This is a genomic window from Reyranella aquatilis (assembly GCF_020880995.1).
Lineage (GTDB): Bacteria > Pseudomonadota > Alphaproteobacteria > Reyranellales > Reyranellaceae > Reyranella > Reyranella aquatilis.
The window spans coordinates 170240-227000 of sequence record NZ_JAJISD010000007.1 but is presented as its reverse complement, the minus strand read 5'-3'; the positions used below and the strand labels follow the sequence as shown (position 1 = coordinate 227000).

The window sequence follows — 56761 nt, the reverse complement described above, 5'->3', positions numbered from 1 at the left end:
GCCAACTACGTCAAGATCCTGGGCCGGCCCTTCTATCGCGGCGCCGTTGCCAACACGCTGATGATCGGCGTCGCGGCCACGATCACCACCATCGTGATCTCGGTGCCCTTCGCCTTCGCGCTGGCGCGCCTGCCGGTGCCGGGCAAGGCCGCGATCGTCGCGCTGGCCGCCATGCCGCTGGTCCTGCCGTCCTTCGTCAGCGCCTACGCCATCGTGCTGCTGCTGGGCCGCGCCGGCGTGGTGACGCAGTGGCTCAATTCCTGGGGCATCGGCTTCGGCTCGATCTACGGCGCCGGCGGCATCGTGCTGGTCTACACGCTGACGCTCTATCCCTATGTGCTGCTGCCCACGATGGCGGGCTTCAAGGCAGTCGACGTGTCGATCGAGGAGGCGGCGCAGAGCCTCGGCTCCTCGCCGCGCCGCACGCTGTGGACCGTCACCCTGCCCATCGTCGTGCCCTCGATCCTGGCCGGCGGTCTGCTGGTCTTCATCGAGACGCTGGAGAATTTCGGCGTGCCTTTCGTGCTGGCCGAGGACATGCCGATCTTCGCCGTGGAAGCCTTCAAGCTGTTCGTCGGCGAGACCGCGCCGAATCCGTCGTCGGCCGGCGTGCTGGGCGTGCTGCTGATCCTGATGACCTCGCTGGTGCTGCTGATCCAGCGCCGCTTCCTGGCGAACCGCCGCTTCGCCACCGGCGCGCGCTCCGCGCCGCCCATCCTGAAGGTCGGCCCCGGCCTCAGGATCGCCGCGACCGTCTATTGCTGGTCGGTCGTGCTGCTGGCGCTGGTGCCGTTCTTCGCCATCGTCGTGCTGTCGTTCATGGAATTCCGCGGGCCCGTGCTCCATCCCAATTTCAGCACGGCCAACTTCACGGCGCTGTTCGAGCGCTCGACGCGGCCGCTGCTCAACACGCTGATGTTCGCCACGCTGGCGGCGATCGGCGTCACGCTGATCGGCGTGCCGATCGCCTATGTGGTGACGCGGCTGCGCTCGGGGCTGGCGGCGGTTCTGGATGTGATCGCCACGCTGCCGTTCGCCGTGGCGGGGACGGTGCTGGCGATCGGCTTCGTGGTGTCGTTCAACAGCGGCTGGCTGATCCTGACGGGCGGGCCGTTCATCATGGTGCTGGCCTACACGGTACGCAAAATCCCGTTCGCGGTGCGCTCGTCCAGCGGCATCCTGCACCAGATCGATCCCTCGCTGGAGGAGGCCTCGATCAGCCTCGGCCGCTCGCCGCTGCAGACCTTCGCGCGCATCCTGGTGCCGCTGATGCTGGGCGGCATCATGAGCGGCTTCGTGCTGACCTGGGTGACCATCGCGTCGGAACTCAGCGCCACCGTCGTGCTCTACAGCGGGCAGTGGCGGACGCTGACGGTCGTGATGTTCCAGGCGCTCGAAGGGGGCGGCGGGGGCATCGCCACGGCGGCGGCGTCGACGCTGATCGTGGTGACCCTGGTGCCGATCGCACTTCTCTACCGGCTGATCCGCCGCTACGAACTCGCGGCGTGACGCCGGCGTGAGGCAAGCGTGTGACCGGTCCCACCCCGCAATGGCCCCAAAGGGGTCTCTCGACTAGACTACAGGCATCCTGCGGCGGCTTCCGGCGTTGATACGCCTGCCGGCGTAACTCGAACCCATTGGCCATGCGGAAGAGAACCTGGATCCGGATCGGAGCGGCTGTCGTGGCGTTCTTCGCCCTGCTGGCGCTCGCCGGTTTCCTGGCGCCGACGCTGCTGAACGTCGATCAATACAAGCCGGCCATGATCGCCGCCGTGAAGGAGGCGACGGGCCGGGAGCTGGTGATCGAGGGGCCGCTCAAGCTCACGTTTTTCCCGAGACCCCGGATCAGCGCCCGGCAGGTCCATTTCGCCAATGCGGTCGGCGCCAAAGGCGCGCAGATGGTGGACGTACGCTGGATCGGCGTCTCGCCCTCGCTGAGCGCGCTGCTGCGCGGCAAGATCGAGGTCGGCCGGCTCACGCTCTTCCGGCCGAACATCATCCTGGAAAGCGACGCCGACGGCCGGCCCAACTGGGAGTTCAATCCGGGCGCCGGCGCCAGCCAGCCCGCCGGCGCGCCCAGCAGCGGCCTGCACCTGGCGATCGGCACGCTCAAGATCCGCGAAGGCACGCTGAGCTACACCAACCCCAAGACCAAGCAGACCCTGAAGGCCGAGAACGTCGAGCTGCTCGCCTCCGTCGGCTCCTTCCAGGGGCCGTTCAGCTTCGACGGCACCGCGACGGTCAATGGCGTGCCCCTGTCGCTGATGGCGTCGGTCGGCACACCGACCGACAAGGGCAACGACATGTCGTTCAAGCTCAAGGTCCAGAGCGGGTCGCTGAACTTCGACGGGCATGTGAGCCGCATCGCCGTCGACGCGGATGTGAAGGGCAAGGTCTCGCTCTCGACCGCCGGCCTGACGGACTTCATCGCCACGCTGGTCCGGGCGGGTGGCCAGGAGCCTCCGGCCTTCGACGCCTCGGTGATCGGCCAGTTGTCGTTCGACGGCGACATCGACCTGTCGGCCGAGCGGCTGGCGCTGACGAATTTCAAGATGTCGATGGCCGAGGAGACCGTCTCCGGCAACGTCGTGCTGACGGGCGGCGCCAATCCGTCTCTCGAAAGCCGGCTGTCGATGGCCAAGCTCGATGCCGGGAAGTGGATTGCGCTGCTGTCCAATCCCGATGCCTTCAAGCCGAAGACCGCCGCGCTCGTTGCGCCGGCCGCGCCCGTCACTCCGGCCAAGCCCGCGGCGACTGACGCGACGACCAAGCCGCCTGCCGCGCCGGCGGGAGCCGCGGCGCCGGCTGGAGCAACGGCACCGTCCGCGACGTCGACCAAGCCCGCTCCCACACCCGCACCCGCCGCCCCGGCGGGCGGCACAGCTTCAGCCGCTGCGTCGGCCAAAGCACCGGCGTCCGGCGCTGCGGCCCCTCCCGCGGCGCCGGCCGTCGCGGCGCCTTCGGTGGCCCCGACAACTGCGGCACCTCCGCCGGCACCCGCGAAGCCCGCGGCCGCTGGTGCCGTCGCAACGGCGCCCGCTACGCCGCCGGCTGCTGGCGCCAAGCCGAATGCCGCCCCCGCCACCCCGGCCGTCACGGCGCCGCCCGCAAACGCTTCGACCAATCCGCCCGGTGCGGCGGCTCCTGCGCCATCAGCGGCCCCGGCAGCGGCGAAACCTCCGGCCGCCGGTTCCGCCGCAACGGCGCCCGCCTCGCCGCTGGCTGCCGGCGCCAAGCCGAATGCCGCACCGCCTGCCAGTCCTGCAGCAAACCCGCCGGCCAATCAGGCGGCCAAGCCCGCGACCGGCCCGGCGGCCCCGGCCAAGGCACCCGCTGCGCCGGCCTCGCTGTCGCCGTTCCCGCCGGCCTTCACCGTGCTGTTCTCGATCGACGCCAAGGAGGTCATCTACCGCAAGGGCACGATGCGTGACGTGGCGCTCGCGGTGGAGATCCGGAAGGGCGTGATCGCGGTGCCGCGCCTTAGCGCCATCCTGCCGGGAGACATGGTCCTGGAGGCCAATGCCGCACCTTCGGCGGCGGGGGCGGCGACCGAAGCCGGCGCCAAGCCGGTTGCCAACCCGGTCCAGTCGGCCGGCGCGTTCAGCCTGAGCGGTTCGCGCCTGCGCGAGACCCTCGCCTGGCTGGAGATCGACACGTCCGGGATCCCGGCCAGCAAGCTGCAGTCGCTGTCGATCCAGGGCAAGGTCGCCTCGACGGCGAACAGCCTGCAGATCTCCGACCTCGCCATGAACCTCGACGGTCAGCCCGCGACCGGCAGCGGCAGCATCGCGTTCGGCGTGCCGCTCACCGTCGCAACCTCGGTGCAGCTCGATCGCTTCGATCTCGATGCCTATCTGCCGCAGCCGAAGGAGGCTGCGCCGCTCTCCTCCGTGCTGCCGCCGGCCGCAACGACAGCGACCGCGCCCGTGCTCACGGCGCCCGCCGCGTCGGCGCCTCCGGACAAGACGCTGCCGGTGCTCGGGCTGAAGGCCAAGGTCGCAAAGCTGCAGTTCCGGGGAGAGACGTTGAGTGGCATCGACGCCGATCTCGCCATCCAGGGCAATCTGCTGAAGGTGAACGGTCTCAAGCTGGCCGACGTGCTCGGCGCCAAGTTCGACTTCAAGGGCCAGGTGCTCGACTTCGGTACGGTCCCGCGCTTCGACGTCACCTTCAACGCGAGCATGCCCGACACCGACAAGCTGCTGGTCTATGCCGGCCTGCCGAAATTCCTGAACGGCAAGCTCGGCGCCTCGACCGCGGGCGGCAACGTCGCGGGCACCACGGAGGCGCTCACGCTGCGCGGTGCGTCCGTGACGGCGGCCGGTGCGACCGCGCAGGCCACGGGGTCACTTGTGCTGGGCGACAAGTTCGGCTTCGACTTCTCGAACTTCAGCGTGCAGGCCCAGGATGCCAGCCGACTCGTCTCGGTCGCCACCGGGCGCCCGCAGGAGGGGCTGGGTGCCCTTGCCGCCGAGGGCGCGTTCAAGGGTAACGAGCAGCGTGCGTCGTTCGATGGAAGCCTGACGGCCCTGGGCACGCAGATGGCCGGTCGTGTCGACGCGACGCTGGGGCAGCGTCCAAACTTCAGCGCCAATCTTCGGATTCCCGGGACGCTCGACCTCGACGACTGGCTGGGAGTCACCGACGCACCGCCGGCCGCGGTGCCCACGCCGGCACTGCCGGCGGCGCCGGCGGGCCCGAATGCGGCTGCGGTGCCGCTGCCGTCCCGCGCGCCCCGCGCGGCCGCCGGCAAGCAGATCGATCTGTCGGCCCTGCGCGCGTTCGATGCGACCCTGAGCCTCGAGACCAGCGCGATCGAATTCGGTTCGCTCAAGGTGACCTATGCCGACATGGACGCGACGCTGAAGAACGGCGTCGTGAAGGTGTCGAAGCTCACCGGCCAGTTCTACAGCGGCGCCGTCGATTTCGGCGGCACCATCGACGCGTCGAAGGATACGATGACCGTCGATGTCGCGGGTACGCTGCAGGGCATCTATGTCGGCGAGATGCTTCGCGGTGCAGCCGGCCAGAACGTCTTCGGCAACGAGCATCTGATGGTGGCGGTCGACGGCAAGATCAACGTCATGAAGATCGCGCTGCAGGGGCAGGGCAACTCACCGGAGCAGATCCGCGATTCGCTCGTCGGGCAGGGGCATCTGTCCGGCGTGATCTACCCGTCGGTGGCCAAGGGGTCGCTCGGCCTGGCATCGTTCGCCACGGGAGTCGGCAGCATCTTCAGCACGGAAATGGGATTCGGCTCGGCTGTTCTTTCGGGCTTCATCAACGCGCAGAGTTCGATCGAAGGCGACATCACGCTCTCGAACGGCGAGATCCACCTGCAGAACCATGCCGTGAAGGGTCCCAATGCGACGGCACGCATCGACAGCCGAACCAAGCTGACCTCCGCCACGACGGAGACGACCATCGCGCTGGACGCCGGCTCGAACGGCGCGACGGACTATGTGATGACGGTCAGCGGCCCGATCTCGTCTCCGACGATGAGCATTCGCGGCAGGTGAACCTCTCGGAATTCCTTCGCGTGAACGTCTTGGCGGAATAAAAAAAGACTTGGTCCGTTCAGTCGATAGTTGCCGGAGCCTCTGGCCAAGTGGTGGGGCAGATCACCCAGTTGGGTGGGGGAAATCCCCCATCGCGCAGGGACGCTGTCCGCTGACGACTCGGGAAAAGCACGCTGAATCAATAAGTTGATCCTCTTTGGCACGCTGGCACGGCTTTGGCGATGTGCTGGAAGGGCGCTGAAAGCGTCCGCAACCAAGGAGGTAAGCTCATGAAGACGACCATTCTCGGCGCACTCGTCGCCGTTTCTCTGCCCGCTCTGGCTTTCGCTGCGCCGACGTTCCAGCCTTCCGTCGAGACTCTCGCTCCGGCCGAGCAGGCCGCGACCGTCGAGCAGTCGCAGGACGCCAACCCGCTCATCACCGTTCGCGAGGCCGAGTCGCGCAACGGTCGTGGCCGCGACCGCGATCGCGGCCGCGGTCGGCCGTAGTTAGCCCGCAATGCCGGACCCGGTGTATCCGGGTCCGGCGTCTCGGGGCGGCGATGTGAGTGTCGACGTACCGGGCGCCGTAGGCGCCGGAACTCACTCGAGCCAAGGGCCATTCGGGAAGCGAATGCTCCGTCGGTCGACGTGCCTCGCGGCTTGGGTAGGCATCTGCCTGTATGCGGTGCCCGCAGGAGCCCAGACGGCAACACCCAGTGGATCGCCTCGCGGCACCATGCTCGAGATCCAGGTTACGGCGGGCCGCCTCGATCAGGATCGCGCCTCGATCATGCCGGACCTCGGGGCCACGCGGTACGGCTTCACACGCCAGAACATCGAGAACATTCCCCAGGGGGAGAACGCACCTCTCGGACAGGTGCTGCTGCGCGCGCCCGGCGTAGTTCAGGACGGCTTCGGCCGCATCCACGTCCGCGGTGACCACAGCAATCTCCAATACCGGTTCGACGGCGTTCAGTTGCCGGAAGGACTGTCGGCCTTCACTCAGGTTTTCAGTGCCCGCTTCACGGACACCCTGTCTCTGCTCACCGGCGCCCTGCCGGCCCAGTACGGCCTGACGACGGCCGGGGTGGTCGACATCGGTGTTCGGTCGGGGACGACCGATCCCGGTATCGAGGCGGCGCTGATGACGGGATCATACAACTGGATACAGCCCGTCCTGCAGTACGGAGGGCGCTCGGGTCCGGTCGACTACTTTGCCGTCGGCCAGTTCACCAGCAACAGCATCGGCATGGAGAACCCGACGGCGTCCTATCAGCCGCTCCACGACGCTACAAGGCAGTGGTATGCGCTGACGAAGGTGACCGGGATCGTCGATGAGCAGACGCGCCTCAGTTTCATAGCGGGAGGAGCCGCGGCCCGATTCCAGATCCCCAATCTGCCGTTTCAGACTCCCGCCTTCACCGTCAACGGCATATCGTCGTGGGACAGTACGCTGCTCGACCAGCAGCAATCGGAATCGACCTACTTCGCGATCGGTTCGCTGCAGAAGTCCTACCGAGACCTCAATGTTCAAGTGTCCGCGTTCGCACGCTACTCGAGCCTGGCCTATCAACCGGACCCGATCGGTGACCTTCTCTACAATGGCTTTGCCCCATGGGCGGTCCGCCAGGGAGTTGCCGCTGGCCTGCAGGGCGATGCCAGCTGGAAACTGGCCGAAGGGCACACGCTGCGCGGAGGCTATCTTGTGCAGCGCGAGCAGCTGAACAGTACGACCTGGGCCAACGCCTTGCCTCTCGTCCCCGGCGGCGGCGGTCTCGTGCCGGGCGGACAACCGGTCGGCATCTTCGACCATTCCGACCTGACGGCCTGGACCTACAGCGTCTACCTGCAGCACGAGTGGCGAGCCCTGCCTTCGCTGACCGTCAACTGGGGGCTGCGCTTCGATGCGGTATCCGGAGTCACGAACGAGAACCAGCTCAGTCCGCGCGTCAACGTGGTTTGGGAACCGGTCCCTTCGGTCTCTCTGCGCGCAGGATACGCGAGATATTTCGTTCCGCCGCCGCTTGGCTTCGTGACGGCGGCATCGCTCGCATCGCGCGCCGGAACCACGGCGGAGCCATTGGTGACCCTGAACGACCCGGTACGCGCCGAGCGCTCGGACTATATCGATTTCGGCCTGACAGCGAAGCCGCTGCCTCATCTCACACTCGGGTTCAGCGCCTACTACAAGTTCGCGCAGAACTACGTGGATGAGGGGCAGTTTGGGGCACCCGTGCTGATGACCGCCTTCAACTATGCATACGCGCAATCGAGAGGTTTCGAGATCTTCGCCAACTATGACGAGGGACCGTGGTCAGTCTATGCCAATCTCGCCTGGTCTCGTGTTTCCGTCATCGGCTTCAACTCGGCCCAGTTCAATGCGAGCCCGGCGGAACTCGATTACATTGCTCTCAACTGGATTCCCGCCGATCATGACCAGGGCCTTTCCGGCTCGGCCGGCATTTCATATGTCTTCGGTTACAAGACCGACCATGCGACCCGACTCGCGGCCGACCTGCTCCTCGGCAGTGGGCTTCGCACCACCGTGGCGACGCCCAACGACACGTCGCTGCCGGGCTATGCCACCCTCAACCTGTCGGTCACGCAGTCGCTCCCGATTCTCGAGAAGAGATCGACGCGCCTGCGGTTCGATGTCCTGAACGTGACCGATAATCAATATCAGTTGCGAACCGGCGCAGGCGTCGGTGTCGGCGCGCCGCAGTATGGTATGAGGCGCGCATTCTTCCTGACCCTGTCGCAAAAGTTCTGAGGCGTCTCGCGAGAATGGGCCAACAGACCCAAGTGGGTGGGGCAAATCCCCCAATCGCGTGTCGTCGCAACGCCAGGAAACGCTGGATTTCCTTTGATTTCAGTTGGTTAGCGCTTCCGGCACGGGTGGCACGGCGCTCGCAATCTGGTTGAGCGGATGCCCCAAGCATCCGCTCAACACGGAGAGAAATGTCATGATGAAGCCTATCCTGATTGCCACGCTCGTTGCTGCCACCCTGCCGGCCGTCGCTTTCGCCGCTCCCACTTTCCAGCCGGCGGTAGCCACCACGGTCGCGGCCGACGAAGCCAAGGCTCCCGCGGTTGATGCAACCAGCGACGAAAATGGCCTGGTGCTCGTGCGCGAAGGCGGGTCCCGCCGCGGTCGCGATCGTGGCCGTCCGTAAGTAGCGGGCCCGACCGGACCTGGCTTCGCCGGGTCCGGTCCCCTTCGCGGCGGGCGGCTGCAGCCCATCGAGCGTTCCATCGAGTACCAATACGGTATAACGACCCCATGGTCGGCCCGTCTTCCATCTTCAAGATTTCGAGAAGCTCTGCCCGCCAGTTCGACCTGCTGCGCTGGTTCGCGTTCACCTCGCTGGTCTGCGTCGTCCTGTTCGGAAGCGGCAGCGCGCTGCTGCTTGGCCGCGCGCTGACACGCAATACGCTGGAGCGCGATGCAGCCGTGAGCGCAGCCTTCGTCGAAAGCATCATGCGGGCGGAGGAGACATGGGTGTACTTCGTCGACCCAAAGTCGGCCGCTGCCAAGGAGCCGCTCGAATCTTTCTTTAAGCATGTCTCGCGTATGCCCGGCGTCGTGCGCGCCAACGTCTACTCGACGGACGGCACGGTCCTGTGGTCGAGCGACGCTGCACTGATCGGTCGCCGCTTCCTGGAAAACCACGAGCTGCAGGAGGCGCTTCGCGGACGCATCGTGGTCGAGTCGGGTGAAGTGGGCGATCACAAGGAAGAGCACATCGAACTCTCGCCGGGCACGGGCGGCAGCCGCTTCATGGAGGCCTACCTCCCGGTTCGCAACGCCGCCGGGACGGAGGTGATCGGTGTCGTCGAGATCTATCGCCTCCCCGAGAACCTGTTCCAGGCGATCGACCGCGACCTCCGGCTGGTCTGGATGGTGATCGGCTGTGGTGCAGCAATGCTTTACGGCGCCCTGTTCGGAGTGGTCGCCTACGCCCGCAAGGTCATGGCCAGGCAGCAGGAACAATTGGTGGAGGCGGAAGCTCTGGCCGCGATCGGCGCAATCGCCTCGACGGTGGCTCACGGCCTGCGCAACCCCCTGGCCTCGATTCGCTCCTCGGCGGAACTGGCGCGCATGGAGGACGATCCGGAGCGCGACCAGTGTCTTGCCGATATCATGCGTGAGTCGGATCGCCTCGACGGCTGGGTCCGCGATCTGCTGCTGCAAGCCCGCGAGGAAGCGATTGCGGGAGGTCAGGCCGATGCCAATCGTCTGGTCGAAGCCAGTGCGAGTGATCATGCGGCAGTCGCTGAACGCCAAGGGGTTCATATCGACGTTCGACCAGGAAGGGTGCCGCCAGTGCGTGGCAATCCCGGTGCGTTGAGGCCCGCGCTCGATAACCTGGTGCTCAATGCAATCGAAGCAATGCCTTCCGGAGGCGACTTGATACTCGAGACGATGCTGGCTGAAGGCGGAAAGCAGGTCGAGATCCGGGTCATCGATAGCGGCACGGGCCTGCCGCCCGCGCTGCATAAGGGGCTTCCACGGTTGTTCTACTCGACGAAGGCGCGCGGCACCGGGCTGGGGCTCGTACTGACCCGGCGCATCGTGCAGGGGTTCGGCGGCAGCCTGCGCTTCGACACCGGGCGTGGTCGCGGCACGTCCGCCATCATTGCGCTTCCCGTGGCGGCCTGACCATGGCGTACGGCATCCTTCTGGTCGAGGACGAGGAAACACTCGCCCGCAATATCCATCGGTTCCTGCAGCGCGAGGGGTTCGAGCCGCGCCACGCCTCGACGCTACGCGAAGCCGCCAAGGCTCTCGACGAGTTCGCTCCCGACCTCGTGCTGCTCGACCTCGGGCTGCCCGACGGAGACGGGCTCGAACTGCTGAAGAGTCTTTGCGAGCGTAGCCAGCCGACCAAGGTGATCGTGCTGACCGGACACGGATCGGTCCAGACCGCCGTGGAGGCGATGAAGGCGGGTGCGTTCGACTACCTGTCCAAGCCGATCGCGCTGTCCGAGCTCAAGCTCGCGATCGAGAAGGCGGTGGGCCAGGAGCGGCTCGAGGGTACTCTTTCCTACTACCGTGGGCGCGAGGCCCGGCAGGGCGGAATGGCGACCTTGCTGGGGCAGTCGCCGGCGATGCGCGAACTGCACCAGCGGCTGGGCCAGATCCTCGAGTCCGACCTGCGCCTCCGCGACGGCGTGCCGCCACCGGTGCTGATCCTGGGTGAAACCGGTGCCGGCAAGGAGCTGGTGGCTCGGGCCCTGCACTACGAAGGGCCGCGGGGGCAGGGGCCCTTCATCGAGCTCAATTGCGCCGCCCTGCCGGCCCACCTGCTCGAGTCGGAGCTGTTCGGCCACGAGAAGGGGGCTTTCACCGACGCGCGCGAACGACGCATCGGCTTGGTCGAAGCGGCGCATGGCGGCACGCTGTTCCTCGACGAAATCGGCGATCTCGACGCGGCTGTGCAGGCCAAGCTGCTCAAGCTGCTGGAGGACCGTACGGTCCGGCGGCTCGGCAGCGTGCGCGAGCGGCAGGTGGACCTGCGCTTCGTCGCGGCAACCCATCGTCCGCTCGAGAAGCTCGTCAACGAGGGCAAGTTCCGCTCGGACCTATTCTTCCGTTTGTCCGTGCTCGGCGTCACAGTGCCGCCGCTGCGCCAGCGCGGCGAAGACGTGCTGCTGCTGGCACGCCACTTCTTGGAGCAGCATGCACGACGCTATCGCCGGCCGGGATTTACGCTGGCACCTGACGCCGAGGCACGGCTACTCGCCCATGCTTGGCCCGGCAACGTGCGGGAGTTGCGCAATGCGATGGAGCAGGCCGCGCTTTCGGCGAGCGACGGGCGCGTCACGGTGGCGAACCTTGCGCTTGTACAGTTCACGCAGCCGCTGGAACGCGTAGAGGCCCAACCGCCTGTCGACGGCGTCTCGAGCCTGCCCGAGATCGAAAGGCGGACCATCGAGGTGGCTCTGCAGCAAGCCAAGGGCAATGTTTCCAAGGCTGCGCGAGCACTTGGCATCAGCCGCGACACCATGCGCTACAGAATGGCCAAGCATAGCCTCACGGGCGAATAACCGGGCCGACAAGCCGGGATGAAATCTCCGGCGCGCGACCCTGGCGCCATAGCATTCCCGGTCCGGCGGGCTCTCTCGCGCCGCGGCCGGCCATCCTGACAATCGGCGCCCAGGCGACCTCTGCGGTCCGTCCTGCCTTCAGGCCGCCCGGTCCTTCAGGATTTCCCACGCACGCCGGAAGGTCTGTGCCATCTCCTCGGCCGGCACCGCGCCGGAGAAGAGGACGTGACCCTGCAGGGCGAAGCTTGGCACGCCCTGGATGCCGGCGTTGCGGGCCATCTGGTCGCCCGCCAGCACTTCGCGGCGGCCCTCGTCGCCCGCCAGCATCGCGAGCACCTCGTCACGATCGAGGCCGGCTTCGGCGGCGATGCCCGCGAGCACGGTCGAGTCGCCGATGTCGGCGCCCTTGCAGAAATAGCTCTCGAACAGTTCCTCGACCACCGCGTCCTGGAGCCCGCGCGGGCCGGCGAAGCGGATCAGGCGATGGGCGTTGACGGTGTTGGGCGTGCGCTTGATGCGATCGAGATGGAATTCCAGCCCGACCGTCGCCGCGGTCTCGGTGATGCGCTGGTCGAGTTGCCGGGAGCGTTCGAGGCTGCCGAACTTGGCGATGCGGTAGCTGGTGCGCTCCGCGCCCTCGGCGGGCATGTCGGGATTGAGCTGGAAGGGGTGCCAGGCGACGGCGACGCTGCAATGGTGCGCGGCCAGCAGGTCCAGGGCCCGTTCGAGCTGGCGCTTGCCGATGTAACACCAGGGGCAGATCACGTCGGAGATGACGTCGATGCGGCCGATCGGCTGAGCCTGGTCCATGGCTTCGTTTCCTTCCCTATTGATGGGAAGCGTATACCTGCCGGGAATATCCGGCAACGAGAGGACCCAGGACATGCCGAAATACAGCTCCGCCCTGATCGTCGGGACCGGCCCCGGCCTGAGCGCCTCGCTGGCCCGCCTGTTCGCCCGGAACGGCCTGTCGGTCGCCTTGGCCGCCCGCGAGACGGGCAAGCTCGCGGCGCTCGCGAAGGAGACCGGCGCATCGGTCCATGCCTGCAACGCCGCCGATCCGAAGGATGTCGCCGGCCTGTTCGAGACCCTGGACGCGGCCGGGCGCACGCCGGACGTCGTCGTCTACAACGCCAGCAACCGTGTGCGCGGCGCGCTGGTCGACCTGCCGCCGGACGACGTGAGGCGGGCCATCGAGATCAGCGCCTTCGGTGCCTTCCTGGTCTCGCAGCAGGCGGTGAAGCGGATGCTGCCCAGGGGCGAAGGTGCTGTCCTGCTGTCGGGCGCGACCGCCGGGGTGAAAGGCTTCGCGCTCTCCGCCAGCTTCGCCATGGGCAAGTTCGCGCTGCGCGGCCTGGCGCAGTCGATGGCGCGCGAACTCTCGCCGAAGGGCATCCACGTCGCCCACTTCGTGATCGACGGCGGTATCCGCAGCGCCGCGCGCCCGGTGCCGGACGACAAGCCCGACAGCCTGCTCGATCCCGATGCCATCGCCGAGACCTACTGGCATGTCCTGCACCAGCATCGCAGTGCCTGGAGCTGGGAAGTCGAGGTGCGGCCGTGGGTCGAGAAGTTCTAGTCGGTTCGACGAAGATGCGATCGCCGTGCCGCGCCCTGCTGATCCTGCTGGCCTTGCTGACGCCGCTCCAGGCTTGGGCCATGGACATGAGGATCGAGGGCCAGTCCGTGATCCTGTCGGGCGCCGTCGACGGATCCGAATGCACGGCCCTCGGGGCGATCCTCTCGCAGGCCGCGATCAGGACCGTCGTTCTCACCAACTCGGGCGGGGGCAATGCCCGCGCCGGCTATTGCGTCGGAGACCTGATCCGGGAGCGCGGCCTGTCCACGGTCATCCGCGGACGCTGCGCGTCGTCCTGTTCGCGCATGTGGCTGGGCGGAATCGAACGGACCCTTGAAGGGCCGAACTGCCGGGTGGGACTGCACGGCAACTATGCCAGCAGCGGCGGACTTCTGCCGGATGCGCCGCATCGCCTGCGCAGCTGGATTCCGCAACGTGCGCCCCATGTCGACAGGGTCTTGATGGAGCAGTGGACCAGCCTGCCGACCAACAACTGGATGATGTATTTCTACAACGACAAGGCGGAGGTTTGCGAAGGCAGGGCCTGCACCCCGCTCGCCGGGCGCAATGCCCGCAACGCCGGACTGGCGACGCAGTGATGGCCTTGGCTTGCGCCACGTCCACATCCGTCGCCGCGCCTCGAACCGATCGTCGAGGGGCGGCCGTGGTGCCGGAGGCGATCTACGGTCCGTCGAGCCTTACCAGGAGAAACGCCAGGTGAGGGCGGCGCCGGTCACGAACTGGTTCCGCGAACCGCCGGGTCCCGTGACGATCGGCGAATAGGCCACGGTGTCGGCCAGATAGTTGTAGCTGCCGAAGGCCACGAAGCTCAGCCGGTCATGGATCCGCCACAACGCGCTCGCCCCGACGCCGACGCTGCGAAGGCCGGCGCCCGGATAGTACTGGGCGTAACCGGAGTTCAGCGACTGCAGCGCGGTGATGCCGAAATAGGCCTGGTTGAAGGTGCCGTCGGTCACCGAGAGGCGCGGACCGCCGGACAGGAAGAAGCTGTTGCTCAGCCGCATCTTGCCGTCGACCAGCGCGTCGAAGATCAGGCCGTTGCTGCCGCCGATGCCGCGCCTCAGTTCGACCTTTGCGGCGAAGAAGGGCTGGTCGTAGCGCAGGAAGGCGCCGCCCTCGACGGTGAACGGCACGTTGCCGGTACCGAAGAGATAGCCGCCGTCACCCTGGTTGCGCGGAAAGCGGTAACGGAAGATCGGGCCGGCCTTGAAGCCCGAGTCGTCGAACAGCGTGGCGCCGACGCCGTCGCGGGCGGAGATGAACACCTTGTCGCGCTGATAGCGCAGATCGAGGTTCGGGATGGGCAGGACGCGATAGTTCGCGCTGCCTTCGAACCACGGGGCGACGACGACGCCCGGTCCGATGTCGAACGTCCAGTCCTTTGGCGGCGGACCCGAGGGTTCGCTGCCGATACTCGTGGGCTGGGCGGAAGCCGTTCCTGCGTGCACCGATACGAATGCAAGGCAGGCGATGAGGAGACGACGCAGGGACACGAGGCAACTCCGCTGTTGACGCTACTATACGCGCCCGGCGGGCTCCCGGATCAGTCGATATGAAAATTAAAGCGATTCTTCGAGAAGCCGACGTGCCTCATGGAGGTCCTCGAACACACGCAGGCACTTGGCCCGCACTTCCCGCAGCGGCGGCAGGATGTCCGGAACCATGAAGGCCATCGTGCCGGCGGCGTGGGCGGCGGTGAGGCCGACGTTTGAATCCTCGAAGGCGACACAGTTTTCGGGCGCGACGCCGAGGCGGCGGGCCGCCTCCAGATAGACGTCGGGTGCCGGCTTGGCATTCTCGACATCGTCGCGCGTGGCGACGGCGGCGAAGCGGTCGATCAGCCCGGCCTTGCCCAGATGGCGCTCGGCCGTCAGCCGGCCCGAGCCGGTGGCGACGGCGAGGCGGAGGCCGCGGCCGCCGAGGAAGTCGAGCATCTCCACGACCCCGGGCTTGACCGGCAGGTGGCTGTCGAGCCGGCGCTTGGCATGCCCCGAGAAGCGCTCGCGAAAGCGGTCGATCCGGAACGCCGCGCCATAGAAATTCTGGATCATCACGTCGCATTCGCGACCGGAGATGCCGATCATCGAATGGCAGAAGTCGAGCGACATCTCGATCCCGAGATCGCGGGCGGCGTCCTGCAGGGCGTCGATGTAGACGGCCTCGGTATCGATCAGCAGGCCATCCATGTCGAAAAGGACGGCTTCAACGGGTTTCCTCAGCATGCTTTCGTTCTAAGCTGCCCGGCCGAGAGGGCAAGGGAGAGAAAAATTCATGCGCATCCATAACCTGTATGTCGACGCCGACGGCGAGACCCATTTCCGCGACATCGAGATCGAGTGGAAGAACGAAGGCCGCGGCGGCAAGACCTCGGCCACACTGCCGGCGACCGGCATCATCTTCCGCGAGACGCCCGGCACCTACGATTACGAATGGCATCCCGCGCCGCGCCGGCAGTACATCATCAACCTCGACGCCGGCGTCTCCATCCAGGCGAGCGACGGCGAGACCCGCATCATCGGCGCCGGCGAGGTCATCCTGGTCGAGGACACGCATGGCAAGGGCCATTTCTCGAAGGCCATCGACGGCAAGCTCCGTCACTCGATCTTCGTTCCCATCGAATAGGCATCGCCGGAAGCGCGCCCCTGGTGTGGCGCGCTTCCTGCTCCGAACCGGACTTCAAGCGTAGAGGCATCCATGAACATCCAGACCCCAGTCGATCCCACCAACGAGCTGGTCGAGCAGGCGCGCCGCGTGCTGCCGGGCGGCAGCTTCGGCAACATGCCCCCCGAGGTGATCCTGAAGGAGGGCAAGGGCGGTCGGATCTACGACGAGGCCGGCAAGGAGTACGTCGACTTCCTGCTGGGCTCCGGCCCGATGTTCATCGGACATGCCCATCCCGAGGTCACGGCGGCCGTCCAGGCGCAGGTGCCGCTGGGCACGACCTTCTTCGGCAACAACCGCCACGGCATCGCGCTCGCCGAGGCGATCGTCGATGCCGTTGCCTGTGCCGAGCAGGTGCGCTTCGTGTGCTCCGGCACCGAGGCCGATCTCTATGCGATGCGCGCCGCGCGGGCCTTCCGCAAGCGCGACAAGATCCTGAAGTTCGAGGGCGGCTATCACGGCATGAGCGACTACGCGCTGGTGTCGCTGGCGCCGAAGAGCCCCGGCAATTTTCCGCGCGGGTCCATCGACTCGGCCGGTATCCCGAAATCGGTCGCCGATGAGATGGTAGTCGCGGCCTTCAACGACATCGACATGGTGAAAAGCCTGATCGAGGAGCAGAAGGACGAGCTGGCCGGCGTCATCGTCGAGCCGTTCCAGCGCCTGATCCCGCCCAGGCCCGGCTTCCTGCAGGCGCTGCGGGAGGTGACGGCCGAGCATGGCATCCCGTTGATCTTCGACGAGGTCGTGACCGGGTTCCGCTTCGCCTATGGCGGCGCCCAGGAATATTACGGTGTCACGCCCGACCTCTGCACCCTGGGCAAGATCGTGGGCGGCGGCTTCGCGCTGGCGGCCATCGCCGGCCGCGCCGACATCATGAAGCACTTCGATCGCCTCGCGATGACCGACGAGGATTTCATCTTCCAGGTCGGCACGCTCTCGGGAAATCCGGTCGCAGCCGTCGCGGGCCTCGCGACGCTCGACGTGCTGAAGCGGCCCGGCACCTACGAAGGCGTCTTCGCCAACGGCCGCAGGCTGATGGATACGCTATCGGAACTGCTGAAGAAGCACGGTTTCAAGGCGCAGGTGATCGGCGAGCCGCCGCTGTTCGACATCGTCTTCACCGACCAGCCGATCAAGGATTATCGCGACACACTGAAGGCAGACACCGCGCTCCTGAAGCGCTTCAACCAGGCGCTGCGCGCCCGCGGCATCATGAAGGGCGAGAGCAAGTACTATGTCAGCGTGGCGCACACCCAGGCCGACATCGATCACACGATCGCCGCCTGGGAGGATGCGCTCAAGGAGTTGAAGGCGGCGCGCTGAGCAGGTTGCCCAGGATCAGGCCGAGGGCGAGATCGTCCTCGGCGCCGAAACTGTGGCGCGCGATCCGGCCCTCGCGGTCGACGATCACCGTCGAGGGCGTTCCCCGGAAGCCGTAGGCCGCCATGGTCTGCGGGATCGGTCGGTCGGGCGACGGCCGATCGACGGCGACCGGGAACGCGATCTTGTATTCGTGCAGGAAGGCCTCGAGCGACACCGGCGTCATGGCCGCGTGATGCTCGAACACGGTGTGAATGCCCAGTACCACGAGCCCGTCGATCGACTTCGCGATCTCGTTCAGCTTGCGCGCCTGCGGGATCGCGGTGGAAACGCAGCCGGGGCACAGCATCTGGAAGGCGTGAAGGACGACGATGCGGCCGCGCAGGCTCTCAAGGGTAATCGGCTGGTCGGTGTTGAACCAGCGTTCGACGATGAGAGGCGGTGCGAGGGGGCGTTCGGTGTGGGTCATATGAGATAAAGGTCCTTCGCTGCGCTCAGGATGACACCGTTTTCTGAAGCAGCGCACTGCGTCAGCTTCAGTAGAATTGTCATCCTGAGCGCAGCGAAGGACCTTTCTCTTTGCCTCAGGGACTGTCGAGGCCCTTTGACTTCAGGATCTTGCCGTTCTCGGGATTGGCCAGCGCCAGCAGCAGCGCGTCGGCGGCGGCGCGGTTGCGCGAGGCCAGGGACACGCCACCAGAATAGATCGTGTAGTTCTGCACCATCAGCGGGATCGGGCCGACGAACTGCACGCCGGGCACGCCCATCAGCTCACTGCTCTGCTGCAGCGCGATGTCGGCCTTGCCGTCGACGATGCGGTCGGCGACCAGCCCGCCCTGGACCAGCACGCTCTTGGGCTTGAGCTGGTCGGCGATGCCCATCTGCTGGAACAGCTGAGCGAGATAGATGCCGCTCGATCCGCCGGCCGCGGGGTCGATGTAGGCGATGGCACGCGCGGCCAGCAGTGCCTGCTTGAAGCCGTCGACCTCGGAAATGTCGGGCACCGGCGCGCCCTGCTTGATGGCCATGCCGACGCCGGCGCGCGCCAGTTCCTTGGCGCTGCTCTCGGCGACGCGGGTCCGCAGCAGGGACGCCATCTGGATCGGCGGGATCACCAGCACGTCGAAATACTCGCCGTCGGCGACGCGCTTCTGCAGCGCGCCGGCCGTGCCGGTCTCGATCGTGACCTTGTGGCCGGTCTTCTTTTCGAAGTCGGCGACGATCTCGAGGGCGGCCGACTTGTAGGCGCCGGCGCTCAGCAGCTTGAGATCGGCGGCGGACGCGTTCCCCGCGGCAAGGGCGAACAGGAGGACGAGCAGGACGCGCATGGTTTCCCTCAGGCTGGCGTGCCCATGACGTAGGGCTTCAGCGCAGCATACATCAGCGCGTGCGTCGGTGTCGGGACATTGTGGCGGCGGCCCAGCTCGACGACCTTGCCCGACAGCCAGGGCAGCTCGATCCGGTTGCCGCGCAGCAGGTCGACGGCCATCGAGGCCATCAGGGCCGGCGGGGCATTGCGATTGAAGGCGAAGGTCCGCTCGACGATGTCGGCGGGCAGGGTGATCCCCGCGGCGCGGCCGACTGCGGCCACTTCCGCATAGGCGGCGCCGAACAGCGCCGTGACGTCGGGATCGTCGCGCAGCTTGCCGACCGGCAGGCGGGTCAGCGCCATGACGCCGGCATTGGAGGCGAGCAGCACGAACTTGATCCAGAGATCGGTCATGATGGCTTCGCTCAGCACGCCATCGATGCCGGCCTTCTTGCACATCTCGGCGAACGCCACGGCGCGCGGGCTGCGGCTGCCGTCGGGCTCGCCGAACACCATGCGCATGACCGTGCCGGTCTGGCGGATCAGGCCGGGCTCGGCGATGGTCGCGCTGATGTTGGCGACGCCCGGCATCACGGCACGGGCGCCGAGGATCGGGATCAGCCGCTCGTGGGCGTCGACGCCGTTCTGCAGGGTGATGACGGCGGTGTCGGGACCGACCATCGGTTTGATCGCGGCGCCGGCGCTCTCGACGTCCCAAAGCTTCACGCAGAACAGCACGTAATCGACCGGGCCAACCGCAGCTGGATCGTCGGTCGCCTGAGTCGGCCGCAGATGGGTGTTGCCGCGGGCGCTCTCGATCCGCAGTCCATCCTTCCTCATCGCCGCCAGGTGCGCACCGCGCGCAATGAAGGTCACGTCCGCGCCGGCATGCGCCAGAGCCGCGCCATATCCGCCTCCGACGCCACCCGCGCCGACGACTGCGATCCGCATGCGCTTAACCTCGATTCTCGGTGATGCTCGCAACCAGTGTGGATGCCGTCACGCCGGTCAGGCGTGTCGGCACCGGTATTTTGAGGCGCAGTGCCTGGTCGGCGGCCAGTTTGCGTTCGTCGCCCTGCACCGCGACTGTCGCCTCGCCGTGCGGCGTGTAGGCGAAATGCGTACCGGGATCGAGGAGAAGCGTGCGTCCCTCATCGAGCACGACGATGTCGATCTTCACCCGCGAGCGGCGGCCGATCAGGTTGACCACCTCGACCGGGCCGGCTTCCAGCCGGCTCACGATCGGCGTTTCGCCGGTGAAGCGCACGGGCCGGAAGGGCTGCCGCACGTCGATCTCGCCGGTCGGCGTCTCCAGGACCAGACCGCTGCCGGAGACCAGCACCTGCACGCGGTCGAAGCCCGTATAGTCCGAGAAGGGGCCGGGCTTCACGATGGGCGTCCGGCCGAACCGCCAGACATCCTCCTCGAAGGCGATGTCGACGGTCGTGCCCCCGCCATTCTTCCATGGCGTGCGGAGATAGCCGGAGGGATCGAGCAGCGTGAACACGGGACGCCTGTTACGGAGCAAGCGTGACGTTGACCGTCTTCCCAACCGTATCGTTCCAGGTCTTTACGCAGTCGGGACCGCAGCGCTTGGCGAAGGATGGCAGGATCGCCTTGGTGAGCGCGTCCTTGCGCAGGGCCTCGTCGGCCGGCGTCACGGGAACCAGCTTCATGTTGGCGGGTGCTCCCTCGCTGCACGGGCCGGTGCCGGTGTTGCAGTTGATGCCGGTCTGCGTCTCGGTCCGGGCCTGCTCGAAGATCGACTTCTCCAGTTTGTTCAGCTCGGTCTGGAGGAAGGCCTGGACCTTGGGGTCGAGGGAGTTCCACCACTTCAGGTTGGCGAGCTGCGCGGCCACGCCGAAATTGACCGGCATGGGCGAAATGAACTTCGCGGCCTCGTGCCACTTGGACTTGTAGCCCGACAGCGCGCCGGTGATGGCGCAATCGACCACGCCGCTGGCGAGGGCCGGCTGGACCTCGGCGAAGGCGATGTTGAGCGGCGAGGCGCCGATATGGGTGACGAAGGCCTGCTGCGACGCACCCGAGGCGCGGATCTTGCGGCCCTTCAGATCGGCGATCGTGACGAAGGCGTCGCGGCAGTACAGGACCTGTGCCTGGTAGGTGCCGAAGCCCAGCAGCTTGATGCCGTGCTTCTCTTCGAGGAACTTGGCATAGGCCGGACGGATCGCCTCGATGACCTTCTCGAGCTCCTCGACGGAGGCCACCAGGCCGACCAGGTCGGCGGCCTCGTTCATCGGCACTTCCCCGGAATTGTAGTTGAGCACGGTGGTCGCGAACTGCAGCGTTCCGCTGGAGACGAGACGGAAGATCTCGGCGCCCTTGAAGCCCAGCTCGGTGAAGGGCTTGACCTGGACCTTGATCGCGCCGCCCGAGGCCTTGGGCACGATCTCGGTCCAGAACGGAACCTCGCGGCTGGTGTACATCGAGAGGCCGCCGATGCTGCCGACGACGTTGAACGAAGTCGAGGGCAGCGGTGCCGGCGTCTGCGCCTGGGCGCCGCCGACGACGAATGAGCCGGCAAGAGCTGCCGCCGCAACCAGATGCTTCAGGAACATGAAATCCTCCTTGGTCGAATCAGGCTTTGAGAAGAGCCGGCAGCCACAGGGCTAGCTGGGGAAACGCGATCAGGATGCCGATCATCACGATCATCATTGCCACGAAGGGCAGCGCGCCGATGCAGAGGTCGGAGAAGGCGCCGCCTCGCCTGACCGCCTGCACGACGTAGAGGTTCAGGCCGACCGGCGGGGTGATCAGCGCCGCCTCCATGAGGATGACGAAGACGATGCCCCACCAGACCGGGCTGTAGCCCAGCGCCACGATGACAGGCACCACCACCGGCGTCGTGGCGATCATCATGGAGAGCGTCTCCATGAAGCAGCCGAGGATGAGGTAGAAAACGACGATGGCGATCAGCATGCCGAGCGGTGACAGGCCGAGCGCCAGGACGGTGTCGGTGATGGCCTTCACCAGCCCGATCGACACCATCACGAAATTGAGGAAGAAGGCCGCGATCACGATCAGCATGACCATGCAGGTCGTGCGGACGGTACCCTCGAAGGCCCGCAGCAGCACGGGCACGGTGAGCTGACCGTTGGCCGCGACCAGGCCGAGCGTCGCCATCAGGCCTAGTGCGGCGGCCTCGGTCGGCGTGGCGATGCCGGCATAGATCGATCCGACCACGACGAGGAACAAGCCGAGCGGCGGCAGCAGGTTCTTCAGGCCCGACACGCGTTCGCGCCAGAGGGCAGACGTCTCGGACCGCGGGCCGGCCCATTGCGGCCGGAACAGGCAGAGCGCCAGCACCATCAGCGAGAATAGGCCCGCCAGCAGGAAGCCGGGAATGAAGCCTGCCGCATAGAGGTCGGCGACCGAGGTGTCGGTGAGCACCGCGTAGATGATCATGTTGATCGAGGGCGGGATCAGGATGCCGAGCGTGCCGCCGGCTGCGATCGAGCCCAGGAACAGCGGCCGGTTGTAGCCGCCCTTGTCCATGTTGGGGATCGCGACGGTCCCGATGGTCGCGGCCGTGGCGACCGACGAGCCGGAGGTTGCCGCGAAGATCGCGCTGGCGGCGATGTTGGTGTGGACGAGGCGGCCGGGGATGCGCGCGAACCACGGCGTCAGCGCCGAGAACAGGCGTTCGCTCATGCCCGAGCGGTGCATCAGCTCGCCCATCATGATGAACATGGGGGCGGCGATCAGGATGAAGTCGTTCGACGAATTCCAGGCAAGCTCGCCGATGGCACCGGTCATCGGGAAGAAGGCGTAGCGCTCGGACAGGACATAGGCCATCAGGCCCAGCGCGGCCGCGACCGGCAGGCTGATGCCCACCAGGACGACGAGCAGCGTGAAGGCTGTGCCGATCATCGCGGCGTTCCATCGGCGGAGGAGGCCTGCTCGACGCCGGCCTGGCTCATCTCCTCGGCGACTCGCAGGCTGCCGATCAGGGCGTCGAAGCCAGGTCCGTCACCCGACAGCAGGCGCAGCACCGCCTGGATGGGCAGAAGGACGGCGACGCAGGCGAACCAGAAGATGCCGACCCACCAGATCGACTGCGGCAGCACCATCGGGGTCTGCAATGTCGAGACGGACTTGGCATTCATCGCCATCGACTGGGCGAGCGTGCCCCAGCAGAACCAGGCGAGGGCCAGCGCGATCACCGCAAGCGACAGGGCGGCGAGAAGGTCGAACACGACCCGGACGGGCCGGGGAAAGGCATCCAGGAGGATATCGACGCGGATGTGGGTCTTGGACGTGGTTGCGAAGCCGAGGCCCAGGCCGATGCAGGCGGCCAGGGCATAGCCCGAGATCTCGAAGCTTTCGACCATGCCACGCTTGAACAGGAAGCGGGTGATGACGTCGATGGTGATGAGGCCGCTGCAGCCGAGGAGGATGATCGCACCGCCTATCCACGCGAGAATACGTGAAACGCGCTGGGGCCACGGCTCGGGCGGCAGCAGGCTTTCGGACTCACTCATATGACGGATCTGCTCCCTCAAGGATGACGGCGCCCCCGCACCGCCTCGACTCCAGCAAGTTCCGGGCCGTAGTCCCCTTGTAGTGTGCCGGTCTGCCGCCCGCTAGGGTACGATCCGCTCCTTGCGAAAGCGCGTCAGCAGGCGCTCGAACATGGCCTCGCTGTCGATCACCTCATGGAAGCCGTGCTGACGGCTCTTGGTGACGTCCGACATCACGTCCCAGTCGGATCCGAAGACATAGTCGGCGAAGGGCCAGGCGACGAGCTGGTCGAAGCCGAACTTCTTCAGCCGATATTTCTTCGTCATCGCCGCCCACAGCTCGGCCTTGTCGGCCATCTGCTGGGTGAGGCTGATGGTCTGCAACTCGCCCACCTTCATGTCGAAGACCTGCGCGATGCGCGGCCAGACGTTGCGCCAGCGGAAATAGTCGCCGTTGGTGATGTTGTAGGCCTGGTTGGCCGCACGCTTCTCGGTGGCGGCCCACAGGGCGGCGCTCGCGAAGTGCGAGGACTCCGTCACCTGGTAGATCGTGCCGTAGGCGCCGGGTTTGCCGGGGAAGCGCAGCGGCAGTCCGAGCTCCTTCGAGATGGCGGCATAGACGGCGATGGCGGGCATGATGCTCATCGCCGTGCCGGGCGCGAAGCCGCAGAGTGTCTGGGGCCGCAACTCGGTCCAGCTCCAGCCCTTGCCGCGCTGGAACGCCGTCAGCCAGTCGATCTGGTCGAAATAGAAGTCGGGCGGCATGTGGCGCGGATCGGTCTCGCGCATCGGCGTCTTCAGCGGACCGAGATGCGTACCGTAGTACTTCGTGCCGGTGACCAGCACGACTCGCTGCAGCTTTCGCGATGCCCGGGCGACGGCGGTCACCGAATTCACCAGCATGTCGCGGTTGGGTTCGATCACCGAGGCATAGCCCGCCGCGTTGCCGGTGCCGGCCTGGAAGGCGGCGTAGAACACATGCGTGACGTCGCGCAGGCCTTCGAGCTTTGCCGCGACGTCGTCGAGGTCGAGCAGGTCGACGGAGATGTGGTGATATCGCGGGCCGTTTTTCTCCGGCCGGCGCGACAGGCCGATTACCTGCCAGTCGCCCTCGGCCACCAGACGCTCGACGATGTAGCGGCCGATGACGCCGAGCGCACCGACCACGACGGCTTTCTTCAGCATGTCCTACCTCGCTGTCGCGATGATGCCGCCGGTGATCATCTTCTCGATCTCGCCCGCGGAATAGCCGTGCTCGCCCAGAATCGCTCGGCTGTGCTGGCCGGGTACCGGCGCTTCGGCGCGCGCCGTGCCCGGTTCTGGCGGCAGCATGCCGGGGAGCGCGGGAACCGGAACCTTCTGCGGCACGCCGGCCTGTTCGAGCCAATGGATCAGCCCGGTTTCCTTGACGTGCGGTTGTTGCAGGAAGTCGGCGTAGCTGTTGAGCCGCTCGTGCATCAGCTTTGCCTCGGTGAGCTTTTCGCCCCAGTAAGCGGAAGGCTTCGCCGCTATCATCGGCCGCACGATGGCATACAGCGCCGCCTCGTTGGCAAGGCGCGCCGCCGGCGTGGCGAAGCGCTCCTCGTGCGCCAGAGCGGGCACGCCCATCAACGCGCAGAGGCTCTGCCAGTCGCGATCCTTGAGGGCGAGGATCGACATCCAGCCATCCGCCGTCTTGAACACGCCCCCCGGAACGCCGCCCGGTTTCATGGTGCCGCCTTCGAGATGGCAGGCCATCAGCCGGATCGACTGCAATGCAGTCGCCGACTGCATCAGGCTCACGTCGATGTAGCGCCCCTTCGTCTCGTCGCGCCGCGCGTAGAGTGCCGCGCTCACCGCCTGGAAGGCATAGAGCGCGGTCGACATGTCGACCACGATCACCGGCACGCGATGGGGAATCCCGTCCTCGCCGCGATTCTCCGCCATCATGCCGGTATAGGCCTGCAGCACCGGATCCATGGCCGGCCGCTCGGCCAGCGGCCCGGTCTGGCCGAAGCCCGAAATCGAGACGTAGAGGATGCGCGGCTCGCGAGCCGACACCGACGCATAGTCGAAGCCCAGGCGCTTGATGGCGCCGGGCCGGAAGCCTTCAAGGAAGATGTCCGCGCCCTTCAGCAGGCGCCAGACCACCTCCTTGCCCGCTTCGCTCTTGAGATCGACCGACAGGCTGCGCTTGCCCATGTTGCCGATGATCGAGAAGGCGCTGTGGCTCTCATAGTGAACGCCGAGCGTGCGCGCCCAGTCGCCCTCGCCGATCCCCTCGACCTTGATCACCTCGGCGCCATGCTGGGCGAGCAGCATCGCGCAATAGGGGCCGGCGATGCCCTGGCTCAGGTCGACGACCTTGAGGCCGGCGAAGGGCGCGTCGTAGCTCATGCGAGCTTGACCAGCATCTTGCCGAAGTTCTCGCCGCGCAGCAGGCCGATGAAGGCGCGCGGCGCCTTGTCGATGCCCTCGACGATGTCCTCGCGGTACTTGAGCTTTCCGTCCCGTATCCATTCACCCATCTGGCGCATCGCAGGTCCGTAGTACTGCGCGAAGTCGGTGACGATGAAGCCGCGCGCCATCACGCGCTTGCCGACGAAGGTACCGAGCAGGCGCGGGCCCATCGAGGCGCCGGTCGCGTTGTACTGCGAGATCGAGCCGCACAGCGCCACGCGGCCGAAGAAGTTGATGTTGCGCAGCACCGCGTCGGTGATTTCGCCGCCGACATTGTCGAAATAGACGTCGGGTCCGTTGGGACAGGCGGCGCGCAGCGCGGCGTCGAGGTCCTTCTCGGCCTTGTAGTCGATGCAGGCATCGAAGCCGAGTTCGTCCTTCACGAAGGCGCATTTCTTCGCGCCGCCGGCGATGCCGACCGTGCGGCAGCCCATGATCCTGGCGATCTGCCCCACCACCTGGCCGACCGCACCGGAGGCCGCGGACACGACGACGGTCTCGCCGGGCTTGGGCTGGCCGACATGCAGCAGGCCGAAATAGGCGGTCATGCCCGGCATGCCCAGCACGCCGTTGGCGGTCGAGATCGGCGCCAGCGAGGGATCGACCTTGCGCAGGGCCGGCCCGCCGCCGATCGCATACTCCTGCCAGCCGAGCCGGTCCTCCACGATGTCGCCGACCTTGAAGTCGGGATGCTGCGAGGCCACGACCTCGCCCACCGTGCCGCCGGTCATCACTTCGCCCAGCCCGACGGGGGAGGCGTAGGAAGCGGCGTCGCGCATCCGGCCGCGCTGGTAGGGATCGAGCGAGAGGTAGTGGACCTTGACCAGCACCTCGCCGTGGCGCGGCTCGGGCACCGGCACTTCCTCGACCCGGAAGTCGGCCTCGACGGGCTCGCCGGGCGGGCGGCGGACCAGAACGACGCGGCGGTGCGTTTTGGGAATGGTCATGAGCGGTTGCCTCCGATTTGCTTTGGGCCCCACCATAGCGCGGGATTTGCAGGAGCTGCCATGCCGACGATCCGCCGTCTTTCGTTCATCGGACTTGAATATGCCTTCGCCCCGGAGAAGGCCTACGGCATGTCGCGCGGCGGCGGCTTCCGCCGCCAGGGCGGGCTGGTCGAGGTTGAGACCGATCAGGGCGTGAAGGGTATCGGCGAGGCTTTCGGCAATCCTCATGTGACGCGGGAGTATTTCCGCATGCTCGAGCCGATGTTCGTGGGCCGCAGCGTCTTCGACTTCGATCATGTCGAGGCGCGGGTCCGCAATGCGATCTATCACCTGGGCGTCGGCAACCAGCTCACGTCTTGTCTCGCCGCCATCAACGTGGCGCTGTGGGACGCCATCGCGCGCGGCTTCGGGGTGCGCGTCTGCGACCTGATCGGCGGCTGCGGCGCCACGCGCTTTCCTGCTTACGCCTCGACCGGCTTCTTTTCCGACGATCCCGACCGCCAGCTCGAGCACATGATGGCGGAGGCGGCGGCTCATCCCTATGCCGGCGCCAAGATCAAGATCGGGCGCGGCATCCGGAGCGACGTCGAAAGAGTGAAGCTGGCGCGCGAGGCGATCGGGCCGGACAAGCTGCTGCTGGTCGACATCAACGGCGCCTACACCGCCGACGTAGCGCTGGAGTGTGCCCGGGCGATCGAGCCGTTCGGCATCCACTGGATCGAGGAGCCGCTGCCGCCGGGCGATTTCCGCGGTTATGCCGAGTTGCGGGCGCGCTCGCCGATCGCGCTGGCGGCCGGCGAGGCGCATCACACGGTCCGCGACTTCCGCGCGCTGATCGACGGGCGCTGCATCGACATCGTGCAGCCTTCGATCCCGGGTGTCGGCGGCATCACCGAGGCCAAGCGTATCGTGGCGCTGGCGCACGCGCAGAACCTGCGGGTCGCGCCGCATGTCTGGGGCGGCGCGGTCGGGCTGGCGACGGCCTGCCATTTCCTCGCCGCGCTGCCGGCGACGCCGCATACCGAGCATCCGCCGCATCCCTCGATGCTCGAATACGACATGAGCGACAACGAGCTGCGGACCAAGCTGCTCAAGACGCCGCTCAGGCTCGAAGACGGTCACGTGCTGCTGCCGGACGGGCCCGGCCTCGGCATCGAGCTCGATTGGGATGCCGTCGAACGCTACCGGGTCTGCTGATGGCGCCGGTCAAGGTCGACCCGGACAAGGTCCGCGTCTTCGAGGACGCGGGGAGCTTCTACAAGTGGCTCGGCAGGCACCACGACAAGGAAGACGAACTCTGGATCAGGATCTTCAAGATCAAGTCGGGTGTGAAGTCGATCACGGCCAAGGAAGCCGTCGACGTCGTTCTCTGCTGGGGCTGGATCGACGGCATCTGCAAGGGGCTCGACGACAAGAGCTTCCTGCAGCGCTATACGCCGCGCCGCCCGCGGAGCATCTGGAGTCAGGTCAACGTCGAGAACGTCGCCCGGTTGATCGGGGAAGGGCGCATGACGCTGCATGGGCTGAAGCAGGTTGAGGCCGCGAAGAAGGATGGGCGCTGGGAGCGCGCCTATCGCACCAAGGGCTCGAGGATCCCCGAGGACCTGCAGGCGGCCATCGATGCCGAGCCCAAGGCGAAGGCAATGCTGGCCCGGCTCAACGCGCAGAACCGCTTCGCGCTCGCCTTCCAGCTCAACAACCTCAAGACCGAGGCGGGGCGAAAGCGGAAGATCGCGGCCTTCGTCGAGATGCTGAAGCGCAGCGAGACGCTCTATCCGCAGGGTAAGAAGGTCTAGGTGCAGTCAGCGCAGGGTCGGATCGAGCCGATCGCGCAGCCAGTCGCCCAAAAGGCTGATCGACAGCGTCGTGAGCACGATGGCGGCGGCGGGCGCCAGCATGATCCACGGCGCGTGGGTGATGTATTCGCGGCCATAGCCCACCATGTTGCCGAGCGAGGCGAGCGGTGGCTGCACGCCGAGGCCGAGGAACGACAGGCCGCTTTCCAGCAGGATGATCTCGGGGAAGGTGAGCGTCATCGACACGATCAGGGTCGAGGCGATGTTGGGCAGGATGTGAAGGCCGTAGATGCGCGCCGGGCTGGCGCCGAGCTGGCGGATCGCGGCGGCGTAGCCCTGTTCGTTGGCGGCGAGCGTGAGGCCGCGCGAGATGCGGGCATAGCGCTCCCAGGAATGGAAGCCCATCAGCGCGATGAACAGCGGCAGGCTGTTGCCGAGGAAGGCCAGCACCGCCAGCGCGATGATCATGAACGGCATGCTGGCCTGGAAATCGATGGCCATCAGCACGACCTGCTCGACGGCTTTGCGGAAATGCGCGGCCAGGAAGCCCAGCCCCGTGCCGAGCGTCGCGGCGATCAGGGTGCCGAACAGCGCGATCAGCAGGCTCATGCGGATCGACATGATGAGGCGCGAGAGCACGTCGCGACCGAGCTCGTCGGTGCCCAGTGGATGGGCCCAGGTGCCACCCATCAGCGCGGGCGGCGCGAGGCGTGCCTTAAGGTCGAGGGCGGTGATGGAATAGGGCGTCAGGACATCCGCCCCCAGCGCCGTCACGACCATCAGCGCGAGCCACGCCGAGGCGAGGACGACGCCGAGCGGCAGGGCGGGACCGCGGCGGCGTACGGTGAGGGCGGGCGCGCGTTCGACAAGGGCCATGGTGCGCTCTCCCTAGTGTGCCGCCGCCGTGCCACGCACGCGCGGATCAAGCCAGCCATAGGCGAGGTCGACGGCGAGGTTGGCCATCACCATCCAGGCAGCGATCACCATCAGGATGCACTGCACGACGGCGAGGTCACGATTGGCGACCGCCGACACCAGCAGCCGTCCGATGCCCGGCCAGCTGAAGACGCTTTCGACGACCACGGCGCCGGCCACCAGGCTGCCGACCATGAAGCCCACGATGGTGACAGTGGGGATCGCGGCATTGGGCAGGGCATGGTGCGTCACGACGGTGCGCCACGTCACGCCCTTGGCCGAGGCGGCACGGATATAGGGCTGGCCCAGCACCTCGAGCATCGCCGAGCGCGTGAAGCGCGCCATGATCGCGGCGCCGCCGGTGCCGAGGGTCAGGACGGGCAGGATGGCCGAGGACAGGCCGTTGCTGCCGCTGGCCGGCAGCCAGCCGAGCTGGACCGCGAAGACCAGCACCAGCAGGAGCGCCAGCACGAAGCTCGGCATGGTGAAGCCCGCGACCGAGGCCGCCATGGTCAGCCTGTCGGCCATCGAATTGCGGTGGAGGGCGGCATAGATGCCGGCGGGAATGCCCAGTCCGATCTTGAGCGCCAGGGCGGGCAGCGTGATCGCGAGCGTGGCCGGCACGCGTTCCATGACGAGCGCGATGGCGGGCCGGCCGTCGCGCATCGACTTGCCGAAGTCGCCGGTCAGCGCATGGCCGATATAGGCGAGATACTGGTCCCAGATCGGCTGGTTGAGGCCCCAGGATTCGCGGAAGGCCGCGATCGCCTCGGGTGGCGCGTCGACCGACATGATCAGCAGCGCCGGGTCGCCTGAGAGGCGCAGCACCACGAAGGCGAAGGTCATCACGAACAGGATGGTGAGGCCCGCGCGCAGCAGGCGCGAGATGGCGAAGCTCAGCATCAGGCGGCGACCCCGAGGGCAGGTTCGTGGACGCGGTGGCAGGCGACCATCCGGCCGCCCGGCAGGGGCTGCAGCGTCGGCGTCTCGGCGCGGCACTGCGCCGTGGCGAAGGGGCAGCGCGTATGAAAGGCGCAGCCCGACGGCACGTTCACGGGGTTGGGCGGATCGCCCTGCAGCAGGAAACGCTCGCGCTGCCGGCCGCCGCCGAAATTCACCGTCGGGATCGCGGCCACCAGCGCGCGCGTATAGGGATGCGCCGGCGTGGCGAACAGGCTCTCGGCCTCGCCCTGCTCGACGATGCGGCCGAGATACATGACGGCGACGTCGTGGCTCACCTGGCGAACGACCTTGAGATCGTGGCTGATGAAGAGATAGGCGATGCCCAGCCGCTCCTGCAGGTCGAGCAGCAGGTTCACCACCTGCGCCTGGATCGAAACGTCGAGGGCGGAGATCGGCTCGTCGCAGACCAGCAGGCCCGGGCTCGTCATCAGCGCGCGCGCCAGCACAACGCGCTGGCGCTGGCCGCCCGACAGTTCGTGCGGGTAGCGCTCGTACTGGTGCGGCTGCAGGCCGACCGATTCCATCGCCGCCCGGGCGCGGTCGCGGCGTTCGACGGGCGAGACCTGCTCGTGGATGGAGAGCGGCTCCTCGATCTGCGTGCCGATCGGCAGCCGCCGGTCGAGCGCGCCCAGCGGATCCTGGTAGACCATCTGGATGTGCCGCCGCAGGCCGCGCCAGGCCGACGTGCCGACGGGAGGCAACGGCTGCCCGCGATAGCGCACCGTGCCGCTCGTGGGTGGCACCAGCCCCAGCACCAGCTTGCCGGTCGTCGACTTGCCGCAACCCGACTCGCCCACGAGGCCGAGCGTGCGTCCCCGTTCGAGCCTGAGCGATACGCCGTCGACCGCGCGCAACACGGACTTCGGAGCGAAGAAGCCTTCGCCCGAGCGGACCCTGTAGTGGCGCCGAAGGTCGTTGGCCTGCAGCAGGGCGCTCATTCCGCAGCCCGCGGCAGCGACCAGACCGACAGACCTGCCTCGACCTGGCGATGACAGGCCGCGACATGGAGGAAGCCGACGGTGCGCGAGGGCGGTGGCACGGTCGCGCACCGCGTCTCGGCGACGGGGCAGCGCGGCGCGAAGCGGCAACCCGCCGGCATGGTGCCGGGCTCCGGCACGGTGCCGGGAATGGCGGTGAGCCGCCGCCGCGGTCCGGTGAGGGCAGGCAGGGCGGCCAGCAATCCTTGCGTATAGGGATGGCGCGCCGAACCGAACAGGTCCGCGCCGGGCGCTTCCTCCACCAGGCGGCCGGCATACATCACCGCCACGCGATCGACGTTCTCGGCCACGACGCCGAGATCGTGGCTGATCAGCACCAGCGCCATGCCGGTGTCGCGGCGGATGGCGGCCAGCAGCGCCAGGATCTGCGCCTGGATCGTGGCATCGAGCGCCGTGGTGGGTTCGTCGGCGACCAGCAGGTCGGGCTGGCCCGCGAGCGCCATGGCGATCATCACGCGCTGGTTCAGCCCGCCGGACAGAAGGTGCGGAAAGTCGGAGAGGCGTCGGCGGGCGTCGGCGATGCCGACCTGGTCGAGCAGCCGCAGCGCCTCAGCCTCGGCGGCGCGTCCGCCGAGGCCGCGATGCAGGGCGAGTGCCTCGACGAGCTGGCGGCCGATGCGATGGACGGGATTGAGGCAGCTCGACGGGTCCTGGAAGATCATGGCGATGCGCTTGCCGCGCACCCGTTCGAGATCGCCGCGCGGGGCGCCGACCAGTTCCTGGCCTTCGAGGCGGACCGAGCCGGTCACGCGCGCTTTGGCCGGCAGGAGACCGAGCGCGGCCAGCCAGGTCACGCTCTTGCCCGAGCCCGATTCGCCCACGATGCCCAACGCTTCGCCCGGCGCGACCTCGAGGGACACAGCGTCGACGGCGCGCGAGTCCTGCGTGCCGCCGCCGAAATCGACCGTGAGGCCGCGCACCGCGACGAGGGGAGCGGTCATCGTGCGGTCCTCAGACCGAGAAGTTGTTGGCGCGGAACTCCATGGCGAAGGACGGCGAGGCCTTCCACCTGATGTCCCGGCGCTTGGCGGTGAAGGTCGCGTTCTGGTGCAGCACCGTGTAGGCCGGATCTTCGCGCTCGCAGATTTCGAGCATGCGCCGGAACATCGCCTTGCGCTTGCCCATGTCGGTCTCGACTTCCATCGCGACGGAGAGCTTGTTCATCTCCTCGTTGGTCCATTCGCCGACCTGCTGCTGCTGGCCCTGCGGCCCGTGCTGGGCGACGAGCGAGGAGATCGGGTCGTTGAAGCCGGCACTGTTGGACCAGTCGCGCACCGCGCGCGGGCTGTTGGCATCGAAGATCTGCTGCCAGTTCTCCTTCATCTCGATCTGCACGTTGAGACCGGCGGCGCGCCACATCTCGACCAGCACCTGCGCCGTCGACACCTGGTTGGTGTAGTAGTTGTTGAGCAGGCGGTAGGGGATCGGATCTCCCTTGTAGTTGGCCGCCTTCAGTAACGCCTTCGCCTTCGCGGGATCGTAGGCCGGTACTGTCCAGTTCTCGACGAACATCGGGCCGTAGAATTCCCATTGCAGTCCCGCAGGCACGCGTGTGCGGCCCGACCACAGCGCGTCGACGATCGCCTGCCGGTCGATGGCATGCGTGAAGGCCTGGCGGATGCGCGGATCGGCGAGGCGGGGATGGTTCTTGTCGAACACCGTGATGCGGTGGTTGACGATGGTGCTGCCCAGCACCTCGAACTTCGGGTTCTTCTCGATGCCGGGGATCTGGTCGGGCGGCACGTCGCAGATGAAGTCGAACTGGCCGGCCAGCAGGCCGTTGATGCGGGTCGCGACTTCCGGCACCACGACGATGGTGACGCTCTTCAGCGGCGGCCGGCCGCCCCAGTATTCGTCATGCGCATCGAGCGTCAGCGACTGGTCGGGGACGAACGCACGCACCTTGTAGGGACCGGTCGAGACGGGCGCGCGCGCCCAGTCGAGCCAGTTCTTCGCCTCGTCGTAGGCGCGGCGCGAGACGATGTCGCTGCCGAGGCGGCCGATGCGGCCTTCCATGGTCACGTCGGGCGTGCGGTTGGTGAAGCGCACCGTGTACTTGTCGATAGCCTCGACCTTTTCCAGCGCCGGGAACAGGCGCTTGGCGACCGCGGGCACCTCGGGCGGCAGGTTCTTGCCCTGCACCGAATCGCGGATCAGCACCGAGGTGAACAGCGTCTTGGTCGAGGCGATGTCGTAGTCCGGGCCGAACATGCGGTCGCGGCTGAAGGTGAAGACCACGTCGTCGGCGGTCATCTCGTCGCCGTTGTGGAACTTCACGCCCTTGCGCAGGGTGAACTCGACGGTGCGCTCGTCGAGGCGCTTCCAGCTCTCGGCGAGGCCCGGCACTTCCTCAAGCTTCGCGAGCAGGTCCTGCATGATCAGGCGCTCGAACACGAAGGAGAAGACGCGCTGGCCGACGTTGGACTGCTCGCGCAGCGGCTCGAGGGCCGCGCTATTGGCGATCTGCTGCACCGCGATGGTGATGGAGGGGCGGCGGTCGGCCTGCGCAAGGGAGACGCACGGCAGGGCAAGGCTGGTGGCGGCAAGGCCCGATGCGGCGATCAGGCTTCGGCGGCGCAGGAACATGGCGGTAACTCCCTCTAACGCAAGGGCGGCACGCTAGGACGCATCGATGACCGTGAGGTTTCCGTTCGGTGACGGTTGGGGTGCGTTGCGGGAGAACATCCAACGCTGTGCAAAGAAGCGCGCGGCGTGCGCGAATGTGCGGGCGGCCCGGTTCGTGAGGGCGTAGACTCCGCCTCGGCAACTCGGGGAGAGAAACAATGCCGATCAGCAACCGTCTCTATGCAGAATTCTTGGGAACCGCCTGGCTCGTGCTGGGCGGGTGCGGCAGCGCCGTGCTGGCCGCGGGATTCCCGCAACTCGGGATCGGCTTCCTGGGCGTGGCGCTGGCCTTCGGCCTCACCGTTCTCACAATGGTCTATGCCGTGGGCGGCGTGTCGGGCGGACACTTCAATCCCGCGGTGACGGTGGGCCTCGCCATCGCCGGCCGCCATCCCAGGGGCGAGGTCGTGCAGTACGTGGTCGCTCAGGTGCTGGGCGGGATAGCAGGCGCCGCCATTCTCTATGTCATCGCCACCGGGAAGGCCGGCGCCGAGATCGGCGGCTTCGCGACCAATGGCTATGGCGACCGGTCGCCCGGCAAATACGGTCTGGTTTCCGCGCTGGTGATCGAGGTGGTGATGACCTTCGGCTTCGTGACCGTCATCCTCGGCGCCACCGACAAGCGTGTCACACCGGGCGCGGCGGGTCTCGCGATCGGGCTGGCGCTGACCCTCATCCACCTGGTGACCATTCCCGTGACCAACACCTCGGTGAACCCGGCCCGCAGCACGGCGCCGGCCCTGTTCGTGGGCGGGGCCGCCCTGTCGCAGCTCTGGCTGTTCTGGGTGGCGCCGCTGCTGGGCGGGGCGCTCGCCGGCGGGGCCTACGGGCTGCTGCGCAGCAAAGACTGACGAGCCGGCCCGCCCGCTGTAGAGTGGCCGGCAGCCCCGGCCCTTGAAGGAAGAACAGCCATGCTCGTGAAAAGAACCGCCATCCTCGCCCTCGTGGGGCTGATGCCGTTCGCCGCTGCGGCCCAGCAGGACGCCGAGGTGAAATTCTGGTTCAAGGAGAACCCCAACAGCATTTCCGGCTGCATCCAGGCCGATTCAGCGTTCACGCGGGAGCACACGTTCAGGATGGTGAACGGCCAGGCCGAGATCAAGTCGGCGGGCGGGATCGACGTCAAGCTGAAGCCGATCCGCCCCAATGTGTACCAGGGGACCTTCAATCTCGGCCGCATGAACCTCATCTACACCGCCGATCTGGGGGCGACGCCGCCGACGCTGGTGGCGCAAAGCCAGGACGGCGGCTGCAAGTGGAATGCGGTGAAGGCCTAGTCCCGCCCGCTGTCGTTCCGGTTCGAAGGGTGTGATGACGCCGGCGCGTCGGTCGATTCCGTTCAGCATCACGATGCTGACGCTCATCGCTCTGATCGTCGTGCCGCTGGCTTCCGTGCTGCTCTGGCTGGGCTGGCGCTCCGTCACCTTCCTCGAGCAGCGCAGCGCGGACCAGCGTGTTGCGAACCTGGAGACCGCGGTCGAGGATTTCCTCACCGACGGCCTGCACGTCGTGATCTCGGTCGGCCAGGCGCTCGCCTTCGGCCCGAGTTTCAACGTCACCGAAAATCCCCTGACCGATGAGGAGCGACGCCACCAGCTCATCGCCATGCTGCGGCGTCATCCCGCCGTTCAGGCCGCGTTCGTCGGCTATGCCGACGGCAGCTTCATCTACGCCGGCCAGCTGGAAACTTTGAGCATCGCCAAGCGCCTCGAGCTCGACGCACCGGATGGCGAATCGACGATCGTGCGCGTGATCGAGGCGGGGACGCCGCCCCGCCTCGAAACCTGGTGGTTCTACGCGCCCGACGGCACGCACGGCCGGTCGCAGAGTCTGACGACCAACTACGATCCGCGCACGCGCCCCTGGTACGTCGAGGCGACGAAGGCAGGCGCGGCCATCCTCACCGAGCCCTACCGCTTCGCGCAGACGCCCGATGCCGGCATTTCTGCGGGCATCCCGCTGCGGGACGGCCAAGGCGTCATCGGTTTCGATTTCACGCTGCGCACGCTGTCCCAGCTGCTCACCGCCTACAAGATCACGGCCAATTCGGTGATCGTGGTCGGACACGCGGCCGGCGCCGTCGAAATCGAATCAGAACCCTGCGCGCCCACGCTGCCGGGCTGCCTGCCGGGAGACGAAGTCGTGCGAAAGATACTGCATGACGCCGTTCGCGAGGCCGTTGCCACCGACATCAAGATCGATCGTGAAGTGACGGCCGGCGACCACGACTATCGCGTGATCGTGCATCGCATGGCGCCGCTTCTGGGGCAGCGTTTCATCGTTGCGGCGGCGGTCCCCGTGCGTGAACTCACGGCGCAGTCGCGCGAGTTGTTGCAGCGGGCGGCCATCGCCGCCGCGGTCGCGGTGTTGCTCGCCATCCTCGGCGCGCTGGCGGCGTCGCTGATCGTCTCGCGGTCGATCGCCCGCATCGCCCTCAAGACCGAGAGGATCCGCCAGCTCGACTTTTCCGACCGGCAGCCGGTGCGCAGCCGCATCCGCGAAATCGTTAGACTTTCGGATGCGGTCGAGAACATGCGCGAGGGGCTCGAGATCTTCGGCCGGTACGTCTCCAAGGACCTCGTGCAGCAGATCATGCGATCGCCCGAGAGCAGCGGCGTCGGCGGCACGCGGCGCGAGATCACGGTGATGTTCACGGACATCGAGGGTTTCTCGCTGCTCAGCGAGACGATGGAGCCCGAACTGCTGACCAGCCGGCTGTCGCGGTATTTCGAGGCGCTGGGATCGGCGATCTCGGCCAATCGCGGCATGATCGACAAGTATATCGGTGACAGCATCATGGCGTTCTGGAACGCGCCGGCGACCGATCCCGAGCATATCGCCAACGCCTGCCGCGGCGCCCTGCAGGCCGCCGCCGCCGGCCGCGCCCTGTCGGAGAAGTGGCGCGACCGCGGCCGGCCGGGCTTCCGCACGCGCTTCGGGCTGCATACCGGCCCGGCGGTCGTGGGCAATGTCGGCGCACGCGAGCGCATCAACTACACGCTGGTCGGCCAGGTCGCGAACCAGGCGTCGCGCCTCGAAGGCATGAACAAGGTCTACGGCACGGAGATCCTCGCGAGCGGCGAGATCGCCCGCCCGACCTCCGAACTCTTCGTGTGGCGCCACATCGACCGCGTGGTCGCGGTGGGCACGACCGAAGCGCACGACGTGTACGAACCGCTGGGGGAGATCGCGACCGAGGCCGAACACGCGCCGTTCCTCGCCGCCTGGGAGGCCGCGCGCGCGGCCTATGTCGACGGACGCTTCGACGCGGCGCTGGGCGGTTTCCGGGCCGCGGCGGCGATGCGCGAGGAGGATGCGGCCTGCCGCGTCTTCATCGCGCGCTGCGAGAAGTTCCTGAAGGACGGCGCGCCGGCTGGCTGGGACGGCACCTGGTACATGGATCAGAAGTAGGCACGCCACGCAAAGCCGCGAGAGTCTCGAGCGCCCGACAAAGCTCCGTCGTCCGGACTTCCTCCAGCCGCTTCGAACTCGTTTTCCGCTGCGGACTAGAAGCGTGCCGAGAGGCGGCCGCTGAACACGTTCACCGGGCCGCGCACCGCGTTGTAGGCGGGATTGACCAGGAGCTGGTAGTCGGCGGTAGCGACGACGCCCTGCGCGATCTGGAAGGCATAGTAGGTCTCGACGACGGCTTCCGACGCGTAGGTGAGCGCACCGTCGCCGACGAGGACGCCCAGTCCTCCGGCCGCGAGATAGTTGCTGTGATCGGCGGACAGATTGTTGAGTGCCCCCGCGATGCCGATGCGATCATCGGGTCGGCCCCAGCGCGTGCCCTTGATCGACGCGCCGAGCGACAGGCTGGTGTCGATGTCGGTGAAGGCCATGATCTCCGACACGCCGTTGTTCCAGCTGAAGCGGCCGAACAGGCCGATATCGTCGGTGATCTCCTGCTCGAGATTGAGATAGAGCCCGTACTTGGTGCGTCCGCGCCGCGTCTGGGCAATCGTGTCGTTGGCGTTCAGGCCGGGTGTGAGCGCCGCCAGCGCCACCGCCTCGTTGTAGGACCCCGAGAAGGCGCTGTTCATCCAGGTACCGAGCTTCACCGCGCCCGGCCGGTCGAAAGGCCGGTAGCGCAGCTCCAGCTCGCCGACATAGCCGCCGCGCGTGAACAGGGCGGTGTCGAAGGTGTTGGCGTTGGGCTCGTTGCCGACCAGGAAATAGCCGGCGCGCACCGCCCAGTTCGGCCGGTTCAGTTCGGCGGCGAAGCCCCAGGTGAGGCCGAGCCGGTCGGCCGGATAGTCGAACGCGCCGGCCGCCCAGATCGACCAGTTGAGGAAGTCGACCCTCGGATCCTCGGCGTAGGTATTGCCGTCGAAGAGATCCTTCACCGAATACTTGCCCGCCTGGAGCGTGACGCGCGAGACGTCGCGTTCGCCGGAGAGCTGTCCATACTCGCTCTCGACCTTCTCGCGCTCGCCGCCGAGGCCGATCTCCTGGCGCAGGAACAGGCGCGAGGTGTTGTAGCGCGGATAGGGGAAGTTGGACTTCTGCGCCTCGCCGTTGGGATAGCCGCCGGCGCCGGTCGTGTTGGCGACGCCGAAACCCTGCAGCAGCTCGGGATTGTAGTAGAGCGCCGCGCCTTCCCAGAGCCGCACGCCGAGGAAGGCCGAAACCGTCCAGGTCTCCCGGCTCTGGCCCTGCGGCGGCAGGCTGTTGTCGCCGGAGTAGGCTGCGGCGATCGGCGGATAGCCTTGGAAGATAAAGGTCGTCTGGCCGTGGATTTCCCACGAGCCCGGCCCGCGATCCGGCTTCTCGTCCGACTCTTTCTCCCTTGCGCCGAACTTGTAGTTCAGTCCGAGCCTGACCCTGTGAAGGTCGTAGAGCGAATCGTAGAGGGCCGGTGCGGCAAAGGTGAAACCGCTGAGAGGCAGGCTTGTAAACAGATACTCCGCGCGCGCCGACCATCTCGAATCGAATCGGTAGTCGACGCCGGCGCCCAGCACGTAGCCGGTCCGGATGTTGCTCGGCGTTGCGGCATCGTTGCCAGTGGTGAGGTCGATCCGTTCGGAGCGCGTGCTGGCCCAGGCGATGCCGCCGCTGACGAAAGGCGTCCACCGGTCGAGCGCGTAGCCCAGCCGGCCGCGCAGGCTGGCGAGATATTCGAGCTGCTGGTTGGCGGTCGCCGTGGCCGTCGCCCGGTAGGACAGGACCTGCGACAGGTCCTGTGCACTGGGGAACGACATGTCGAGCTCGATGCCCAGCATCAGGCGGGAGGGCAGGTAGTGTTCGTAGCCGGCCTGCACGCCGCCGAAGAAGGCGCCGTAGGGCGTCGTGCCGCCGGCCGTCGCGCCCGGGATCGGGTCGGCGAAGGTCGCCGTGGCTGTGCCGAACAGATAGCCGACATGGCCGCCCGCATAGAAGCCGGAGGCGGGAGCGGCGAGGTCGTCGGCGCGTGCGGGCGCGCCTGCCAGCAGGACGGCCGCGATCACGGCGACACCCGTCCATGCCGGACCGCCCTTCCGCTTCTCACGAAGGAATCGCAACGCCACCATCGCCGCTCGATATCACGCGAGCGGCGTTACTGCCCTGCGACGATTTCAGAACCGGATTGTGACACCCAGCGTGAAGAACTTGGTATTCGGCGCGTCGTAGACGGTGCCTGCGAGCAGGTCGAAATCGAACCGGGGATGTGCGGAGGGCGTGAAGCGGAGGCCGATCTGGTTGCCGACGACACCGGGTTGGCGCCCGAACGCTTCCATCATCAGTGACAGGTCCCAGCCGACATCGAGTTCGACCTGGGCGCCCCAGAACAGGGCGTTCGGCTGATTGCTCTGCAGGTAGCTCCAGCCGGCGTTGACGTTGATCCTGAACTTCTCCGTCACCGGCACGGTCACCAGTGCCGTCAGTCCCGCGAGACCGAGATAGCCCGTGCGCGCATTGACGCCCGCATTGAGGCCCAGTCCGATGCCGACGCCCGTGGAAGCCGGCTGGAAGTTGATCTTCATCTGCGGGCCGATCAGCGGCCCGCCGATGACCTGATCCCAATAGTGGGCATAGGCGGCGCCGATCTCGAGCCAGGGGATCGCCAGCGCCGTGCAAGCGGGTGCGAAGTTGCCGTAGCCGTCGCCCGGCACGAATTCCGCAACCCAGAGCTCGACATGGCAGGTACCGGGCGTTTCGACTTCCGAATCGTCGACGACGTGGGCACCGCCGGCGGCCAGGGTCGGGCCTGCGAGCACGGCGGCGGCGACCCACAGGAGAAGGCCGAGGAGAATGCAGTAGCTGTAATTTCTCACGCGGCGAGAAAGTCGCCCGGGACTGTTACGCGCGCAAGTCGTTTCAGGCCCGCATCAGGGCACGTACGTGGGCCGAGACCGATTCGGCGAGGGCGGCCAGATCGTACCCGCCCTCCAGCACCGAGACGAGCCGGCCGCGCGCATGTCGGTCGGCGATCGCCAGCAATTCCTCGGTCAGCCAGACGAAGTCCTCGGTCTCGACGTCGAGCTGCGCCAGCGGATCGCGGCGATGGGCATCGAACCCCGCTGACACCATGACCAGTTCGGGGGTGAAGTCGTCGAGCGCCGGCAGCAGCCGGTCGCCCCAGGCCGCCCGGAACGCCGCGCTGCCGCTGCCGGCCGCCAGGGGGACGTTGACCACGTTGCCGGCGACGCCGCGCTCGCGGGCCGAACCGGTGCCGGGATAGAGCGGATACTGGTGCGTCGAGGCGTAGAACAGGTCGGGATCGGGCTCGACCACGGCCTGTGTGCCCTGGCCGTGATGCACGTCGAAGTCGATCAAGGCCACGCGCCGCAGGCCGTAGGCGGCGCGGGCATGCATCGCGCCGATCGCGACGTTGTTGAACAGGCAGAAACCGCCGGGAACGTCGGGTGTCGCGTGATGTCCGGGCGGGCGCACCGCGGCAAAGGCGGTGCGGGTAGACCCACTCAGCACCCCGTCCACTGCCGCAATTACGGCGCCGGCGGCATGACGCGCCGCGTTGGCGCTGCCGGCGCTCATGACCGTGTCGCCGTCGACGTGCACCAGCTCGCCCTCGGGCGGCCGGATTCCCAGGATGGCATCGACATAGTTCCGTGGGTGGACGCGCGTCAGCTGCTCGATCGTGGCTGCGGGCGCCACGAGACGGGTCAGGCCCGCGAATTCCTCGTCGGCCAGCGCCGCCGTCACGGCGCGCAGCCGGTCGGCGCGTTCGGGATGGAAGTCGCCCGTATCGTGTTCGAGGAACGACGGGTGGCCGATCAACAGCGTCATGCTCTCCCTCTAGCGCGCTTCGGCGATCTGCGACAGACTCGTGCGCAACCCGTCGTTCGCTGTGAGGTTGTTTTGTCCATGATGCGCTCTCTGGCTGCCGCCGCCCTCGTTCTTTTCGCCGGGCAGGCCGTCGCCCAGGAAACCGCCTTCCGGCTGAAGAATTCGACGCAAATTCCAATCACCCAGCTGTCCGTGTCGCCGACACAGCTCAACATGTGGGGGCCGAATTTCCTGCGGTCGGCCATCAGGCCCGGCGAGGCCCGCGAAGTGTCCTACCGGGCCTCGCCCGACTGGTGCATGGGCGATCTCAGGGTCACCTTCGCCGATGGCGGGCCACCGGTCGTGTGGGGGTACCTCAATCTCTGCACTCTGAAGAACATCTCGCTTCACTACGACCGCATGAGCGGCGTCCCCACGGCGCGCTACGACGAGTAGGGAGGAATCAGAGCATGGACACGCTGCCGGGCCTGCCGTTCGACAACAGCTACGCAAGGTTGCCCGAGCGCTTCTATGCCCGCCTGTCGCCGACGCCGGTCGCGGCGCCGCGGCTGGTGAAGCTCAATCGCGCGCTGGCCCTGCAGCTCGGCCTCGATCCTGAAGTGCTCGCCTCGCCCGACGGCGTGGCGATGCTGGCCGGCAACAAGGTGGCGCCGGGTTCGGAGCCGATCGCGCTCGCCTATGCCGGCCACCAGTTCGGCAACTTCGTGCCGCAGCTCGGCGACGGCCGCGCCATCCTGCTGGGCGAGGTCGTGGACCGCGACGGCGTGCGCCGCGACATCCAACTCAAGGGCTCGGGCCCCACGCCCTTCTCGCGCAGCGGCGACGGCCGCGCCGCGGTCGGGCCGGTGCTGCGCGAATACATCGTGAGCGAGGCGATGGCCGCGCTGGGCATTCCGACGACGCGCTCGCTGGCCGCCGTCACCACCGGCGAGCCGATTTGGCGCGACGGCGAGCTTCCGGGCGCGGTGCTGACCCGCGTCGCCTCCAGCCATATCCGTGTCGGCACCTTCCAGTTCTTCGCCGCGCGCCGCGACACCGAGGCGCTGCGCCTGCTCGCCGACCATGTCATCGCGCGCCACTACCCCGAGGCACGCGAGGCCGCCGAGCCCTATCGCGCACTGTTCGAGGCGGTGATCGGCCGACAGGCCGCGCTGGTCGCCAAGTGGCTGCTGGTCGGCTTCATCCATGGCGTGATGAACACCGACAATTGTTCGGTCGCCGGCGAGACCATCGATTACGGTCCCTGCGCCTTCATGGATGCCTACAATCCCGAGACGGTGTTCAGCTCGATCGACCAGCAGGGCCGCTATGCCTATGCCCATCAGCCCAGCATCGCGCACTGGAACCTGGCGCGCTTCGGCGAGACGCTGCTGCCCTTGCTGGCCGAGGACAATGACAGGGCGCTGGCCATCGCCAACGAGACGCTGGGGACCTTCCGCGATCGCTACGTCGCCGCCCTGATCGGCGGGCTGCGGCAGAAGCTCGGTCTCTCGACCGAGGAGGAGGGCGACGCGGCGCTGGCGCAGGACCTGCTGAATGCCATGACCGACGGGCAGGCCGATTTCACGCTGACTTTCCGGCGGCTGGGTGACGCGGCGGCCGATCCTTTAGCCGATGCCGGGGTTCGTGGTCTCTTCACGAACAAGCCGGAAGCTTTCGATGCCTGGATCGGGCGCTGGCGCGAGCGCCTGACGCACGAGCCGCGGGACGGCGCGGAACGCCGGGCCGCTATGCATGCTGCGAACCCGCTCTACATCCCGCGTAACCACCGCGTCGAGCAGGCCCTTTCGGCCGCGGCCGAGCACGAGGACTATGCGCCGTTCGAGGAACTGCTCGCGGTGCTGGCAAAGCCCTACGAGGAACGGCCCGGTCTCGAGGCCTATGCCGAACCCGCGCCGCCGGATCAGGGCATCTATCGCACGTTCTGCGGTACCTGAAAGGTCCTTCGACTACGCGCCTTCGGCGCTTTGCTCAGCATGACAAGATTGTTGGAATGGACGCAGTGCGCCCCTTCAAAAACTGGTGTCATCCTGAGCGAAGCGAAGGACCTTTGCTCATTTGCGCCATAGCAATCGCGCACTGTTAAATATTGATCGCCGCCGGCGTCGCGTCCTTCCAGTCGATCCACGAATCGAGATGCATGAAGCGGCCGTCGTCGGTGCCGATCTCGCGTTCGATCAGCGCGTTCAGCTTGGCGTTCATTCGCGCGATGAGATCGCGATTGCGTTCGAAATCGTGGGCGAGGTTCACGATCTCGTCGGGATCGTTCGCGAGATCGTAGAGTTCGAGATCGTTGTGGGCGCGGAGCTCTTCCAGGGTCGAAGGCGTGTTGAAGTTGCGGAACGAGAAGTAGCGGCTGAACTTGTAGCGTTCGTCGACGATCGAGCGGATGCAGACGCGCAGTTTCCAGTCGACCGGAAACGACTCGATCTTCCTGAAAAGGTCCGAGCGCGCGATCGATTTGTCCAGCAGCGTCTCGTAGAGCTGCTTCGTGAAGTTCGCGTCGTGAACCATGAGCTGGCTGTAGCAGAACAGCACACCGCCGCGGCTCTGCGTGAAGGCCGGGTTCACCGGCTGGCGCAGCAGCGGCGAGAAATCCCGACCCTTCATCAGCGCCATCGTGTCGGCCACCGGCGCCGTCGATTTTCCGGTGAGGGACACGATGGTCGGCACGAAGTCGAGATGCGACGTCGTCTCGAGGCAGCGCTGGCCGCCCTTGATCTCGGGATGCACCACCAGCATCGGCACGTGGTTCTGCTGGCGGTATGTCGTGGTGCCCTTGCCCTGCAGGCCGCCATGGCTGGCGAGCAGGTCGCCGTGATCGGACGTGAAGATCACGATCGTCCTGTCGGTGAGATCGAGCCGGTCGAGCTGGTCCAGCACCTGCACGATCTGCTGGTCGACGTCGCGGATGGCGTTGAAATAGTAGTTCTGGCGCAGCCGCATGCGCCATTCCTCCTGCGGGATCAGTCCCGTCAGGATGCCGTTGGCGGCCTTGTAGATGCGATGCGCCGGGACGCGGTCGGGCGTGTCGAGCGATTGCTGCCAGGTCTTCTGCAGCGGGATGTCGTTCCATTCCTGCCGGTAGAAGGAATCGTCGGGTGGATAGGCGATGGTGAGCTTGGCCTCGACCGCCTGGACCGGCGGCTCGCCGCGCCGGTCGGTGTTCACCCACATCACGTCATGCGGATTCACGAGATTGATCGCGAGATACCAGGGCTGTTTGCGGTCGGTCATCGGCCGGCCCTTGGCCTTCAGCCACTGGATCGCCTGCGCCGCCGTGATCTGGTCGTACTGGTAGCCGCCCTGGGCGCCCTCGATGAAGTCGCCGACGCCGGTGTAATCGTAGAAGCCGTAGTCGCGATCCATCATGGTCTCGAACAGCGCCTTGATGTCGCCGGCGTGGTTCTCCATCGCCATCGCGCCGTTCAGGTGCCACTTGCCCTTGTAGGCGGTGTAGTAGCCCATCCTGCGCAGGATCTTGCCGATGGTCGGCAGCTTGGGATCCAGGCTCTTCATGTAGGGCACGCCGGCATTGTCGAAGATGCCGTTATGCGGCGTGTGCAGGCCGGTATAGATCACCGCGCGCGAGGCCGAGCACATGTCCGACGCGATCTGGTGGTTCTCGAAGAAGGTGCCCGTGCTGCGCAGCCTCTCGTGGCCCGGCAGAGGAATGGGCCAGCGCGGGCCCATGTAGTGTTCCTGGTCGGTCAGGATGAAGAGGATGTTGTAGCCGCCGTCGTTCGAGCCCGGCGCCTCGGCCGAGGGAAAGGCCGACTGCGTGCCGCCGGTGATACGGGCCGGTGCTTGGGTCTGGGTCTGGGCCTGTGCGTGGGCCGGTGTTCCGGAAGCGTCGAGGGCGCCCGCGGCGGCAAGGGCGGCACCGCCGGCGATCAAGCTCCTGCGCGATGGATCGGTCACGGTTTCCTCAGGTCAGGCTGGTGCGAAGACGGTCGAACGATGCGGCATCGCCCGGCAGGCCGAATCTCAGCCGCCTGGGACTCTGCCGGAAGGCTCTCACGTGGATGCCATTTCGGCCAAGCCGGTCGACCGTCGATGCGGCCTCGGGATGGTCGGCGAGGCAGAAGAGCGGCGTGCCGCCCACGATGGTGAAGCCCGCCGACACCAGGATTTCGTCGAGCCGGCGACGGTCCGCTGTCAGCCGCTCCGCCGTCGCGGCCAGCCAGGCATCGTCCGCCAGGGCGACGCGACCGATTTCGAGCGCCGGCCCCGAGACCGCCCATGGGCCGAGATCGGCGCGCAGCGCCGCCGCGATGTCGGGGCCCGCGATGGCGAAGCCCAGCCGCACCCCGGCGAGCCCATAGGTCTTGCCGAACGAGCGCAGCACGACGGTGCGCGGCGGCAGGGTGGGCGCGAGGCTCGCGGCAGCCGGCAGCAGGTCGATGAAGGCCTCGTCGACCACGAGCAGGCGGGCGGCCGCGACGAGCCTTTCGACCGGCACGAGCCGGCCGTCGGGATTGTTGGGATTGACCAGAACGACCACATCGGCGTCCCGCGCGTCGTCGAGAGTGGCGACGACGGAGACCTGGTGGCCCTGTCGCCGCCAGCAGGTCTCGTGTTCCTCATAGGTTGGGCCGACGATGCAGACGCGCGCCTTCGGCACGAGGCGGGGAAGCGCCTGGATCAGGGCCTGCGTGCCCGGGGCGGCGACGAGGGTGGAGCGGTCAGCCACGCCGTAGCGATGCGCCGCCGCGTCGATCAGCGCCTCGGCCTGTTCGCGCGCGGGCAGGCGCGCCCAGGCATCCCGTGGCAGATCGGGCACAGGATAGGGAACGGGATTGATGCCCGTCGACAGGTCGAGCCACGGCAGCGGCGCGTCGGGAAAGCGGCGCCGCACGGCCGACAGGTCGCCGCCATGCTCGACCGGTTTGCCGGCCGGGTTCGCCATGTTAGGCAGAGCGCTCATGTTCGCGGGTCTCGCCCTCGTTGCCGTCGCCGTCGAGGCGGCCTTCGGATATCCCGACGCCCTCTATCGCGCCATCGGCCATCCCGTCACCTGGATCGGGCGGCTCATAGCATGGTGCGAACAGGCGTGGAATTCGCCGCAACGTTCGTACGACCAGCGCCGCTTCTTTGGCGTCGTGACGCTGCTGGTGCTGCTGGCCACGAGCCTGCTCGGCGGTCTCGCGATCGCGCAGCTCTGCGGGGCGTTGCTGCCCGGTGTCGCGGGCACGATCCTCTGCGCGGTGCTTGCAAGTTCGCTGCTGGCGCAGCGCAGCCTTCACGACCATGTGGAAGCCGTCGCCACGGTGCTGGAGCGCGAGGGCGTCGTCGGCGGGCGCAAGGCGGTGTCGATGATCGTCGGCCGCGACACCAGCGAACTCGACGAGCCCGCGATCAGCCGCGCCGCCATCGAAAGCCTCGCCGAGAATTTCTCCGACGGCATCGTGGCGCCATTGTTCTGGATGGTCGTCGCCGGCCTGCCGGGTGCGCTGGCCTACAAGGCGATCAATACTGCCGATTCGATGATCGGCCACAAGTCGGACCGCTACCGCGCGTTCGGCTGGGCGTCGGCGCGGCTCGACGACTACGTCAACCTGCCGGCCTCGCGTCTCGCCGCACTCTGGCTGGTGCTGGCCGCGTCGCTGCGGCCGGGCCTGTCGCCGGCGCGGGCGCTCGCCGCGGTGAGGCGCGACGCGCGTCATCATCGCTCGCCCAACGCCGGCTGGCCCGAATCGGCGATGGCGGGCGCGCTCGGCATCCGTCTGGCCGGCCCGCGCGTCTATGGCGGCGTGAAGGTCGACGATCGCTGGATGGGCGAGGGGCGCAGCGATCTGACGGCCGCCGACATCCGCGCCGCGCTGCGTCTCTATCGTCTGGCCTGCTGGCTGCAGATGGCCGCCGTCGCGATCCTCGCCGGGCTCATTCTGCTGCCTTGATCGTCGGCACGCGCGCGAGTTCGAGCAGCCGCGTACAGTCGACATGCTTCTCGAGATGGTCGGCCAGCCGGTCGAGCGTGGCCTCGATCCCGGCTTCGTAGTCGAGATCGGAACCCGGCGCGCCGATCCGTTCCAGCCAGTGGCGGCGCTGGCGATCGTCGGCCAGCAGGCCATGGATGTAGCAGCCGGCGACCCGGCCGCTCGCATCGACGGCACCGTCGGTGCGGCCGCCGCCGAGATCGAGCATCGGCGGCTGCGACGCGGTGGTGCGGCCGACATGCATCTCGTAGCCCTTGAAGGGCACGCCTCCCACGATCGTCGTGCCCGACACTTCGACCAGCCGCTTGTCGCCCCCCAGCACGGTGTCGGCGTCGAGCAGGCCCAACCCCTCGACGCTGCCGGGTGGGCCCTCGATCCCGTCGGGATCGGCCACGCGTCGCCCCAGCATCTGGTAGCCGCCGCAGATCCCCAGCACGTGACCGCCGCGGCGCAGATGCGCGGCGAGATCGATGTCCCAGCCGGTTTCGCGCAGGACGCCCAGATCGGCGATGGTGGCCTTCGAGCCCGGCAGGATGACCAGGGCCGCGTCGCCCGGGATCGGCTCGCCAGGGCGAATGAACGCGACGTCGACCCCCGGCTCCTGCCGCAGCGGATCGAAATCGTCGAAGTTGGCGATTCGCGGATAGGCCAGAACCGCAATCCTGATCGCACCATTCGAATCGCTGCGGCCCGGAATGCCCAGCGCATCCTCGGCGGGAAGCTTCTGGGCCTCGGCGAAGTAGGGCACGAGGCCCAGCGCGGCCCATCCGGTCTGCTCGGCGATACGCGCCATGCCGTCGGCGAACAGGCTGGGATCGCCGCGGAAGCGGTTGACGAGGAAGCCCACGATCATCGCGGCGTCCTCGGGCTCGATCACGACCTTCGTGCCGACCAGACTCGCGATGACGCCGCCGCGATCGATGTCGCCCACCAGCACGACGGGAACGTCGGCAGCGCGCGCGAAGCCCATGTTGGCGATGTCGGACGCGCGCAGATTGACCTCCGACGCCGAGCCCGCGCCCTCGACCAGCACGAGGTCGGCCTCGGCGGCGAGACGGCCGAAACTGTCGAGCACGGCGCCGAGAAGGCGCGGCTTGATCGACTGGTATTCGCGGGCCTTCGCATTGCCGACGACACGACCCTGAACGACGATCTGCGCACCGACATCGGTCTGCGGCTTCAGCAACACCGGATTCATGTGGACGCTGGTGGCGATGCGTGCGGCGCGCGCCTGCAGCGCCTGCGCCCGGCCGATCTCGCCACCATCGGCCGTGACCGCGGCATTGTTGGACATGTTCTGCGGCTTGAACGGCCGTACGCGCAGGCCGCGTCGCGTGAAGGCACGGGCGAGGCCCGCAACCAACAGCGACTTGCCGACGTCGGAGCCCGTGCCCTGGATCATGAGGGCGCGCGCTGGCCTCCGATCGGGTTGCATCAGAACTCGATGCCTTCCTGCGCCTTCACGCCGGCGGCGAAGTGGTGCTTGACCAGGGTCATCTCGGTCACGAGGTCGGCGGCGTCGATCAGCTCCTGCTTGGCGTTGCGGCCCGTCACGACGATGTGCTGGTCGTGACGGCGCGCCTTGAGTGCGGCGACGACGGCGCCGATCTCCAGATGATCGTAGCGCAGCGAGATGTTCAGTTCGTCGAGCACGATGAAGCGGATGGTCGGATCGGCCATGAGTTTCTGCGCCGCTGCCCACGCGCGCTCCGCCGCGGCGACGTCGCGGCTGCGATCCTGCGTCTCCCAGGTGAAGCCCTCGCCCAGCGTGTGCCACTCGACCTGGTTCCCGAAGCGCTCGGCCGCGGTGCGTTCCCCGGTCTGCCAGGCCCCCTTGCCGAACTGCACGACGCCACACCGCAACCCGCGTCCGAGGGCGCGCAGCATCAGCCCGAAGGCCGCCGTCGATTTTCCCTTGCCCTTGCCGGTATGGACGATCAGCAGACCCTTCTCGACGGTCTTTGCCGCCACTTCGGCATCCTGGATGGCCTTGCGATTGGCCATCTTGTTCCTGTGCCGTGCGTCATCGTCGTTTTCGTCCATCATGGAATTTCGGCCCTTGGAACCAATGAAATTGCCAGTTTAATTGATAGTTTCAGCGGCGCTGCGGATTAGAATTGACGAATTGTGACGCTGCACCCTATCTGAGACCCATGCGCGCCCCAAGACGCGAGTCTCGAACACGATCCGGGGAGGAAAGGGCGGTTCTCGTCCGTGGGCAAGCCATCGCAATGGCGGTTTTGCTCGCTTTCCTGACTATGCCGGCCCGTGCCCAGACGCTGATCGAAGAGGAGCCGCCCCGGACCTTCGCGGAAGGCTTCATCCAGGGTGTCGGCCTGCCGGTGTTCGGCGTCTACCACCTGGCGGCGATGATCGGCATCGGTATTCTGGTAGGCATTGCAGCCCGCGGCATCCTTCCGGTCCTGGCCTTCGGTGCCGCGGCTATCGTGGGCGTGGCGATCCAGCTCAGCCCGTACGAAATTCCTGCCGGCGGCACCTTCGTGGCGCTGACGACGATGCTGATCGGCATCCTCATCCTGATCCGAAGGCCCATCAGCCCGAAGGTCGCGTCGGCCATTTTTGCCGTTGCCGGACTGGTCCACGGCTATTCCCTGGGCGCCGTCCTGATCGGTGCGGATGCGGTGCCGATCGTGGCCTATGTCGCGGGCCTGCTGGTCGCCCAGACCGCGCTGGGCGTCGCGTCCTGCGCGATCGTGCTGGGTGTCACCAGGTGGCCGGCGCAGCGAACCGCATTGGTCATCGCGGGCTGCCTCGTCATGCTCGCCGGCGGCGTCGCGGCGATCCAGGCGGCCGGGCTGATCACCTGATCGCCCACTCCGGCCGAGGGACCGAATAGGATTGACGCGGCTTCGCCCGGCCCCCTATCAAGCAGGGGACGGTGCCCCGCGAGGGGATCAAAAGGGAACACGGTGCCGGGCTTCGCGCCCCAATCCGCGGCTGCCCCCGCAACTGTGATCGGCGAGCCGACGGCCTCGATACCACTGGGAAACCGGGAAGGTGGCCGAAGGCGAAGAGCCGAGAGCCAGGAAACCTGCCGTCGAAACTGCCGCATCCGAGTTCTCGCGCGGGGAAGCACGAGGGACGAGGTCCACCCGACACCCGGCTCTGCCGGAGGTTCGGGCTCCGTCGGAGACGGCCACGCTATCGAGGGCTAGCGCCTTCAAACGACGGAGACGATCATGAAGGCGGCAATCATGCGTTCGGGTTCCCTTGGGCTGCTTGTCTCGTTGGCGGCGGCGCCGGCCTTCGCGCATCATCCGATGGGCGGCCAGACTCCGCAGAGCTTCCTGAACGGCCTTCTGTCCGGCCTCGGCCATCCCGTCATCGGCCTCGACCATCTCGCCGCGGTCGTTGGCGTCGGCATCCTTGCGGGTCTTGCCGCCCGAGGGATCGGGCCGGTCCTCGCCTTCAGCGCCGCCGTCATCGCGGGCGTCGCCGTCCACCTTGCGGGCATCGGCCTGCCGGCTGGCGAGTTGCTGGTGGGCCTGACGACACTGGTCATCGGCGGCCTCGTGATCGTGCGATCGAAGCTCCCGCCCATGCTGGCCGCTTCACTGTTCGCGCTGGCCGGCCTCGTTCACGGGCATGCGCTGGGCGAATCGATCGTCGGCGCCGAGCCCACGCCGCTCGCTGCCTATCTCCTCGGCCTGTTCGTCGTGCAGTCGGCGATCGCGGTTGCAGCCTATATCGCGACGGTCGCGCTGGTCCGCCAGCCATCCCGGGGCCTCGGCGTTTCGGCGATGGGAGCGATCGTGGCCGTGATCGGCGCCGCGGCCGCGACGGCCGCGACCCTCTAGGTCGAGGCCCCCCCGCATGACCGCCTCTACACTCTATGTCTGCACGACCTGCCGCAGCAGTACCGATGGCGCGACCGTCGATCCGACCCGCGCCGGCGCCCGGCTGCTGTCGGCGGTGCAGGGCGTGGCGGACGACTATCCGGTCTCGCGGATCGTGGGCGTCGAGTGTCTTTCGAACTGCTCGCGCGGCTGCACGATTGCCGTCGGCGCGCCCGGCAAGTGGACCTACGTGATCGGCAACCTCGATGCCGAGCAGCACGCGCCGGACGTGCTCGCCTTCGCGCGCCAGCACAGCGCCCACGAAACGGGCGTGACGGTGTGGCGCGACCGACCTGAACACATTCGCAAGAACACCATCGCGCGCATCCCGCCGATGAACCTCCCGGAGTCGTCATGAACTCGCTCGCCAAGGTCCCCTGCACCATCGTCACCGGCTTTCTGGGAGCGGGGAAGACGACGCTCGTCCGTCATGTCCTCGAGAACGCCGACCGCCGCCTCGCGGTGATCGTCAACGAGTTCGGCGATGTCGGCATCGACGGCGAGATCCTGAAGGGCTGCGGCGTCGAGAGCTGCCCCGAGGATGCGATCGTCGAGCTGGCCAACGGCTGCCTCTGCTGCACCGTGGCCGACGATTTCGTGCCGGCCCTCAAGGGGCTGCTCGATCGCCCGAATCCGCCGGAGCATATCGTGATCGAGACGTCCGGCCTCGCCTTGCCGAAGCCCCTCGTGAAGGCTTTCAACTGGCCCGAGATCGCCTCGCGCGTCACGGTCGACGGTGTCGTGGCCGTGGTCGACGGCGCGGCCGTTGCGGCCGGCCGGTTCGCCGACGACCCGGAGGCCGTGGCCCGCCAGCGCGCGGAGGATTCCTCGCTCGATCACGACAATCCCCTTGAGGAAGTGTTCGAGGACCAGATCCTCTGCGCCGACCTGATCCTGCTGAACAAGGCCGACCTCATGACGGATGCCGACCGGAAATCCGTCGTCAACGAGATCGGCAAGGTCCTGCCGCGCGCGGTCGCGCTCGTGGAGACGCGGCACGGCCAGGTGCCGGTAAAGGTGCTGCTGGGTCTCGGCGCGGCGGCCGAGGCCGATCTCGCGGCTCGTCCCTCGCATCACGACCTCGAAGGCGAGCACGACCACGAGGACTTCGACACGTTCATCGTCGACCTGCCGGCCTACGCCTCGCCGCAGGCGCTGATCGACCGCATGGTGAAGGCTGCCGAAGAACACGACGTGCTGCGCATGAAGGGCTTCGTCGAGATCGCAGGCAAGCCGATGCGCCTGCTGGTGCAGGGCGTCGGCACGCGCATCCAGCACCAGTTCGATCGCCGCTGGCCGGACGGCGCGCCGCGGCGCGGCCGCCTCGTCGTCATCGGCCAGAAGGGCTTCGACCAGACGGGTATCCGGGCGATCCTGCTGGGGTAGGCAGATGCACGTCCTGGCGACCCAGCTCGCGACGCTCGAGGAGGCCGATGCCGCCGTCGACCTCGGACAGTCGCCGGGCGAGATCGTCGTTCTTTCCTTCTCCGACAGCGACCTGTCGGCGCTCGCCGCGGCCTGGCAGCAGGATGCCGATGTCCTGCCGACGCTGAGGCTCGCGAGCCTCAAGAAACTGCGTCATCCGATGTCGGTCGATCTCCATGTCGAGCAGGTGATCTCGCATGCCCGGCTGGTGATCGTGCGCGGCCTGGGCGGCCTCGACTACTGGCGCTACGGCTTCGAACGCATCGGCGACGCGGCGCGGGACAATGGCATCCTGTTCGCCGCGCTGCCGGGTGACGACCGGCCCGATCCGCGTCTCGCGGCCGTCTCGACGCTCACGCCCGATCGGCTTTCCCGGCTTGACGGCTACTTCCGGGCCGGCGGTACGGCCAATCTGCGCCAGGCGCTGCGCTACGCCGCGAGCCTGCTGGGCCGGGACGTCGCGGTAACGCCGCCCGAACCGGTAGGGCCTTTGACGATCCTCGGGGCGCTGCATGATCACCGTCCGGCGGCGCTGGTCGTGTTCTATCGCGCCAACCTGATCGCGGCTGACCTCGCGCCGATCACCGCGCTGATGCAGGCGCTGGACGCGCAGGGTCTGGCCCCCGTCGGTGTCGCCGTCAGCAGCCTCAAGGATCCGGCGGTGCATGCGCCGCTCGAGGCACTGCTGCGCGAGCGCAACCCCGCGATCATCCTGAACACCACAGCCTTCTCGGCCCTGCGCGACGACGACACCACGGTGCTCGACGGCGCCGGCGTGCCGGTGCTGCAGGTCGTTCTCTCCGGTAGCGCACGTGAAGCCTGGGATGGCTCGCTGCGCGGCCTCGCGCCTGCCGATCTTGCGATGAACGTCGTCCTGCCCGAACTCGACGGGCGACTGCTGACGCGCGCCATTTCCTTCAAGGCCGAGGGCGAGCCCAATCCGGCGCTGCAGTTCGGCAGCGTGCATCACCAGCCCGAACCCGATCGCATCGACTATGTGGCGCGGCTGGCGGCTTCCTGGGCGAAGCTCGGCGCCACGCCCGCATCCGAGCGCCGGCTCGCGCTCGTCCTGTCGGACTATCCCGCGCGCGGCGGACGGACCGGCTACGCGGTCGGCCTCGACACGCCGGCCAGCGTGGTCGAGATCCTGATGCTGCTGCGCGCCGAGGGCTACGACGTCGGCGGTTGCGACTGGAAGGTGGCCGACGTCGAACGGCTGCTGCTCGGCGATGCCGACTGGCTGGAGATACCGTTCGAGAAATACAGGCACTGGCTTGCGGCGCTGCCGGACGCGCTCCGGAGCGATCTCGCGGAGACGTGGGGCGCGGCGTCGAAAGATTTTCGTCTGCCCGTTCTTCGCTGTGGCAAGGTCATGGTGCTGCTGCAGCCCGATCGCGGCACGCAACAGGACCGCAAGTCGGGCTATCACGACATGAACTGCCCGCCGCGCCCCGCCTATGTCGCGCTCTATGCGTGGCTGCGCGAGCAGGAGCGGATGGACGCGATGATCCATCTCGGCACGCACGGCACGCTCGAATGGCTGCCCGGCAAGGCGCTGGCTCTCTCCGCCGGCTGCTGGCCGGAGGCCGTGCTGGGGCCGGTGCCGGTCATCTATCCGTTCATCGTGAACAATCCCGGCGAGGCGGTACAGGCCAAGCGCCGGCTGAGCGCCGTCACCATCGGCCATCTGACCCCGCCGCTCAGCGCCGCCGGCCTGCACGGTGCGCTGGCCGAGATGGAAGGCATCATTGAGGAGTATGCGGCGGCCGACGGCATGGACAGCCGGCGCCTGCGCCACCTCGAGGAGGAGATCGTGGAGCGCGCCTGGAGCAGCGGCCTCGCGGCTGAATGCGGTCTGACGAAGGACGAGCCCAGCCGCGAAGCCGTGGCCAAGCTCGACGCCCATCTCTGCGACATCAAGGAATTGAGCATCCGCGAAGGGCTGCACGTTTTCGGCGCGCTGCCCGACGAGGCCAAGATCGCGCAGCTGGCCGTCACGACGGGCGGCGACGACGCGCCGATCCGCCTGAGCGCCGCCCGCGAGCGCGCGGGCCTGCTGGCCGCGCTTGCCGGCCGTCGCGTTGCGCCCGGTCCCGCCGGTGCACCGACGCGCGGCCGGGCCGACGTGCTGCCGACCGGGCGCAACCTGACCTCGATCGATCCGCGCGCCATCCCCACCCGGACGGCGGCCGCGATCGGCGCGCGCGCCGCCGACGAGGTGGTGCGGCGATACCTGCAGGACCACGGCGAGCCGCCGCGCGCGCTGGTGATCGATCTCTGGGCCTCGGCCTCGCTGCGCACCGGCGGCGATGATCTCGCGCAGGCGCTGGCCTATCTCGGGGTGAAGCCGGTGTGGGATGCCGCCTCGAGCCGCGTCACCGGCATCGAGGTGATGCCGCTCGCGACGCTCGACCGTCCGCGCATCGACGTCACCTTGAGGGTCTCCGGCCTGTTCCGCGACATCTTCGAGACGCAGATCGCGCTGTTCGACATGGCCGTGCGGCGCGTCGCCGAACTCGACGAGCCCGACGAGGACAACCCGATGGCCGCGGCGCGGCGCACCCGGGCGGATCTGGCGCGCGTGTTCGGCAGCGCGCCCGGCAGCTATGGCGCGCAGGCCGGCGACGCGGCGCTCGACGGCGACTGGAAGGCGCGCGCCGATCTCGGCGAGATCTATCTCGGCGCCGTGACCCATGCCTATGGCGGGGTCGAACCGGTTCGTGCGGCGGGCGAGGGGTTTCGTCATCTCGTCTCGACGGCCGACCTCCTGGTACATCCGCAGGACGACAGGGAACGTGACGTGCTGGATGGCGACGGTGTGGCCGACTTCGCGGGAGGCTTTGCCGCCGCGGCGGCGCTGCTGGGCAACGACCCCGAACTCTATCATCTGGACACCAGCGACACGGCGAAGCCCAGGGCGCGGCGGCTGGCCGAGGAAATCGCCCGCGTCGTGCGGGGACGCCTCACCAATCCGCGCTGGATCCAGGCCATGTTGGGCCACGGCCATCGCGGCGTGGCCGAGATCGCCCAGTCGGTCGATGCGCTCTATGCCTTCGCCGCGACCGCGGAGATCGTGCCCGGCCCGCTGTTCGACGCCACCCATGCCGCGCTGATCGCCGACGAAGCCGTTCTCGATGCGATGGCGGCACGCAACCCGGCGGCGGTCGCGGCCATCGCGGCGCGCCTCAGGGAGGCGCTCGACCGCGGTCTCTGGATGACGCGGCGCAATGCGGTGGAGCGCGATCTGACGCGCGCGATCGGCCTTGCGCCGCCTGCGCGGCCGGTCGAAGAAGGCGCGAGATGAGCACGGCCGCGGCGATCCTGAAGAAGGGCTGGTGCCCCGGCGCTCTGCGGCCGATGCAGAGCGGCGACGGGTTGATCGTGCGCGTGCGACCGCGCGTCGGTCGCTTCGACCTTGATGCTGCGCGCATGCTGGCCGATGCCGCGCAGCGACTGGGGAACGGGCATATCGACCTGACGCGCCGCGCCAACCTGCAGATTCGCGGCCTGAGCGACAACCGCCTCGACGAGCAGCAGGCCGAACTCGGGCGGTTCGGGCTGCTCGACGCCGATGTCGCATCGGAGGCCGTGCGCAACGTGATGGTGGCGCCGCTCGCCGAGCGCGGATCCGTTGCCTACGGCATCGCCGAACGGCTCGAGGAAATTCTCGCCGGCGAGCCGCGTCTGCGCGGGCTGCCCGCAAAGTTCGGCGTCCTCGTCGACGAGGTTGGACCGGTGTCCATTTCCGGTGAGCGCGCCGACATCAGTCTGCGGGTCGCCCCGGGTGCGGTGGCATTCGGCATCGATACGCTGGACGGGACGCGCTGGCTCGGTGCCTGTGTCCCTCGCGACGCGGTCGATCTGGTCGTGACGGCGATGCAGGCGGTGCTGGAATGCGTGCCCCGCAGCCGCCTGCGCACCCTGTCGGCCGCCGCCTCGTCCAAGCTGCTGCTTGCAGTAATGCCGAAGCTACAGCCGCTGCCGCCGCTCGATCCGTCGCGAGGCCGCGTTATCGGTCTGGTGGACGATGGCGTGGGCGTTGCGGCGCCGTTCGGCCGGCTCGAAGCGGGCCAGCTCCGGCGTCTCGCCGATCTGGCGACGATGGCGGGCGCGCGCGATCTGCGCCTGTCGCCGTGGCGGACGCTCTACATGCGGGTGCGCGATGTCGCGGCGGGCAAGGTTTTGCTCGACGAGGCGCGGTCGATCGGACTGATCGTCGACGAGCGCGATCCGCTGCTGCGAATCGAAGCCTGCCCCGGCGCGCCGGCCTGTGCATCGGGCACGGTCGATGCTCGCGGCGATGCGCGCCGTCTCGCCCGGGTCATGGCCGAGCGCCGCTTCGGCGGCACCGTCCACGTCTCCGCTTGCGCCAAGGGCTGCGCACGCTCCGCGCCCTCGGATCTCGTGCTGGTGGGCGAGGCCGGCCGATACGGCGTCGTGCGCAACGGTACGACGAGAGACGAGGCGGAACGCACGATTGGTCCGGCCGACCTCGAATCGCTGTTGCCGGATGCTAACCATGGCTGAGCCGCGCGACTATGTGCGCAACGGCGCGGAAATCTATCGCCGTTCCTTCGCGATCATCCGCGCCGAAGCCGATCTCGCGCGCTTCGATGCCGTCGAGGAGCGCGTCGCGGTGCGAATCATCCACGCCTGCGGCATGCCCGAAATCGCCCGCGACATCGACATGTCGCGCGGCTTCGCCCAG

Annotated in this window: 51 protein-coding genes and 1 riboswitch (2 of these 52 cut by a window edge); of the genes, 26 read left to right on the top strand and 25 right to left on the bottom strand. The window is 67.6% G+C overall.

Annotated features, from left to right (window positions below; all coding sequences use genetic code 11):
- The 7 genes from LJ725_RS17375 to LJ725_RS17345 all read left to right on the top strand — a co-directional run.
- Positions 1-1509, top strand: the 3' portion of a protein-coding gene (locus LJ725_RS17375) for an ABC transporter permease (protein ID WP_230551902.1). It extends 147 nt beyond the left edge of the window; the window shows 1509 of its 1656 coding nt (coding positions 148-1656); the start codon falls outside the window, past its left edge; its stop codon occupies positions 1507-1509.
- Between the two features lie 134 nt (positions 1510-1643).
- Complete coding sequence (locus LJ725_RS17370) at positions 1644-5519, top strand: AsmA family protein (protein WP_268990719.1); 3876 nt, start codon at positions 1644-1646, stop codon at positions 5517-5519.
- A 269-nt stretch (positions 5520-5788) separates the two neighbouring features.
- Positions 5789-6007: a hypothetical protein gene (locus LJ725_RS17365; RefSeq protein ID WP_230551900.1), complete on the top strand. Its 219-nt coding sequence runs from the start codon at positions 5789-5791 to the stop codon at positions 6005-6007.
- A gap of 229 nt (positions 6008-6236) precedes the next feature.
- A complete protein-coding gene (locus LJ725_RS17360; RefSeq protein WP_230551899.1) occupies positions 6237-8270 on the top strand; it encodes a TonB-dependent receptor in 2034 nt (677 codons plus the stop codon).
- A 193-nt stretch (positions 8271-8463) separates the two neighbouring features.
- Positions 8464-8673 carry a hypothetical protein gene (locus LJ725_RS17355; RefSeq protein ID WP_230551898.1) on the top strand — a complete coding sequence of 70 codons (210 nt, stop codon included), beginning with the start codon at positions 8464-8466 and terminating at the stop codon, positions 8671-8673.
- Between the two features lie 107 nt (positions 8674-8780).
- Positions 8781-10160: a sensor histidine kinase gene (locus LJ725_RS17350; RefSeq protein WP_230551897.1), complete on the top strand. Its 1380-nt coding sequence runs from the start codon at positions 8781-8783 to the stop codon at positions 10158-10160.
- Between the two features lie 2 nt (positions 10161-10162).
- The gene (locus LJ725_RS17345; protein ID WP_230551896.1) at positions 10163-11548 is read left to right on the top strand and encodes a sigma-54-dependent transcriptional regulator; all 1386 of its coding nucleotides are present in this window, start codon (positions 10163-10165) and stop codon (positions 11546-11548) included.
- 138 nt (positions 11549-11686) lie between these two features.
- Here LJ725_RS17345 and LJ725_RS17340 read toward each other — a convergent pair whose 3' ends face one another.
- Positions 11687-12358 carry a DsbA family oxidoreductase gene (locus tag LJ725_RS17340; protein ID WP_230551895.1) on the bottom strand — a complete coding sequence of 224 codons (672 nt, stop codon included), beginning with the start codon at positions 12356-12358 and terminating at the stop codon, positions 11687-11689.
- A 73-nt stretch (positions 12359-12431) separates the two neighbouring features.
- Here LJ725_RS17340 and LJ725_RS17335 point away from each other — a divergent pair, with 73 nt between their 5' ends.
- Positions 12432-13127, top strand: coding sequence for an SDR family NAD(P)-dependent oxidoreductase (locus LJ725_RS17335; protein ID WP_230551894.1), 696 nt, complete (start codon positions 12432-12434; stop codon positions 13125-13127).
- 14 nt (positions 13128-13141) lie between these two features.
- The gene (locus LJ725_RS17330; RefSeq protein WP_230551893.1) at positions 13142-13726 is read left to right on the top strand and encodes a hypothetical protein; all 585 of its coding nucleotides are present in this window, start codon (positions 13142-13144) and stop codon (positions 13724-13726) included.
- Positions 13727-13825: 99 nt separating this feature from the next.
- Here LJ725_RS17330 and LJ725_RS17325 read toward each other — a convergent pair whose 3' ends face one another.
- Together LJ725_RS17325 and LJ725_RS17320 are read right to left on the bottom strand one after the other, a co-directional pair.
- Positions 13826-14641, bottom strand: a complete 816-nt coding sequence (locus LJ725_RS17325; protein ID WP_230551892.1) for a MipA/OmpV family protein — start codon at positions 14639-14641, stop codon at positions 13826-13828.
- Between the two features lie 66 nt (positions 14642-14707).
- Positions 14708-15370: an HAD family hydrolase gene (locus tag LJ725_RS17320; RefSeq protein ID WP_230551891.1), complete on the bottom strand. Its 663-nt coding sequence runs from the start codon at positions 15368-15370 to the stop codon at positions 14708-14710.
- Between the two features lie 49 nt (positions 15371-15419).
- On the opposite strand from LJ725_RS17320, the gene LJ725_RS17315 reads away from it, so the two are divergent.
- Both LJ725_RS17315 and LJ725_RS17310 read left to right on the top strand, forming a co-directional pair.
- Positions 15420-15770 carry a cupin domain-containing protein gene (locus LJ725_RS17315; protein ID WP_230551890.1) on the top strand — a complete coding sequence of 117 codons (351 nt, stop codon included), beginning with the start codon at positions 15420-15422 and terminating at the stop codon, positions 15768-15770.
- Positions 15771-15842: 72 nt separating this feature from the next.
- Positions 15843-17135 (top strand): aspartate aminotransferase family protein, encoded by a 1293-nt coding sequence (locus LJ725_RS17310; protein ID WP_230551889.1) that lies wholly within the window; start codon positions 15843-15845, stop codon positions 17133-17135.
- On the opposite strand, the gene LJ725_RS17305 is transcribed toward LJ725_RS17310, so the two are convergent.
- The 10 genes from LJ725_RS17305 to LJ725_RS17260 all read right to left on the bottom strand — a co-directional run bounded on the left by LJ725_RS17305 (position 17110) and on the right by LJ725_RS17260 (position 26308).
- Positions 17110-17601 carry a redoxin domain-containing protein gene (locus LJ725_RS17305; protein WP_230551888.1) on the bottom strand — a complete coding sequence of 164 codons (492 nt, stop codon included), beginning with the start codon at positions 17599-17601 and terminating at the stop codon, positions 17110-17112. The two genes, LJ725_RS17310 and LJ725_RS17305, sit on opposite strands and share 26 nt — an antisense overlap.
- Positions 17602-17716: 115 nt before the next feature.
- A complete protein-coding gene (locus LJ725_RS17300; protein ID WP_230551887.1) occupies positions 17717-18460 on the bottom strand; it encodes a substrate-binding domain-containing protein in 744 nt (247 codons plus the stop codon).
- 8 nt (positions 18461-18468) lie between these two features.
- Positions 18469-19392, bottom strand: a complete 924-nt coding sequence (locus LJ725_RS17295; RefSeq protein ID WP_230551886.1) for a 2-dehydropantoate 2-reductase — start codon at positions 19390-19392, stop codon at positions 18469-18471.
- Between the two features lie 4 nt (positions 19393-19396).
- Positions 19397-19948 (bottom strand): HutD/Ves family protein, encoded by a 552-nt coding sequence (locus LJ725_RS17290; RefSeq protein WP_230551885.1) that lies wholly within the window; start codon positions 19946-19948, stop codon positions 19397-19399.
- 10 nt (positions 19949-19958) lie between these two features.
- Positions 19959-21020 (bottom strand): TRAP transporter substrate-binding protein, encoded by a 1062-nt coding sequence (locus LJ725_RS17285; RefSeq protein ID WP_230551884.1) that lies wholly within the window; start codon positions 21018-21020, stop codon positions 19959-19961.
- A gap of 19 nt (positions 21021-21039) precedes the next feature.
- Positions 21040-22332 carry a TRAP transporter large permease gene (locus LJ725_RS17280; RefSeq protein ID WP_230551883.1) on the bottom strand — a complete coding sequence of 431 codons (1293 nt, stop codon included), beginning with the start codon at positions 22330-22332 and terminating at the stop codon, positions 21040-21042.
- Positions 22329-22943: a TRAP transporter small permease subunit gene (locus LJ725_RS17275; protein WP_230551882.1), complete on the bottom strand. Its 615-nt coding sequence runs from the start codon at positions 22941-22943 to the stop codon at positions 22329-22331. Before LJ725_RS17275 ends, LJ725_RS17280 begins: the two co-directional genes overlap by 4 nt.
- A gap of 102 nt (positions 22944-23045) precedes the next feature.
- A complete protein-coding gene (locus LJ725_RS17270) occupies positions 23046-24107 on the bottom strand; it encodes an SDR family oxidoreductase (RefSeq protein WP_230551881.1) in 1062 nt (353 codons plus the stop codon).
- Positions 24108-24110: 3 nt separating this feature from the next.
- A complete protein-coding gene (locus LJ725_RS17265; protein ID WP_230551880.1) occupies positions 24111-25298 on the bottom strand; it encodes a CaiB/BaiF CoA transferase family protein in 1188 nt (395 codons plus the stop codon).
- Positions 25295-26308 (bottom strand): NADP-dependent oxidoreductase, encoded by a 1014-nt coding sequence (locus tag LJ725_RS17260; RefSeq protein ID WP_230551879.1) that lies wholly within the window; start codon positions 26306-26308, stop codon positions 25295-25297. The genes LJ725_RS17265 and LJ725_RS17260 overlap by 4 nt, the downstream gene beginning before the upstream one ends.
- Positions 26309-26368: 60 nt before the next feature.
- Here LJ725_RS17260 and LJ725_RS17255 point away from each other — a divergent pair, with 60 nt between their 5' ends.
- Positions 26369-27505, top strand: a complete 1137-nt coding sequence (locus tag LJ725_RS17255; protein ID WP_230551878.1) for a mandelate racemase/muconate lactonizing enzyme family protein — start codon at positions 26369-26371, stop codon at positions 27503-27505.
- Positions 27505-28104: a YdeI/OmpD-associated family protein gene (locus LJ725_RS17250; RefSeq protein ID WP_230551877.1), complete on the top strand. Its 600-nt coding sequence runs from the start codon at positions 27505-27507 to the stop codon at positions 28102-28104. Before LJ725_RS17255 ends, LJ725_RS17250 begins: the two co-directional genes overlap by 1 nt.
- Before the next feature lie 6 nt (positions 28105-28110).
- Here the strand turns inward: LJ725_RS17250 and LJ725_RS17245 are convergent, their stop codons facing one another.
- The 5 genes from LJ725_RS17245 to LJ725_RS17225 are packed head-to-tail and all read right to left on the bottom strand — an operon-like array spanning position 28111 to position 33566.
- Positions 28111-28980 (bottom strand): ABC transporter permease, encoded by an 870-nt coding sequence (locus LJ725_RS17245; RefSeq protein ID WP_230551876.1) that lies wholly within the window; start codon positions 28978-28980, stop codon positions 28111-28113.
- 12 nt (positions 28981-28992) lie between these two features.
- Positions 28993-29922, bottom strand: a complete 930-nt coding sequence (locus LJ725_RS17240) for an ABC transporter permease (protein ID WP_230551875.1) — start codon at positions 29920-29922, stop codon at positions 28993-28995.
- Positions 29922-30920, bottom strand: coding sequence for an ABC transporter ATP-binding protein (locus tag LJ725_RS17235; protein WP_230551874.1), 999 nt, complete (start codon positions 30918-30920; stop codon positions 29922-29924). The genes LJ725_RS17240 and LJ725_RS17235 overlap by 1 nt, the downstream gene beginning before the upstream one ends.
- A complete protein-coding gene (locus LJ725_RS17230; RefSeq protein ID WP_230551873.1) occupies positions 30917-31921 on the bottom strand; it encodes an ABC transporter ATP-binding protein in 1005 nt (334 codons plus the stop codon). The genes LJ725_RS17235 and LJ725_RS17230 overlap by 4 nt, the downstream gene beginning before the upstream one ends.
- Before the next feature lie 10 nt (positions 31922-31931).
- Complete coding sequence (locus LJ725_RS17225; protein ID WP_230551872.1) at positions 31932-33566, bottom strand: ABC transporter substrate-binding protein; 1635 nt, start codon at positions 33564-33566, stop codon at positions 31932-31934.
- A 197-nt stretch (positions 33567-33763) separates the two neighbouring features.
- Between LJ725_RS17225 and aqpZ the strand changes: the two genes are divergently transcribed.
- The 3 genes from aqpZ to LJ725_RS17210 are packed head-to-tail and all read left to right on the top strand — an operon-like array spanning position 33764 to position 37016.
- Positions 33764-34456, top strand: a complete 693-nt coding sequence (gene aqpZ / locus LJ725_RS17220; protein WP_268990718.1) for an aquaporin Z — start codon at positions 33764-33766, stop codon at positions 34454-34456.
- 60 nt (positions 34457-34516) lie between these two features.
- Positions 34517-34882 carry a hypothetical protein gene (locus LJ725_RS17215; RefSeq protein ID WP_230551871.1) on the top strand — a complete coding sequence of 122 codons (366 nt, stop codon included), beginning with the start codon at positions 34517-34519 and terminating at the stop codon, positions 34880-34882.
- Positions 34883-34916: 34 nt separating this feature from the next.
- Positions 34917-37016, top strand: coding sequence for an adenylate/guanylate cyclase domain-containing protein (locus LJ725_RS17210; protein WP_230551870.1), 2100 nt, complete (start codon positions 34917-34919; stop codon positions 37014-37016).
- A gap of 95 nt (positions 37017-37111) precedes the next feature.
- On the opposite strand, the gene LJ725_RS17205 is transcribed toward LJ725_RS17210, so the two are convergent.
- Genes LJ725_RS17205 through LJ725_RS17195 form a run of 3 tightly spaced genes read right to left on the bottom strand, consistent with a single transcriptional unit; the run spans position 37112 to position 40832 of the window.
- Positions 37112-39115 carry a carbohydrate porin gene (locus LJ725_RS17205; protein ID WP_289295132.1) on the bottom strand — a complete coding sequence of 668 codons (2004 nt, stop codon included), beginning with the start codon at positions 39113-39115 and terminating at the stop codon, positions 37112-37114.
- Positions 39116-39160: 45 nt separating this feature from the next.
- Positions 39161-39859, bottom strand: coding sequence for a hypothetical protein (locus LJ725_RS17200; protein ID WP_230551868.1), 699 nt, complete (start codon positions 39857-39859; stop codon positions 39161-39163).
- Between the two features lie 43 nt (positions 39860-39902).
- Positions 39903-40832: a histone deacetylase family protein gene (locus LJ725_RS17195; RefSeq protein WP_230551867.1), complete on the bottom strand. Its 930-nt coding sequence runs from the start codon at positions 40830-40832 to the stop codon at positions 39903-39905.
- Between the two features lie 78 nt (positions 40833-40910).
- On the opposite strand from LJ725_RS17195, the gene LJ725_RS17190 reads away from it, so the two are divergent.
- Together LJ725_RS17190 and LJ725_RS17185 are read left to right on the top strand one after the other, a co-directional pair.
- Positions 40911-41267 (top strand): hypothetical protein, encoded by a 357-nt coding sequence (locus tag LJ725_RS17190; protein ID WP_230551866.1) that lies wholly within the window; start codon positions 40911-40913, stop codon positions 41265-41267.
- Between the two features lie 14 nt (positions 41268-41281).
- Positions 41282-42769 carry a protein adenylyltransferase SelO gene (locus LJ725_RS17185; RefSeq protein ID WP_230551865.1) on the top strand — a complete coding sequence of 496 codons (1488 nt, stop codon included), beginning with the start codon at positions 41282-41284 and terminating at the stop codon, positions 42767-42769.
- A gap of 145 nt (positions 42770-42914) precedes the next feature.
- Here the strand turns inward: LJ725_RS17185 and LJ725_RS17180 are convergent, their stop codons facing one another.
- Positions 42915-44753 carry a sulfatase-like hydrolase/transferase gene (locus LJ725_RS17180; RefSeq protein ID WP_230551864.1) on the bottom strand — a complete coding sequence of 613 codons (1839 nt, stop codon included), beginning with the start codon at positions 44751-44753 and terminating at the stop codon, positions 42915-42917.
- A 7-nt stretch (positions 44754-44760) separates the two neighbouring features.
- A complete protein-coding gene (gene cobD, locus LJ725_RS17175) occupies positions 44761-45759 on the bottom strand; it encodes a threonine-phosphate decarboxylase CobD (protein WP_230551863.1) in 999 nt (332 codons plus the stop codon).
- Here cobD and cbiB point away from each other — a divergent pair.
- Entirely contained in the window at positions 45758-46732 is a 975-nt protein-coding gene (gene cbiB / locus LJ725_RS17170; protein WP_230551862.1) for an adenosylcobinamide-phosphate synthase CbiB, read from the top strand. The two genes, cobD and cbiB, sit on opposite strands and share 2 nt — an antisense overlap.
- Here cbiB and LJ725_RS17165 read toward each other — a convergent pair.
- Positions 46716-48173: a cobyric acid synthase gene (locus tag LJ725_RS17165; RefSeq protein WP_230551861.1), complete on the bottom strand. Its 1458-nt coding sequence runs from the start codon at positions 48171-48173 to the stop codon at positions 46716-46718. The two genes, cbiB and LJ725_RS17165, sit on opposite strands and share 17 nt — an antisense overlap.
- Before the next feature lie 32 nt (positions 48174-48205).
- The gene (gene cobO, locus LJ725_RS17160; protein WP_230552051.1) at positions 48206-48814 is read right to left on the bottom strand and encodes a cob(I)yrinic acid a,c-diamide adenosyltransferase; all 609 of its coding nucleotides are present in this window, start codon (positions 48812-48814) and stop codon (positions 48206-48208) included.
- Positions 48815-49002: 188 nt separating this feature from the next.
- Between cobO and LJ725_RS17155 the strand changes: the two genes are divergently transcribed.
- The 7 genes from LJ725_RS17155 to LJ725_RS17125 form a co-directional block, all read left to right on the top strand.
- Positions 49003-49599, top strand: a complete 597-nt coding sequence (locus LJ725_RS17155) for a HupE/UreJ family protein (protein ID WP_230551860.1) — start codon at positions 49003-49005, stop codon at positions 49597-49599.
- A gap of 54 nt (positions 49600-49653) precedes the next feature.
- Positions 49654-49845: riboswitch (cobalamin riboswitch) on the top strand.
- A gap of 141 nt (positions 49846-49986) precedes the next feature.
- Complete coding sequence (locus LJ725_RS17150; RefSeq protein ID WP_230551859.1) at positions 49987-50589, top strand: HupE/UreJ family protein; 603 nt, start codon at positions 49987-49989, stop codon at positions 50587-50589.
- Between the two features lie 16 nt (positions 50590-50605).
- Positions 50606-50986, top strand: coding sequence for a DUF1636 family protein (locus LJ725_RS17145; RefSeq protein ID WP_230551858.1), 381 nt, complete (start codon positions 50606-50608; stop codon positions 50984-50986).
- Positions 50983-52014 (top strand): cobalamin biosynthesis protein CobW, encoded by a 1032-nt coding sequence (gene cobW, locus LJ725_RS17140; protein ID WP_230551857.1) that lies wholly within the window; start codon positions 50983-50985, stop codon positions 52012-52014. Before LJ725_RS17145 ends, cobW begins: the two co-directional genes overlap by 4 nt.
- A gap of 4 nt (positions 52015-52018) precedes the next feature.
- Positions 52019-55357: a cobaltochelatase subunit CobN gene (gene cobN, locus LJ725_RS17135; RefSeq protein ID WP_230551856.1), complete on the top strand. Its 3339-nt coding sequence runs from the start codon at positions 52019-52021 to the stop codon at positions 55355-55357.
- Positions 55354-56580, top strand: coding sequence for a precorrin-3B synthase (cobG, locus tag LJ725_RS17130; protein WP_230551855.1), 1227 nt, complete (start codon positions 55354-55356; stop codon positions 56578-56580). The genes cobN and cobG overlap by 4 nt, the downstream gene beginning before the upstream one ends.
- A protein-coding gene (locus tag LJ725_RS17125; RefSeq protein ID WP_230551854.1) for a precorrin-8X methylmutase crosses the window boundary here: on the top strand, positions 56573-56761 show its 5' end (the start). Its footprint extends 444 nt past the window's final position; the window shows 189 of its 633 coding nt (coding positions 1-189); it begins with the start codon at positions 56573-56575; its stop codon lies beyond the right edge, outside the window. The genes cobG and LJ725_RS17125 overlap by 8 nt, the downstream gene beginning before the upstream one ends.

Bases quoted from the DNA above. Each gene is read 5' to 3' on its own strand.
- LJ725_RS17205 (WP_289295132.1), bottom strand. From the start codon at position 39,115: ATGGTGGCGTTGCGATTCCTTCGTGAGAAGCGGAAGGGCGGTCCGGCA.
- LJ725_RS17265 (WP_230551880.1), bottom strand. From the start codon at position 25,298: ATGAGCTACGACGCGCCCTTCGCCGGCCTCAAGGTCGTCGACCTGAGC.
- cbiB (WP_230551862.1), top strand. From the start codon at position 45,758: ATGTTCGCGGGTCTCGCCCTCGTTGCCGTCGCCGTCGAGGCGGCCTTC.
- LJ725_RS17250 (WP_230551877.1), top strand. From the start codon at position 27,505: ATGGCGCCGGTCAAGGTCGACCCGGACAAGGTCCGCGTCTTCGAGGAC.
- LJ725_RS17260 (WP_230551879.1), bottom strand. From the start codon at position 26,308: ATGACCATTCCCAAAACGCACCGCCGCGTCGTTCTGGTCCGCCGCCCG.
- LJ725_RS17210 (WP_230551870.1), top strand. From the start codon at position 34,917: ATGACGCCGGCGCGTCGGTCGATTCCGTTCAGCATCACGATGCTGACG.
- LJ725_RS17155 (WP_230551860.1), top strand. From the start codon at position 49,003: ATGGCGGTTTTGCTCGCTTTCCTGACTATGCCGGCCCGTGCCCAGACG.
- LJ725_RS17320 (WP_230551891.1), bottom strand. From the start codon at position 15,370: ATGCTGAGGAAACCCGTTGAAGCCGTCCTTTTCGACATGGATGGCCTG.
- LJ725_RS17280 (WP_230551883.1), bottom strand. From the start codon at position 22,332: ATGATCGGCACAGCCTTCACGCTGCTCGTCGTCCTGGTGGGCATCAGC.
- cobD (WP_230551863.1), bottom strand. From the start codon at position 45,759: ATGAGCGCTCTGCCTAACATGGCGAACCCGGCCGGCAAACCGGTCGAG.
- LJ725_RS17370 (WP_268990719.1), top strand. From the start codon at position 1,644: ATGCGGAAGAGAACCTGGATCCGGATCGGAGCGGCTGTCGTGGCGTTC.
- LJ725_RS17195 (WP_230551867.1), bottom strand. From the start codon at position 40,832: ATGACGCTGTTGATCGGCCACCCGTCGTTCCTCGAACACGATACGGGC.
- LJ725_RS17310 (WP_230551889.1), top strand. From the start codon at position 15,843: ATGAACATCCAGACCCCAGTCGATCCCACCAACGAGCTGGTCGAGCAG.
- cobW (WP_230551857.1), top strand. From the start codon at position 50,983: ATGAACTCGCTCGCCAAGGTCCCCTGCACCATCGTCACCGGCTTTCTG.
- LJ725_RS17240 (WP_230551875.1), bottom strand. From the start codon at position 29,922: ATGCTGAGCTTCGCCATCTCGCGCCTGCTGCGCGCGGGCCTCACCATC.
- LJ725_RS17300 (WP_230551887.1), bottom strand. From the start codon at position 18,460: ATGCGCGTCCTGCTCGTCCTCCTGTTCGCCCTTGCCGCGGGGAACGCG.
- LJ725_RS17230 (WP_230551873.1), bottom strand. From the start codon at position 31,921: ATGACCGCTCCCCTCGTCGCGGTGCGCGGCCTCACGGTCGATTTCGGC.
- LJ725_RS17295 (WP_230551886.1), bottom strand. From the start codon at position 19,392: ATGCGGATCGCAGTCGTCGGCGCGGGTGGCGTCGGAGGCGGATATGGC.
- LJ725_RS17215 (WP_230551871.1), top strand. From the start codon at position 34,517: ATGCTCGTGAAAAGAACCGCCATCCTCGCCCTCGTGGGGCTGATGCCG.
- LJ725_RS17165 (WP_230551861.1), bottom strand. From the start codon at position 48,173: ATGATCCAGGGCACGGGCTCCGACGTCGGCAAGTCGCTGTTGGTTGCG.
- LJ725_RS17350 (WP_230551897.1), top strand. From the start codon at position 8,781: ATGGTCGGCCCGTCTTCCATCTTCAAGATTTCGAGAAGCTCTGCCCGC.
- LJ725_RS17365 (WP_230551900.1), top strand. From the start codon at position 5,789: ATGAAGACGACCATTCTCGGCGCACTCGTCGCCGTTTCTCTGCCCGCT.
- LJ725_RS17340 (WP_230551895.1), bottom strand. From the start codon at position 12,358: ATGGACCAGGCTCAGCCGATCGGCCGCATCGACGTCATCTCCGACGTG.
- LJ725_RS17150 (WP_230551859.1), top strand. From the start codon at position 49,987: ATGCGTTCGGGTTCCCTTGGGCTGCTTGTCTCGTTGGCGGCGGCGCCG.
- LJ725_RS17185 (WP_230551865.1), top strand. From the start codon at position 41,282: ATGGACACGCTGCCGGGCCTGCCGTTCGACAACAGCTACGCAAGGTTG.
- aqpZ (WP_268990718.1), top strand. From the start codon at position 33,764: ATGCCGATCAGCAACCGTCTCTATGCAGAATTCTTGGGAACCGCCTGG.
- LJ725_RS17225 (WP_230551872.1), bottom strand. From the start codon at position 33,566: ATGTTCCTGCGCCGCCGAAGCCTGATCGCCGCATCGGGCCTTGCCGCC.
- LJ725_RS17355 (WP_230551898.1), top strand. From the start codon at position 8,464: ATGATGAAGCCTATCCTGATTGCCACGCTCGTTGCTGCCACCCTGCCG.
- cobO (WP_230552051.1), bottom strand. From the start codon at position 48,814: ATGGACGAAAACGACGATGACGCACGGCACAGGAACAAGATGGCCAAT.
- LJ725_RS17270 (WP_230551881.1), bottom strand. From the start codon at position 24,107: ATGCTGAAGAAAGCCGTCGTGGTCGGTGCGCTCGGCGTCATCGGCCGC.
- LJ725_RS17285 (WP_230551884.1), bottom strand. From the start codon at position 21,020: ATGTTCCTGAAGCATCTGGTTGCGGCGGCAGCTCTTGCCGGCTCATTC.
- LJ725_RS17245 (WP_230551876.1), bottom strand. From the start codon at position 28,980: ATGGCCCTTGTCGAACGCGCGCCCGCCCTCACCGTACGCCGCCGCGGT.
- LJ725_RS17345 (WP_230551896.1), top strand. From the start codon at position 10,163: ATGGCGTACGGCATCCTTCTGGTCGAGGACGAGGAAACACTCGCCCGC.
- LJ725_RS17305 (WP_230551888.1), bottom strand. From the start codon at position 17,601: ATGACCCACACCGAACGCCCCCTCGCACCGCCTCTCATCGTCGAACGC.
- LJ725_RS17255 (WP_230551878.1), top strand. From the start codon at position 26,369: ATGCCGACGATCCGCCGTCTTTCGTTCATCGGACTTGAATATGCCTTC.
- cobN (WP_230551856.1), top strand. From the start codon at position 52,019: ATGCACGTCCTGGCGACCCAGCTCGCGACGCTCGAGGAGGCCGATGCC.
- LJ725_RS17235 (WP_230551874.1), bottom strand. From the start codon at position 30,920: ATGAGCGCCCTGCTGCAGGCCAACGACCTTCGGCGCCACTACAGGGTC.
- LJ725_RS17360 (WP_230551899.1), top strand. From the start codon at position 6,237: ATGCTCGAGATCCAGGTTACGGCGGGCCGCCTCGATCAGGATCGCGCC.
- cobG (WP_230551855.1), top strand. From the start codon at position 55,354: ATGAGCACGGCCGCGGCGATCCTGAAGAAGGGCTGGTGCCCCGGCGCT.
- LJ725_RS17145 (WP_230551858.1), top strand. From the start codon at position 50,606: ATGACCGCCTCTACACTCTATGTCTGCACGACCTGCCGCAGCAGTACC.
- LJ725_RS17275 (WP_230551882.1), bottom strand. From the start codon at position 22,943: ATGAGTGAGTCCGAAAGCCTGCTGCCGCCCGAGCCGTGGCCCCAGCGC.
- LJ725_RS17190 (WP_230551866.1), top strand. From the start codon at position 40,911: ATGATGCGCTCTCTGGCTGCCGCCGCCCTCGTTCTTTTCGCCGGGCAG.
- LJ725_RS17330 (WP_230551893.1), top strand. From the start codon at position 13,142: ATGCGATCGCCGTGCCGCGCCCTGCTGATCCTGCTGGCCTTGCTGACG.
- LJ725_RS17335 (WP_230551894.1), top strand. From the start codon at position 12,432: ATGCCGAAATACAGCTCCGCCCTGATCGTCGGGACCGGCCCCGGCCTG.
- LJ725_RS17315 (WP_230551890.1), top strand. From the start codon at position 15,420: ATGCGCATCCATAACCTGTATGTCGACGCCGACGGCGAGACCCATTTC.